Source organism: Amycolatopsis sp. NPDC058986 (genome assembly GCF_042741125.1).
Taxonomy (GTDB): Bacteria; Actinomycetota; Actinomycetes; order Mycobacteriales; family Pseudonocardiaceae; genus Amycolatopsis.
Genome location: NZ_JBHYJW010000035.1, coordinates 55,811 through 97,908 on the forward strand (window position 1 = coordinate 55,811; position 42,098 = coordinate 97,908).

The window sequence follows — 42,098 nt, forward strand, 5'->3', positions numbered from 1 at the left end:
ATCGCCTCGTCCGGGAGTGTGATCCCGGTTCGTCCGGTCGCGCAGGCCGACAGGTAGGCGAGCCAGGCATCGGGGGTGTGGCCGTCGGCGATCTCGGTCACGGTCAACGGGCCGTCGGCGAGTACGAGGTGACCGGACGAAGGGTCGGTCGCCCGGCTCGTGGCGTGACACGCGAAGTGGACCAGATCGCTGTTCGCGATCGCGGCACACACCTTGGCGCGCGTCGCCTGCTCGTCGCGCAGGACACGAATTCCCGGGAGCAGGGTTCGTAGCGCCTCGATCTCCCGTCGTGCGCCGGTCAATTCGGGGTAACCGTCCACGTGGGACACTCCGACGGCCAGCGGCGAGACCGGGACGCCGGGGCCCGGCTCGGTCGCCGTGGCGTGCCTCAGCGCGGCGATGGTCGGTGTGTACGAGGAAATCACCCGATCCAGGACCGTGCGGCCGTCCTGCTCGACGTGGTATCCGGCCGCGTGCAGCGGCAGGAACGCGAGCGGTCCCACGGGCATCCACCACAGCCGGGGCGGTTTGCCGCCGACCGGAATGTCCATAGTGGACAGAATTGGTTCGGCTACGACGTCCCACAGCCAGCGCAACAGCCGGGCGACGAACCGGGAGGCGGCCCACACGTCGTCGACGTCGAACGCGTGTTGGAACTCGGTGATCTCCACGGCGTACTGGAACGCCCCGATCCGGTGCAGCACGGCATCCAGGGTGAGCTCCGGCAACGGCACCGTACGCACCCGCGAGCCGGTGACGATGATCGCCGCGCAGCCGTGTTCGCTGACGTTCACGGCCACCACCGGGCCGGTGACGGCGCCGCCTGCCTGCGGCGGTTGTCCCAGCGCCTGGGTCAGCAGCACCCCGCGCCCGCGTTCCAGCAACCGCAGTGCTTCGGTCGCGTCGCCGTGCCGTAACGCGCAGGCCGCCGCGTCGGCGGCCAGGCCGGGGTGACGCAGGTTGTGCTCCTGATCCGACCTCCGGAGCTCGGCGGGCGCCGACTGGGCGAACGCGTCGACCGCTATCCGGTAGCCCGCGGTCGCACTGGCCCACTCGCCGGCGCGTGCGGCCAGCGCGCCCCAGCTCGATCCGGCGCTGATCCTGGCGTGGACGTCGGCGAGGGGATCGCCTGCCGCCTCGGTGAAGGCGGCGATGGCGCGCACGCGGTCCTCTTCGCTACCGCTGTCGCGGAACCGCTTCTCCAGAGCCGTTCCGAGCACGTCGAACCGGGCGACCCGCGATCCCGCCACCTCGCCGGTCGCGGATTCGGCGAACCGCACCGCCTCGTCCAAGCGGGCGGCACCGGCGTGCTGGTCCTGCCACAGCATGGCCAGGTTTCGGGTGATCATCGGGCGTGCGTGATGATCGGACGGCAGGTTGTCCAGGGTGTCCTGCATGATCTCGATCGCTTCGGCCAAGTCCGCCGGCGTGCCGGCGGGTGTGAGCGCGTGGCTCGCGAGCGCGAGTGCGAGACCGGATCGCGCGACGTACCGCGTCGGGTAGTCCCGCGAGGACGCCTTGCGATAGGCGGCGATCGCTTCGGTGAGGTCGGCCAGGTGGTGGTACCGGTGGAACCGATTGCCCAGGCACCTTCCCAGGTTCACCAGGTCTCTGGCCGGCACCGGGTCGTCGTCCGTCGTCCGCTGGGCCACCACCGCCCGCTGAACGGAGATGGCCTCGTCCAAAACCCTCGTGTCGTCCGTGGCCTCGAACAGCGCGTTCAGCGACAGGCCGAGATTCGCGCGGATCTCGGCGCTGTCCGGCTCCAGCCGAAGCGCGGCACGCAGCAGTTCGATCGAACGCCGCAGCGCGGCGACGTCCCGCTGCCGTCGATGCTGGTAGCGCAGGACACTGGCGAGGCAGCTGAGCGGCCGGGGTTCCTCCGGAGCCAGCGAGATCGCCCGTTCCGCGGCCTCCCTCGCCCGAGCCAGGTCTTCCGGCCGGTCGGCGTGCTCGTAGCGCCGGAGCAGGCTTTCGGTGAGGTTGAGCTGCGTGCGTGCCTGGTCGTTCGGCCACTCCAGCAGCCGCTCGGCGGCGTCGACCGCCAAGTCGAGATCGGCCCCGTCCGACGTGTGTTCGTAGCGGACGCGAGGGAGCTCTCGAAGGTAGGACAACGCGATGACACGTAGGTCGCGGTTGTCCCCGGCCGACTCGTCGGCGCTGCGCAGCGCGGCGATGCTCTCGTCGAGGTCGTGTACCCACGAGCGCCGCGTGGCCAGCGCGACGCCGTGCATCAGGGCCACCCACGCGGCCAGTTCGTGATCGCGCTGTGGGTAGCCGTGGGCGTAGCGGCCCAGTTCGACGGCGGCGTCGAGGGCGCCTGGCCGTTCGGACGTCTTGCCGAACACCAGCTCTCGCAGTACGCCGGCCATCCGATGAACACGATGTGTCCCGCTCACCCGCGCCCTGGCCAAGGCCATGATCAGCGCGCGGACCGCGACGTCGATTCGTTTCCGGTTCGTGGACCCCGCCGCCGCGTAGAGATCGCTGACGGCTTTCGCGATCGCGTCCTCAGCCGGCATCGTGACTCTCCAGAACGAGACGAACCGGCTCGGGGATCACCAAGGCACCCTGCTCGGGCGGGCCCGCCGCCAACCACGTCTTCGGAAACGACACGGACTCCGCCGCACGCACCACCCGGAACAGCCGCAGGGCCTCGGCGAGATCGTCGGCGGCGTGGGCGCCGGACAGCGTTCGCCTGGTGTGCCGCAGGATGTGCACCAGGGCGCACACGTAGGTGGCCTCCAGATCGAACCCCGCGCTCAGCTCGCGCAGTTCGCGGGCCTCGGCCACCGCCTCCGGCGCCAGCACAGCGGAGTGGTCGCTGCCCCGGCCGGCGGCCTCCTCGAGCCGCTGCGTGAGCGAGGTCAGCAGTTCCTGCCGCCGACGGGTCGCTTTGCCCGGCCATGGCGTGTCCTCGGCCACGACCCGTCCCTTGGCGAACACCTTGATCCGGTGCAGGAGGGCGTCCCGGTGGAACCAGTCGGGCCGGACAAGCCGGACGACCTTGCCGATCTCACTGGTGAAGGCGGATCGCGGCACCTCGTCGGCGCCCGGTGGGATGAACTTGAGCGCCTCCTCGATCGCCGCCGGAGCGAGCCAACGACCGTGGCGCCGATCCTGGCGAGACCGCGAGCGGTCCGCCGCCAGGTCCGCGAAGGCACCGCCGACCACAAGCCACTCACCGGGATCGAGGATCTCCGACAGCCCTTCGCCGTATGGCTGATCAGCCCGTGCTCGCCGCTCCTTCAGGGTGGAGAAGTCGAATCGACGAGTTGCGCCACAGGCCGGGCACGCCCAGGTGTAGGTCCGTTCCGTCCTGGTCACGCCGTGGACGGCGCCACCCGACCAGACCTCGACCGTGTCGTCGCCGCAGTCGCACGGATGCACGCCCATGTACGCGTGTTGCTCATCCACCGAGCGGGACGGCAGAGCGGCCATGGTCACCAGCATGCCGCACGATCATCGGCGAAACAGCCGATTTCGGTAATCGCTTCAGTACGATCTGCTGCCATGGGTGATCCGAGGGACGATGTGGCCAGGCTCTGCGCCGGCCTTGCCCTGCTCCGCAAGTACGCGCCGGACGACGTTTCCGGGCTGATCGAGCAGGCCAAGGACGGGCGGCTCACCGCCGAAAGCCTGGACTCGGTGCTGGCCAAGGTGCACGGCCCGCCACCGCCGTCGGTGTGGCGTGGCGATCAGCCTGGCCCCGCGCTGCTCGGCCGGTTCGGCCGCCGGTCGGCCCATGAGGTGTACGTGTGCCCGAGCAGCCGTTGTTCCCGGGTCACGCCAAGGAGATCGGGCGAACCGGCGCCGACCTGCCACCTCGACGAGGCGCGCCTGCGCCCGACGAAGTTGTGACGGGATGTCCGCCTTCCTGAGCGAGCTGGGCCGCAAGCTCGCGGAGAAATGGCTCTCCCTGCTGGTGCTTCCCGGGTTGTTGCTGCTCGGCGCCTGCCTTGCCGGCGGTGTCCTCGGGCAGGCGCACTGGGCCGACACGACACGGCTCACGGCCGTGGCACGGTCCTGGAGCACGGCGGTGCAGGCCTCGGGCGCGGTGCTCGCCGTCATGATCGCGGCGGCCGTACTGCTGGCCGCCGCCGCGCTCGGCGTCGCCGCGACGGGCCTCGGCTGGGCGGTGCGGAAGGTGTGGCTCGACCCGTGGCCGCGCTGGGCCGGCTGGTTGCTGGTGCGATCCCGGCGGGCCAGGTGGAACCGCGCGACGGCCGCGTATGAAACCATCCTGCTCGACGCGCGGAACGCCGACGACCCCGAGGCAGCGCGGCAGGAACTCGACCGGTTGGCCGGGCGGCGCAACCGGATCGGCCTCGTGCGGCCGGGCCGGCCAACCTGGATCGGTGACCGGATGGCCGCGGTGGACGCCAGGGTGTTCGCGGAGTACGAGCTCGACCTCGGCACGGCGTGGCCGCGGCTGTGGTTGACCGTGGCCGACGCGACGCGCACGGAGGTACGTGCCGCCGCGACGGCGTTCGGCGCGGCGGCCACCCTCTGCGGCTGGGGCCTGCCGTATCTGGCCCTTGGCGTGGTGTGGTGGCCGGCGGCCGTGCTCGGGCTGCTCATCGTGGTGACCGCCTGGCGTCGTGGCCGAAGCACGGTCGCCCTGTACGCCGACCTCGTCGAGTCCGTTGTGGACCTGCATGCCGCGGGACTCGCCGACGCGTTGGGCATCAGCGCGCCGCCGGACGCCGCGGGGGCCGAGATCACCTCGCGGCTGCGTAAAGGCGCGTGACAGTACCTCCACAGCGTGCGTTACGCGGGAGAACGCGGCCCCGGCGAGTACCGGCGCGATGGTGGCCAGCGGGTGCAGTTTGGCGCGAGGCCGGTGCCGATGAAGTCCGGCAGTCCGGGGTCGCAGGAGACCACAATGGACAGTCTGCAAGCGGAAGGAAATTCCGGAGAACACAGACTCCGGGTCATCAAGTCCGATGACCTGGAGTCTGGGGGCGCGCCATCAGGGACCCGAGCCCCGAACCCGCTGGTCAAGAGCCGAAACTCCGTTGTGTCGAATGATGCCGCGCGGGGCCTTTTCGTCTGCTCGGGGCCGCTTGGACAGTAGTGGCACGGCGGCCATTGCGCACTGTCCGAGCCTCGCTGTGAGTCAGTCCGGAACTTGCGCCAAAGGCGGCCTGTGGATCGTGGGACTTCGGCCAGTACGGCGACTGGATGTCGCTGTGGTCCCTGATCGTGGCTGCGGGTGGACAAGCGTGCTACCCAGGCTCCGGCCGAGCCACGCGAGCGGCGAGGCGGTCACGGGCTCGAACGGGGCGCGGGGTCGAACGCTCCAAAGCCGATGCTCAAGGAGCACCTGGTGTCGAAGGGGTTCTACCCGAGGACACCCCTGGAAACCACGAGGGACGATCTCCCCGCACGCGTTCCGTGAGCGAAGATCGTCCATCGCCTGTGCCCCATGACCGTTGTGCTCGCGGGTGCCGGGGCCCGCCGGTCAGACGGCCACGCGCAGTGTGACGTCGACGTTGCCGCGGATCGCCCGGGAGTACGGGCAGCGCCCGTGGGCGTCCTCGGCCAGCGATTCGGCGTCCTCTTGTGACAGCCCGGGAAGCGAGACGGACAGCTCGACGTCGAGCAGGAACCCGGCCTCGTCCTGGGCGAGGCTCACCCGCGCGACGACTGTGTCGCCGGACAGCTTGACCTTGCGCTGCCTGGCGACCAGTCGCAACGCGCTGTGGAAGCAGGCCGAGTAGCCCGCGCCGAACAACTGCTCGGGGTTGGTCGCCGTGCCGGAGCCGCCCGCTTCCTTGGGGAGCGCGAGGGCGGTGTCCAGCAGGCCGTCGTGGGAGCGGACCTTGCCGTTGCGGCCGTCACCGCTGGAGGTCACTTCGGTGGTGTACAGGGTCTTCATGGTCACTGTCCTTTCCGGACGGAGTGGGCGAACCAGGCGAGGGTCTGGGCGAGTGCTTCGCGCATGGGGGTGGCGCGGACACCGAAAGTGCTGGTGTAGAGGGAGTCGTCCATGACGAACGGCTCGGTGTGCCAGTAGAAGAGTTCGCGGTACTCGGCCATGAACTCCTCGTCGTAGGGGCCGAACGGTCCTGGCTCGCGCTGCACCGTGATCTGTGTCGGCTCGCCGGTCAGGTCGCCGATGACATCGTGGATCTGCCGGGTCGTGTACGGGCCGTCGACGGGCAGGTGCCACAGTTTGCCCAGTGCGCGCTCGTCGGAGCCGAGTACGGCGAGCCCGGCGGCGAGGTCGGGCACGTAGGTGTAGCTCTTCGGCAGGTCGATGTCGCCCAGCCCGAGCCGGGCCTCGCCGGTCAGCGCGGCCGGGAACACCGACACGCCCAGCGAGGACAGCAGAACGCGCGGGCCGAAGAAGTCGGCCGCCATGCCGAGTGTGACGCGGACGTCCCCGCGCTGGTGCGCGGCCAGGTATCGCTCGGTGATCGCGGCGCGCGTCTTGCCCTTCGGGCCCGGCGCGGCGAGCGGTGTCCGCTCGGTCATCGGCACCCCGCCGGTCGGGCCGTACTGGTTGAGCGTCTCGACGGTGACCAGCTTCGCGCCGCTGCGACCGACGACGTCGAGCAGCGCGTCCTGGATCACCGGCAGCACCTGCGGCTGCAACTGGTACGGCACGTGCGTGCAGTTGTAGACGACGTCGGCACCCTCCACTACCTCGGCGAGCTTGACCCGGTCGGTCACGTCGGCGGCGACCCGCACCGAACCGGCGATCCGCTCCCCGCCGCCGGACCGGTTCACCGTGCGTACCCGGTGGCCCCGGGCGACGAGCCGCTCGGCGAGGGTCAGGCCGACCGGTCCGGTGCCGAGGACGACGTGTAGTTCCTGGTTCATCGCTACTCCTCCCGTATTGAGTGGTTAACCACTCACACTATGAGTCAAAAGAAAAGCCGCGCGACGCGGCTGTTCTCACGGTGAAAGCTCAGTGGTGAAAACTCAGTAGTGGCGCAGGCCCGCCGAGAGCGTGTTCGCCCACGGCGCGTCGAGCTCGGTGGCACCGATCGCCACCACCAGGTGGCACAACGCCCCCCAGGCCATGAAGTGCTGGATCGCGTCGGCGTCCGCGCCGGAAACGCTGCGCACGTACTCGACGGTCCTGGCGTAGCTGCGCTGCACCACCTCGCGCACCGCGGGCTCGGAAGCCGCGGCCGCCTGGGCGTGCACCTGGACCAGTAACAGGTCCTTGTCGGCGATGAGCCGGGCGTATTCGTCGCCCATCGCCATCAGCACCTCATGCGGCTCGCTGCCGCGTGCCTTGGCCGCCCCCCTGGCGAAGCTGTCCCGCACGAGGTCGAAGCAGTGCTCGACGACCGCGACGAACAACGCCTCCTTGCTGGGGAACAAGCGATAGACATAGGCCTGCGAGATACCCGCTCGCTTCGCCACCTCGGTGGTGTTGGTGCCGTAGTAGCCACGGGCCGCGAAGCTGCTGACCGCGGTGCTGAGCACCACTTCCCTGCGTTCCTCCGCGGTGCTGAGCACCCGTCCCGTCGCTGCCATATGAGTAATAAACCACTCACACTTTCCCGTGTCAACCCCTCGACGCTTCCCGCCAGGCCGCCCAACCCGCGCCGCCAACGACCGCACACGAGCCGGTCAGCCGAAAGGCCAAGGTCCGTCCCGTTCGACAGCGTCCTGGCCCCGGCCGGCATGTGACCCTCCCGCGCCCTCCGATGACAACGGCCCCCATGCCGTAGGTCGCTTGTGGACGGTGGCGGTCGGTCGATCTTCGGTGGCGTCTCCGACCGATACCCCGGCGCCCGGATCATCCTGGGGCACATGGGCGATTTCCTCCTGGCCCAGCTGCACCGCATCGACGCCCGCTACCGCGACCTCGACCCTCGACTACAACGATCACTGGAGAAAGCGCCCTCGGAGTACTTCGGAACCAACATCACGATCACCACGTCCGGCGTTTTCTCGCGCGCGGCACCGCTCGGCACGATCCAGACAATCGGCGTCGACAACGTGATGTTCTCCATCGACTACCCTTTCGAACCGACCAGGGAAGCGGCCGAGTTCCTACACGCCGCACCGCTCTCCAGCCCCGACAAAGAAAAAGTGGCATACGCCAACGCCCAACGCATCCTGCGACTCACACCGTAGCCGTGCCCGGCCCGATCGGCCGCCACCGTCCACAAGTGACCGGCGGCACGGGGTTTACCCTTGGCAGGGAAACGACAAGGGGCTAGTTCGCGGCCCGCGTCCGGGCCAGTGGATTGATCGCGATTCACGACTTGACGCTTTCGCAATGCCAGGGAGAAAAATGAAGCCCAGAAGATGGCTGCCCCTTTCGGGCTGTCGGCCGGTGGCTTCGAGTGGCTGGAATCGGACGCTACCGCCGGGAGGCGGTGGTCGACGGCAGTTCGCCGAATCGTGCACGGTAGTCACTCGCGAACCGGCCGAGATGGGTTACACCCCAGCGATAGGCGATGTCGCCGATCCCGTCGTCGGTGGACAGGATGTCGTGGTGGATCCGGTCCAGCCGGAGGTTGCGCACGTAACTCATCGGCGACGTCCCGAGCTTCCCCCGGAACGCGCTGCTGACGGTCCGTGCGCTGCACCCGGCGGCTTCCGCGATCCGGCCGAGGGAGATCGGTTCGGACAGGTTGTCCTCGACGAAGGCGATCGCCGCGCGCAGCGCTCTGGGATGCGGCGTCTGGCCGACGCCGCGCAGCGTCGCGGTGTGCGTGTGGGGCTGGGCCAGCAGCAGCGCGGTCACGATGCACCGAAGCTGGTTCCGGCGCAGTTCTTCGCGCTGGAACAGCGGGTCGTCCGAGTCCAGCTGCTCGATCAGCGAACCGATCAGCAGCCGCACCGCGCTACCTCGCGGTTCGGCCAGGTCGAGCGGAAGGTCGAAGCGCACCGCGGAACCGGTCGGGCGCCCGGTGAGCGCCGCGAGTTCGCGCTGGACGAGGCCGGCGTCGATGCGCAGGCCGAGGAACCTCGTTCCCGGCCGGTTCGGCCGAAGGTCCTGCGCGTCGCCCGGATTGAACACCCCGGCCCGCGCGCGGCTCAGCACGGCCTGCCGGCCGCCCCGGCTCGCGGTGATCTCACCGGCCACGCCCAGGTTGACGAAATACGAATCCCGCCCTGGTGCCGCGCGCACCCGCACCGCCAGTGACGAGGCGAAGTAGCCGACGGCGAAATCCGCGGCCGCGACGCCGCGTACCTCGTGCTCGCCATCGGCGAACGGGCCCAGGGGACTGGCGTTGACCGCGCCGCCGAACAACCGGCCGGCCGACCGCAGCAGGTTCACCGGATTCTCGGACTTCGTGATGACGTAATCACGCAGGGGACTCGACAACATCGCTCACGCTCCCTGGTAGGCAAGACGATCATGCCATCGATCGAGCTGGCGGAACACTGCTCGAAGCGTGCAGCCGGTCGGTGAACCAGTCCGCGACCAGCACATGCTTGGCGTGCGAATGGTTGTAGACGCAGTGGTCGCCGTCGGGCCACTCGGCCCAGTGCTTGTCGGGCGATCCGGCGCCGTCGAACAGCGCGCGGGCGTTCTCGACCAGGAACACCCGGTCCGGTGTGCCGTGCAGGACCAGCAACGGGACCCGCAGGAGGGCAAGGCGTTCCGGGGTGAGCCGATAGCTCTCCATCGCGGACCGGGCCTGCTCCGGATCGTCGATCCCGAGCAGCGGCCGCACCTTCGCGGTGAACCGGGGAAAGCGGTCCAGGATCTCGGCGGGGCGCACGGTGCCGCCGTTGACACAGCAGGCCGCGAAACCCTCGCCCGCGCTCGCCGCCAGTGCGGCGAGGAACCCGCCCATGCTGTTCCCCCAGATCCCCACCCGGTCGCCGAGCCGGTCGTCCGCTCGCAGGGTCCGCGCGACCGTCTCGAACGCCTTGTCCACCTCCGGGGTCATCGTGCTGCCGTGGAACAGCCTGCTCTCGCCCTGCCCGGGACCATCGGCGAGGAATGCGGCGATCCCGCGGTCGAGCAGGTAGGTGGCGCCGACGTGGTACTCCTCTCGCCAACCGTCGAAACCACCGACGATCACCACGGTGGGCGGGGCCCCGGCCCCGGCCGGGCGCAGCAGCCAGCCGGACACGATCCCGGCCGGGGTGTCGATGTCCCGGTGCTCGGCGATCGGCTCGGTCAACGCGCCCGCGGCGCCGAAGGCGGTGATCAGCTTGCGGTAGAGCTCCCGTTTGCGTGGCTCGGTGTCGGCGAGCGGGACCTGCCCGGCCCGGAAACAGGCCGAGGCGAACAGATACCAGTCGCGGGCCGTCAGGGTGTGCCCCCCGGCCAGCGCGCGGTCCGCGCGAGCCATGTTCCGCTCGCCGAGTTCCTCGGCCGCCTCGTCCCACGGGCGGCCGGTGTCGACGAGCCGGTAGAGCTCGGTGACGTCGGCGAAATCCATGCCGTTGCCGACGAGCCGCCGCACCGGCATCGCCCGCTTGTGCGCCTCGGCCGCCGCTTTCCCACTCGGAGTCATGAAATGGCCGCGATCCGCACCGGTGCCCCGATCGCCCGGTCGAGCGCGTCGACGACCCGGCCCACCCCGCTGCTGTCCTGCGCGGCACCGAAGATGCGGAAGTCGGGGCGGTAGAGGATCATCGAGACGCCGGTCCTGGCGAAGTAACCGGCGTAGTAGCCGTTGATGTCGGCGGTGTCCTCGCCGAGGGCGACCACCCGGACGCCGAGCCGGTCGAGCACCGCGCGGTGCCCCGCGGTGAGGCGAGAGTCGGTGCCGGGAGCGAAGAGCAGGGTCCACCCGCTGCCGACCACGTCGTCGAATCGCCCGGTCTCCCCGCCGGCTCGCACCCGGCCCTGCGGGGCGAGCCTGCCGACAACCTCGGCCGCCCTGCCTTCGGCCCCGGTGTCCAGCAGCCCGTCCTGCAGGTGCGGAAACGGCGGCGGGGGCGGCACTTCGCCGCACCGGAACGCCTCGTCCCTGGCCTCGGCGATCTCCGGATCGAAGGTGCAGGACACCCGGCCCGCCTCGATGGACATCCGGATCAGCGTCTCCACGTGTGGCGCCCGCTCGATCTGGTAACTGTCCAGCAGGGTGTCCTCCGCGATGCCGCGCAGCACCAGATCGAGCCGCCAGGCCAGTGCCTTGGCGTCGCGGATGCCGGAGCACATGCCCTGTCCCATGAACGGCGGCATGACGTGCGCGGCGTCGCCGATCAGCAGGATCCTTTCGTCGCGCCACCGGTCGGCGAGCTTGGCCTGGAAGGTGTAGACCGCGTGCCGGACGAGCTCGGCCTTGTCCGGGGTCACGGCGTAGGGCGCGAGCAGGTCCCAGGCCACGCCGGGATCGCGGAAGCGTTCCGGAGCCTCGCCGGGCAGCAGCGCGAATTCGAACCGGCGGTGCCGGGTGCCGAGCTGGAACAGACAGTGCGGCCGAGCTGGATCGCACACCTGCCCGTTGTCGAATCCGAAGTCCAGCGGGACCTTCGGTACGAGATCGCAGACGAACCAGGTCTCCCGGAACCCGAAGTCGGTCTGCGTGGTGCCGAGCCGGCCGCGGACGAAGCTGTTCGCGCCGTCGGCGCCCACCAGGTACCGGCCGCGCACCGTCCGGGTCCGCGCGCCGGCGATCTTCTCGCCGTCCGGGGAGGTGGTGATTTCACGCAACGTGACTTCGACGTGGTCCTCGTGCCGGGTGAGCGCGGTGGCCTCCCAGCCCTGATGCACCGAAACGGTCGGCTGAGCCCGCACGGCCGCGTCGAGCGCGTCCTCGATCGACGGCTGATACATGATGTAGTCCGACGGCCAGCCGGAAATGCCGTCGGCATCCCAGTCGAACGTCAGCAGGGTCTCGCCGCGCGCGTTGCGGAACACGTACTTGGTGGCCCGGACCATGTCCCGCTCGATCCGCTCGGCGATCCCGAGGGACTGGAAGATCCGCATGATCTCGTGATCGACGTGGCCGGCGCGGGCCCGGCCGTACAGCCCGGGCCAGCGTTCGAACACGGCGACCCGGTGGCCGCACTGTCCGAGCAGGGCCGCCATGGTCTGGCCGACCGGGCCGTAACCGATTTGCACGACGTCGTAGGGCAGGTCGTCGTCTGGCTGGGGCATCGTTGCCTCCCAAGGATCTGCGCCGCCGCCGATAGCGGCTGTGGCCACGCTAAGCCGGTGACGGCGGGATCGGTGTCCGGTTCCGGAGATGCCTGTCCGATTCCGGCGGCCCGGAAAACGTTGCCGGAACCGGACAACGGCCGCCGGAAACGGACGGGAAAGCCGGGCTCACGGACCTAGTTTGGTCGAGCACATCGGCATGGAGGTCCTATGGAGAACAGTGACGGCACCCGTTCGGCGTTGATCGTCGGTGCCGGCATCGCGGGGTTGACCACGGCGAGCGCCCTGGCGCGGCGGGGGTGGAGTGTCGAGGTCGTCGAAACCGGCTCGGAGGGCGCCACCGCCGGGTGGGGGCTGAGCCTGACCGGCCCGTCGCTGCGGGCGCTCCACGGTCTCGGCCTCGCCGAGCACTGCCTCGCCGCCGGATACGGCATGAGCGTGATCACCAACGTGGACGCGAACGGGGTGACGACCCCGATCGAGCTCCCGCGCCTGATCGGCGACGATCGCCCGGCGATGGCCGGCATCGCGCGCCCGGAGCTGCACCGGATCCTGCGTGCCGAGGCGCTGCGGCTCGGCACGCGAATCCACTATGGACTCAGTGTTTCCCGCCTGGACCAAGGAAACGGTCAGGTACGCGTCGAGCTGACCGACGGAACGGCGCGCACCGTCGACCTGCTCGTGGGCGCCGACGGCATCCGCTCCACCGTCCGGGACCTCATCGGCCGGCCCACCCCGATCCGGTATCACGGCCAGATGGTGTGGCGGGCCCGCGTGCCGCGGCCCGGCTGGGCCACGAGCATTCACACGTTCGCCGGTGCCGGCCACCAGACCGGAGTCGTGCCGATCTCCCCGAGCCAGGCCTACGTCTTCCTCACCGAGAACGGGGTGCTGCCGGACGTGCTGCCGGACGCCGAGCTCGCCGCGCGCATGGGCGATCTGCTCGCGCCGTTCACCGGCCGGATAGCGGAGATCCGGCCCGAGGTCGCGCGGTCCGATTCGGTGGTCCGGCGGCCGGTGCAGACCGCGTTCGTCGACACGGCGTGGTCCGACGGGACCAGCGTCGTCATCGGCGACGCCGCGCACGCGCCCTCGCCGCAAATGGCCAGCGGGGCCGCGCTCGCCATCGAGGACGGCCTTGTCCTGGCCCAGGAACTGGACCGGTACGAGGACATCCGGAAGGCGCTCGAGGCGTTCACCGGCCGCCGCCGGGAACGGTGCTCGGTCCTGGTGAAGACCTCGGTCGCGATCGCCCGGCTCGAGCAGGAGCAACGGCATCGCGATGCGTATCCCCTCATCGAGGCTTGCCACCAGCGGATGGCGCAGCCGGCGTGACACAGGAGGTTCACTTGTCCGACAACACCGCCCCGTCCCTGTCCGAGGCGAAGTCGTGGTTGCGCACGCACCTCGCACAGCGACGCAACCCGTTCAACGCCATCGGCCAGGACGCCGCGGCGCGGTACATCGAAACGCTGCCTGGCGTCGACCCGGTCCGGTGGGCGGAGCACTGGCTCGGCGGTGCGGCGGAGTTCGCGGCGTCGGCCGAGCGGGCCGAGGCCGACGGCGACCGCGGCGACGCGCTGGAAAACTGGTGGCAGGCCTACCAATTCGCGTTCCTCGGGCGGTATCCGTCGCCCATCCACCCCGCCAAACTGGCCGCGTACGAGCTGGCCCGGAAATACTTCGCCCGGGTGTGCGAACTGGAGGACACGCCGGTCGAGCGGGTCAGCGTGCCGTTCGACGGCCGCGCGGGCGAAGGCGACTCCGTCTCGTTCCTGGTGGCCCGGCCGCCCGGTTCCACTGTGGACAGGCCACCGGTCGTGCTGATGTGGGGCGGAATCGACGTGTGGAAGGAGGAAAGCTACGCCCGCGGCCGGCTACTGCGCGAACGTGGTTTCGCCACGGTGCACATCGACAAGCCGGGAGTCGGGCAGTCCCCGGTGCCGGCAGGTCCGGACGCGGAACGCCAGTGGGATCCGGTGTTCGCGTGGCTGCGAACCCGGGCCGACCTCGACGCGGACCGGGTCGCGGCTCTGGGGTTGTCCTTCGGCGGGTACTGGGCGATGAAACTGGCGCACACGCACCGCGAACAGCTCACCGCCGCGGTCAACTGGGGTGGCGGCGTGCACCTGACGTTCCAGCCCGAGTGGCAGGAGAAGTCCCGGAACGCCTCGTCCTATCTGATGGATCTCATGCCCGCCCGCGCTCGCATCTTCGGTGGCCACACCTACGAGGACTACGTCGCGCGATGCCCCGAACTTTCCTTGCTGGATCAGGGAATTTTGGAACAGAAGTCGTGCCCGCTGTTACTGGTCAACGGAAAGGACGACCAGCAGAACTGCTCCGCCGACATCCACCTCGCCCTCGAGCACGGCGACCCGAAGACCGCACGGCTCTTTCCCGGCGGACACATGGGATCCGGCCCCGTCCTGCCCACCATCGTCGACTGGCTGACCGACCGGCTCGGCCACCCGGCAACCGAAGGGAACTGACATGCACGCCACCGGTTTGATCACGCACCTGCGGCACGTCGACATCGCGATGCCGAACTTCGCCGAGCAGCGCGCCTTCTACCGGGACACGTGGGGGCTGACGGAAACCGCCGACGACTCGGGAGTGTCGTTCCTCGCCGCCGAGGGCTCACCGGAGCTGTATGTCGTCCGGCTGCGCAAGGACGAGCGGAAACGTACCGACCTCATCGCGTTCGGCTCCGCCGGCCCGTCCGATGTGGACACCCTGACCGAGCGACTGATCGGTCAAGGGGTGACGCTGATCCACGAACCCCGTGTGCTGGACACACCGGGCGGCGGCTACGGCGTCCGGTTCTTCGACAACGAGGGCCGGGTGGTCGAGGTCTCCGCGGACGTCGCGGTCCGGGCACACCGGAAGATCGAGGCGCGCGAGTCCATCCCGGTACGGCTTTCCCACGTGCTGATGAACACGCCCACCCCGGAAGCGACCGTCCGCTGGTACATCGACCACCTGGGGTTCCGGCTGTCCGACACGATGCGTGTCGGCGACCGCGAGATCATGTGGTTCCTGCGCTGCAACACCTTCCACCACAGCTTCGGCTTCGTGCGTGGTCCGCATGCCGCGTTCCACCACGCCTCGTTCGAGATGCGCGGCGTCGACGAGTTCATGCGCGGCACCGGGCGGATGAACCGTCTCGGTTTCGAGCGCCTCTGGGGCCCCGGACGGCACCGTGCCGGGGACAACTCGTTCAGCTACTACCTGGACCGGGCCGGCAACACCGTCGAGTACACGACCGAGCTCGAGGTGATCGACGAGGACACCTGGCACCCGCACATCTACGACCTGACCGATCCCGCCAACGCCGACCAGTGGGGCACCGCGAACGAGATGGACGAGTTCATCGCCGCCCGCTCGCACAACGACGTCGACCGCGGCCTGTTCATCGCGCCGCCGATGTGACCGGGCACGGCAACCGAGACGAAGGAATCCAGTGATGACATCGGTTCGTGCCCGCCTGCTCGGCAGCTGGCGGATGATCGACTGGAAGGTGTTCCGTGGCCACGAAACGCGCGATCCGCCGCTTGGTCCGGCCGCGGCCTGCACCGGGCTGCTCATCTACACCGAAGAGGGAACGATGAGCGCCAATCTCATGCTCGCCGGGCGAGCGTCCTTCGCCGACGGGTCGCTCGACCGTGGCACGCAAGAGGAACGAGCCGAAGCGTACCGCTCGATCATCTCGTACACCGGCACCTACGAGGTCGACGAACCGACCGCCACGGTCGTCCATCACGTGCAGATCGCGACATTCCCGAATTTCGTCGGCACCGACCTCGCCAGAACGTGCGTCTTCGAGGGCGAGGACACGCTGAAACTCGACACTCCGCCGATGAAGATCGGCGGCGAATTGCTCGGAAGTTACATTCTCTGGCAGCGGAAAGGAACGGAGGTCCGATAATGCGGACATTTCGCAGAATCGTCACCGGCCATGACCGCGACGGACGATCCGCCGTCGCCGAGGACCGCGAATGTCCGCACGTCGAGATCACCGCCCACGCCACCGTGACCAACCTCTGGTTGCACGAGGGACGCCCCGGCAACGCGGACCCCTACCACGACCCGGTCGCTCCCGGGACGCCGCTCCCACCGCCGGCCCGGGGCAGTGTGCTCCGCGTGGTCGAGTTCCCGCCGCGTGGATCGGGTGCGGCTCCCTACGTCCATCGCACCGATTCACTCGACTACGCCTACGTCATCGACGGCGAGGTGTACAACGTCCTGGACAGGGACGAGACACTCATGCGCGCCGGCGACGTGCTGGTCCAGCGGGGCACCAACCACTCCTGGGACAATCGTTCCGACAAGCCCTGCACGGTTCTCTTCGTCCTGCTGGACGCCGATCCGCGACAGGGAGCAGACTCCGAATTCCCCTGATGATCGACCTTCCTTGGCGGTGAGGGAATTCTGCTGTCCGGCCCGGGCCGCCGGGGGCGGGTCCGGCATGGGGACCGCGATCGCTCTGCGACTCGCCGAGGAAGGTGCGACGGTCGTCATCGCCGGGTGCGACGCGGAGAAGTTGAGCCGAACCGTCAAGCAGGCTCCCGAGGGCAGCACGATCGTCCCCGGGCACCGGTGCGACACCAGTCCCGCGGCACGGCTGCGGGCCGGGGTCGTTGGTCCCCGATCCGCGGGACCTCGGACGCGCCGGTGGACTCTTCACACCCGGGCACGCGCGAGGTCGACTCGGGACATGAGGAACGGCGGCGGTGATGGTTGAGCGCAAGCGGGAGAAGCGGTTTCCCCGGCGGATCTACGAGCGGGAACTGCTGCGCCTGCAGGGTGAACTGGTGGTGTTGCAGGAATGGGTCCGGGCTTCGGGTGCGCGGCTGGTGGTGCTGTTCGAGGGTCGTGACGCGGCGGGCAAGGGCAGCACCATCAAGCGGTTCACCGAGCATCTCAACCCGCGAGTGGTGCGGATCGCGGCGTTGCCGAGGCCGACCGAGCGGGAACGGACGCAGTGGTACTTCCAGCGGTATGTCGAGCACCTGCCGGCGGCGGGGGAGATCGTGCTGTTCGACCGGAGCTGGTACAACCGCGCCGGGGTGGAGCGTGTGCTGGGGTTCTGCACGGCCGAGGAGCATCGCCGTTTCCTGCAGCAGTGCCCGACGTTCGAGCGGTTGCTGGTCGATGACGGGATCCTGCTGCGCAAGTACTGGTTTTCGGTGAGCCAGGCCGAGCAGACGCGGCGGTTCCGCGCCCGTATCGACGATCCGCTCCGCCGCTGGAAACTGTCCACAGTGGACCTGGAATCGGTGCCGCACTGGGCGGAGTACTCGCGGGCCAAGGACGACATGCTCACCCACACCGACACCACCGAGTCACCGTGGTACGTCGTGGAAAGCGAGGACAAACGCCGCGGGCGGCTCAACATGATCAGCCACCTGCTCGGCTCGGTGCCCTACCACGAAGTGCCACGCCCGGCACTGGAACTCCCGGCGAGTCCGCCGGCACCGGCCTACCCGCGCACCGATCGCAGCCTCCAGCACTACGTGCCTGATCACGCTGAGACGCTCCTGCGCCACCGATGACCTTTGCGGCCTTCGCCGGGCCGTTCGGCTCTAAGCCGGCAGGCCGGTGCGGGTGACGCTGGTGGAGAACCGGCGAAGAGGAGGAGCGATGTACGCCCAACCTGGCGACTGGCTGGTGATCAAGGGATATCGGGTGGACGATCCGGTCCAGCGCGGGCAGATCCTCGAGGTCCGCTCGGCGGACGGTGCACCGCCGTACGTGGTCCGCTGGCTGAGTGACGACCACGTGTCGACGGTGTTCCCCGGTCCGGACGCGGTGGTGGAGCCGAGCCATGCGACCTGCTAGCGAACGCGCAGTCGTCGTCGGCATCGACGGTTCGGAGTCCGCGCGGCTGGCCGCGGTGTGGGGAGCCGAGGAGGCGGTCCGGCGCGGGCTTCCGCTGAGACTGGTCAGTGTGTACACGGTGCCACGCGTCGGACTGGGTTCGATCACCGGCTCGGTCGAGGCGATCCGGGACGGCCTGGAGGCGCAGGCTCGGGTCCGGCTCGAAACCGCGAGCAAGTCGGTGCGGGCGCTCTATCCCCACCGGCCGGTCGAGCTGGCGGCCCGCGAGTGGAACCCGGTCGCCGCGCTCACCCAGGAATCGGAGCGGGCGAGCCTCGTCGTCCTGGGATCCCGGGGCCTTGGCGGATTCACCGGTCTGCTGGTCGGATCGACGGCGGTCGCACTGGCGGGACACGGACACTGCCCGGTCGTCGTCGTGCGGGGCCGGACGCCGAACACCCCGCCGCCGGTCACCGGGCCCGTCGTCGTGGGACTGGACGGATCGGCCGACAGCGTGTCGGCATTGGCGTTCGCCTGCGAGGAAGCGTCGTGGCGGCGGGCGCGGCTGGTGGCCGTGCACACGTGGAACCCCGCGCTGGCCGACGGCAAGCCGCGGCCACATCCGCTCGATCTGGACCCGGCCGAGGTGGATCGCGAGGAACGGCGGGTGCTGGCCGAACAACTCGCGGGCTGGCAGGAGAAGTATCCCGAGATCGCCATCGACCGCGTCGTCGCGTGCGGGCGGCCGGTTCAGACGTTGCTTGACCACGCGGAGCGCGCGCAGCTGCTCGTGGTCGGCTCACGGGGCCTGGGTGGCTTCCGGGGGATGATGCTGGGGTCGACGAGCCAGGCGCTGCTCGCCCATTCACCGTGCCCGGTAGCGGTGATCCGGCAGACCGGCGAAGGTTCGTGACCGCGCTCCCCGCGCCTCGGCGACCGATGCCCACGGACGCCGTGACGACCGAATTCTTCGACACCACCGGCCTGAGGTTGCTCAAGCAGGGCTTCGCGCTGACCCGCCGGTCCGGAGAATGGTGGCTGCACACCCAACGCCGCTGCGTCCTGCTGCCCTACGGCGCGCGCGAGACCGGAGCGGCGGCGCGGCTTGTGCTGGCTCCTGCCCGGGGAGTGGAACTCGAACCGGTCGCGGCGACCGCGACAGAGCCGGGCGAGAACGCCGGGCTCACAGTGGCCAAGCGAATTCTGGCCGACCGGCTCACGCGTCCCGAACGGGTGACCGACGGTTCGGCACGAGACGCGCTTCTCGTGACGTTGCACGAAATGCTCGGAAGAATCGCCGAGGCCGACGTCGATGTCCGGCTCGGTGAGCGCGCCGCCGCGGTCCGCCTGCGTGTCGCTGTCCGGTGCGTCCGCGACCTGCTCGGCGTGGCGGCTCCTGCGCTCGGCGGACGACTGGGCGCGGGGATACGGCGTGAGCTGGGCTGGCTCGCCGCCGAACTCGCGCCTGTTCATGAGGCCGAAGTGCTGGTCCCGCGACTGCGTCAGCGGCTCGCTGCGCTGCCTGAGGAATTCGCCCGAGAACCCGCCCAGGCACGCGTCACCCGGTACTTCGCCGACTGCGGCCGGGCACGCGCGGCCGCGGCGCTTGGTTCGCGAAGGTACCTTCAGGTGCTGAACGCCATTGACGTGCTTGAGGTCGTGCTGGCCGAAACTCCGCGCACACGGTGGCCGAAGGCCGCTCGACGTCCGGCGTCCGCGGTGCTGCCGTGTCTGGCAGCGTCATGGACGAGAAAAACGACGCAGGAACTGCGCCGAGCGAGCCGAGACCGGGGGCTGAGTCAGGCGCGCCACGCGGTGGAGAAGCTTCGATGCCTGGTCGACGCGGGCCGTCGAGCCGGGATCAGCACCCGAAGCGCCGAGGCGTCGCTCGGCACGGTCGGTGATCTGCTCGACGAGCAGCACGTCGCGGTGACGGCGCATCGGCATCTTCGCGCGCTCAGAACACAGGCCGCCGACGCGTGTGAGGACACCGCGGTCTTCGACGCCCTGTTGCGTGCCGAGATCGCCGCCATCGACGAGTACGCGGCGCGGGCCGCCGAAGCCTGGCAAGCGGCGCACCCGGCGTTGAGTCCATTGTGGACCAATGGGACGTAGGTCCCGTGGGGTGGTGACCAAGGCATGCGGTGCGGTGGGACCGGCCCGAATACCGTCGGTGGCAGGCCGCGAGCAGGGAGGTAACCCATGCGAGCCCGTGACGTGATGACCGCGCCGGTGATCACCGTGGATCCGTCGACGACGGCGAAGGAGGCGGCGGAAATCCTTTCGTCGCGCGGATTCACCGCTCTTCCGGTGGTGGACGACGACGATCGCCTGATCGGCATCGTCACCGAGGCGGATCTGATCCGCGACCGTGTTCCGGCCGATCCGCGCCATCGTGGCGGCGACCAGCACACGGCCCCCGAGCCGACGGTCGGCGGGGTGATGACCACCCCGGCCACCGGGATGGCGCCGGGCACCGACGTCGCCGACCTGACTCGCGCGCTGGTCGATTCCGGGATCCGCGCGATGCCCGTCGTGGACGGCGCGAAAGTGATCGGCATCGTGACCCGCGGGGACATCGTCCGCGTGCTGGCGCGGGACGACCGCGCGATCCTGAACGACGTCCGGCACCACCTGGGGATCTACGGCGGGCCGGACCGCTGGACCGTGGCAGTGGACGACGGTGTGGTCCGGGTCGTCGACGCCTACGACGACGAAACGGACCGGCACGTGGCGACTTTGCTGGCCCGCGCCGTACCCGGCGTGGTGGATGCCCAGGTCGTCTCCGAACACGAGGGGAGCACCCGATGAACGACACCATCCTGGTCGGAACCGACGGTTCGGACGACGCGCGACGGGCCGTGGCCTGGGCCGCCGAGACCGCGGCCGTGCACGGCGCCGGCCTGCGGATCGTGAGCGCGGCCAACATCGCCGGGCTGTACTACGGTAGCGGCGTCGCGTTGGGCGAGGGCATGCTGAACGACCTCGTCCAGATGACCGAGGACGCCGTGCGGCGCGCGGCGGAGGTCGCCCGCTCGGTGGATGCCGGGATACGGATAGCGACCGAGACCTGGCGTGACGCACCGATACCCCGGCTCATCGAGCTGTCCCGGGACGCGCGGATGCTGGTCGTGGGCGCGGGGCAGGGGGGACTGTTCGCGACGCTGCTGGGTTCGACCACGTCCGCTGTCGTGGCCCACGCGCATTGCCCCGTCGCGGTGGTTCGTGGCCGGGACGGCACGGGCCAGGCCCCGGCGGAAGGGCCTGTGGTGGTCGGGATCGATGGCAGCCCGACCAGCGAACGCGCGGTCGCTGTCGCATTCGAGGAGGCGTCGCTGCGGAAGGCGCCGCTGGTGGCGCTGCACGCGTGGAGCGACGTCGTCTACGACTCCACCCGCGGGAGCGCCCGGCTGCTGCCGCAGCGGGAATCGCTGATGGACGACGAGGAACGGCTGCTGGCCGAGCGGCTCGCCGGCTGGCGGGAGAAATACCTGGATGTCGAGGTCAGCCGTGACCTGCGGCTGGACCGGCCGCGGCACGCGCTGCTGGAGCTGTCCGAACAGGCGCGGCTCGTGGTGGCCGGCAGCCATGGGCGCGGTGGCTTCACCGGGATGCTGCTGGGCTCGACCAGTCAGGCACTGGTCCAGCACGCGCGGTGCCCGGTGCTGGTCGTGCGGCCGGAGGTGACCCGATGACCGCGGTCGAAACGCGAGACGTCGCGCTCACCGGCACGGAACTGTCGCAAGTGGACGCTCAGTGGCGGGCAGCGAACTACCTGTCGGCGGGGCAGATCTACCTGATGGCCAATCCACTGCTGGCCGAACCACTGCGGCGCGAGCATGTCAAGCCGCGGCTGCTGGGGCACTGGGGGACCAGTCCCGGGCTGAACTTCGTCTACGCGCACCTGAACCGCGCGATCGTCACGCACGGCACCGAGATGCTGTTCGTGACCGGCCCCGGCCACGGTGGTCCCGCGCTGCTGGCCAACACCTGGCTCGAGGGCAGCTACACCGAGGCCTGGCCCGAGATCACCCGGGACGCCGACGGGATGTCCGCGCTGTTCCGGCAGTTCTCCTTTCCCGGCGGAGTGCCCAGTCACGTCGCGCCGCAGGTGCCCGGCTCGCTGCACGAGGGCGGCGAACTCGGATACTCGCTGGCGCACGCCTTCGGCGCGGCATTCGACAACCCCGGGCTCGTGGTCGCGTGCGTCGTCGGGGACGGCGAGGCGGAGACCGGGCCACTGGCGACGAGCTGGCACGGCTGCCGCTGGCTCGACCCGGCGCGCGACGGCGCCGTGCTCCCGATTCTCCACCTCAACGGCTACAAGATCGCCAATCCGGCGCTGCTGTCCAGGATCGCACCGTCCGAACTGGACTCGCTGCTGCGCGGGTACGGCTACGCACCGCTGTATGTCGAAGGCAGTGACCCGGCGACGATGCATCAGGCGATGGCGGCCGCTGTCGACACCGCGCTCGCCGATCTGGGCAGGATGCGCGGCACCGGCACGCGCTCCGCGTGGCCGATGATCGTGCTGCGCACACCGAAAGGCTGGACTGGACCGTCCATAGTGGACGGCAAGCGGGTCGAGGGGAGCTGGCGGTCCCACCAGGTGCCGCTGCCGGAGGTCCGGGACAACCCGGAACACCTGCGGCAGCTGGAGTCCTGGTTGCGGTCCTACCGGCCCGAGGAACTGTTCGACGCCGACGGCGTACCCACCGCCTCCGTGCGGGCGCTCGTTCCATCACCCGCGCTGCGGATGGGGTCGAGCCCGCACGCCAACGGCGGCCGGATCCTGCGGCCGCTGGGCCTGCCGGACGTCGCGGCGCACGCCGTCGCGGTCACCGAACCCGGTTCCGTGACCGCGGAACCCACCCGCGTTCTCGGCCGGTATCTGCGGGACGTGTTCGCTCTTTCGGCGGCTCGGCGGAACTTCCGGCTGTTCGGCCCGGACGAGACGGCCTCGAACCGGCTCGACGCGGTCTACGAGGTGACCGCGAAAGCCTGGCAGCTCGCGACGACGGCGGACGACGAGCATCTCGATCCCGACGGCCGCGTGCTGGAAGTCCTGTCCGAGCACCTGTGCCAGGGCTGGCTCGAAGGCTATCTGCTGTCCGGGCGGCACGGGCTGTTCTCGTGTTACGAGGCGTTCGTGCACATCGTCGACTCGATGCTCAACCAGCACGTCAAATGGCTGAAGACGCACCGGAAGATCCCGTGGCGGCGCCCGGTCGCGTCGCTGAACTACCTGCTGACCTCGCACGTCTGGCGCCAGGACCACAACGGCTTTTCCCACCAGGACCCCGGATTCGTCGACCACGTCGCGAACAAGAGCGCCGAGGTCGTGCGGGTCTACTTCCCGCCCGACACGAACACGCTGCTGCACGTGGCCGACCATTGCCTGCGCAGCCGCGACTACGTCAACGTCATCGTCGCGGGCAAGAACGACACCCCGGTCTGGCTTGACGCCGAAGAAGCCGTGCTGCACTGCGCCCGCGGCGTCAGCAGATGGGACTGGGCGAGCGCGCACCCCGGCCGCGAGCCGGACGTCGTCCTGGCCTGTGCGGGAGACGTGCCGACGATCGAGGTGCTCGCCGCCGCGAAACTGCTGCGGGAACAGTTGCCCCAGCTGGCGGTGCGGGTGGTGAACGTCGTCGACCTCATGCGGCTGCAGCCGCGTTCCGAACACCCGCACGGGATGTCCGACCGTGAGTTCGACGCCCTGTTCACCACCGACCGTCCGGTGCTGTTCGCCTACCACGGCTACCCATGGCTGATCCACCGCCTGGCCTACCGGCGGCACAACCACGCGAACCTCCACGTCCGCGGTTACACCGAGCACGGCACTACGACGACGCCGTTCGACATGCTCGTGCTCAACCGCATGGACCGTTTTCAGCTCGTCATCGACGTCATCGACCGCGTCCCAGGCCTGCTCGCCACCGCTGGCGCGTTACGGCAGCGGATGACCGAATCGCGGGAGCGGCACCGTCGCTGGATCCGCGAACACGGCGAAGACCTCCCCGAAATCCGTCACTGGACCTGGAACGGCTGAGCGTATCCGCAACTCCACGACAAACGAGGCTCGAATAAGACTGGCCGCACTTGTTCGTGGATTCCGACCGCGCATGTCGATCACATGTCATGATCAATGTCGGTTGCTTCGACCGCACTATGGCGTTGCCCGCGATCAAGCGTGGCAGTACGCGAGGTACCTCCAGGTCGTTCGACCTCCGCTTCGCTCTGAGCGCTCCGCAGTGTCGCGTGCGTCGGCGAGGGGCCGCCACGTTGCCAGCCGCACGACCACCGACAGCAGCGCGAAAATGGAACAGGTTGTCGTGCGAGCGATCGGCAAACGCCGCTTCCCCGGATCGATCGATGAGCGGCAAGAGCGGACGTTCCGTTTCCGCCGCTCAGCTGCGCGTCGGGTGGTGTGCAGGGTCTGCGGAACATCGAGGTAGCGCTTCCGAGGCAGGCTGGACATTCGCTGACGTTGTGCGCGTGCGGTACCTGCTGCCCGACCGCGCGGACTCCGAGCCGTGCCGGCCGGTGCTGCGGGCGTGTTTCGGGGACGTGCGCCCGGCCCATCCGGCCATGAGGTCGACGCTCGGCTACCCGCTACCTGAGTCTCACCACTGTCGTGGAGGGTGCTGGCCGTAGCCGGGTTGCGAGGGTGGGCCGTAGCCCGTCTGCGGCGGGTATCCGGGCGGGATGGGCGGGCCGGGGTGGACCGGTCGCCGGGAGGCGCCGAGATAGCGGAAGGTCGACGGCAGTGCCGCCAGGATGAGCACCAGGATGTTCAGCACCATTGACAGCAGGTTCAGGACACCGGCCAGCGGGACGATCGCCAGAAGCCGTACGTAGTCCAGGGAGTCCCCGCCGGTCAGCACGGCTATGGACACCAGGGCCAGCACATTGAGCGCCGCGCCGGTCAGCAGCAGGATCGCACCGGCCTTCACGCGGGCGAAGACGAGGATCGAACCCACCAGCAGCAGGAGCACGGTCGGCACCAGATGCCCGAGACCGATCGCGGCGGACAGGCCGAAATCTCGCGTGACGTCGAGGCCCGGCACGAAGGAGGAGCCGTCGATGAGGATCTTGACGATGGCCAGGACGGCCGCGGTGATCGCGGTGCCGCCGGACGGCCGAGCCTGTCCCGGGTACGGGGCGGGGCCCGGCCACCCCATCGTGGGCTGCTGGGGATGTGTCATGCGCTCATCTTGCAGGAAGCGCCGGGGAATCGAGCCGGATGGCCGAAACGGGTCGGCAGGGCTCGGCGGCGTCCCGGTTCTCAGCAGTCAACTGCATCGCGCTGAGAAACGTCCGCTATTCGGCATGTGCGTGCATTCATTGGAATGCGCGATAAGCGGCATGTGAGCGCGTTGCGAGAACTGCGCCGCGAAGCAGCCTTGTCGATCATGCGTTTGAGCGGCTCTCCGTCTGGCTCAAGTCTGTTCGCGCTATAGGTTCTGCGGCACCGCGTGCGGGGCTGGATCATCTCGTTCGTTGTGGTGGATCGCCGCGGTGCCGGCGGATGTGTCGAGCGCGTCCAGATGTTGTTGGGCACGCTCGGCGTCGTCATCCCGGTGCTGGGCCCGGTACAGCCCCAGCGCTTGTTGCCAGTGGTCGCGGGCTTGCTCGTGGTGGCCGAGTGCGTGGTGGGTCTGGCCGATTTCTTCGAGGGTGTCGGCCTGTTTGCAGGTGTCGCCACGGGCGTGGAAAAGGGCAAGGGCCTGCTGGTAGTAGTCGAGGGCCTGGGCGTGCTGGCCGGTGTGGTGGGCGATGTAGCCGAGGCTGCCCAGCGTGTATGCCTCGGTCTCGCGGAAACCGTGGTGGCGGCACAGGGCGAGTGCGGCCTGGCAGTGGTCCCTGGCGTGCTCGTGATCGCCTAGCCGGGCTTGGCTCCAGCCGACCATGTTCAGCGCGTCGGTCTCGCCCGCGAGGCTGCCGTGGGCGTGGAACAGGCGCAGGGCGTGCTCGGCGTGTATCAGAGCCGCACGGTCGTCGCCGCGTTGTTCCCACGCCCAGGCCATGTAGCGATGGACATGTCCCCGACTGTCGGGATCCTCGGCGCGCTCGGCGAGAGCGAGGGCCTGCTGGAGGATCTCCATCGCCTGCTCATGGTGGCCGAGCAACACATGGGCACGGCCGAGGTAGCGGCGGATCAGAATCTGCGCGGCAGTGTCGCAGAGGCGGTCGGCGGCGGCCAGGCCGGCCTGCCAGACGGCAAGGTGGCTCTCGTCGGGCCCCGACTGCCAGCCGACGCTGCGCAGGGCCCACGCCAGCTGCCACACCCGCCGGGGCCAATCCAGTGAGACGGCGAGTTGCTGGGCTGCCAGAAGGTTGGGGCGCTCGGTGTCCAGCCAGGCGATGGCCGCTGTGAGGTCAGCCGGCCGGCGGGGACGGCAGCCAGGCTCTGCCGGGTCGAGCGGGACCGCGGTGAGGTAGGGGTAGAGCAGCCGGTCGACATCGGCGGCGGTGTGCAGGTAGAAGTCGACCAGCCGCCGCAGCGCTGTGTGCCGGTCGTGCTCGTGCGGTGGATGACGCGTGTGATCGGCGGCGAACAGCTTGACCAGGTCGTGCATGCGGTAGCGGCCGGGTGCGGGTTGGTGGAGCAGGGACAACCGTTCCAGCGCTCGTAACGCCTGGACCGCGTCGTGATCGGGCAGGGCGGTGAGACTGGCGGCGGCGGGCAGGCTGATGTCCGGGCCGGGCGCTGCGCCGAGCAAGGCGAACACCCTGGCGTGATCGGCCCGCAGGGCACGATCGGTGCAGGACAGCGCGGCCCGGACGCTGGCGGTGGGGTCGCCGGCATCCAGGGCGTCCAACCGGGATTCGGTGTCGCCCAGTTCGGCGGCGATCTCGGTCAGCGGCAGATCGGGGTGGATGGCGGCGCGGGCGGCGACCACTGCCAACGCCAGCGGGAGACCAGCGCAGCGGGCCAGCAGTTCGGTGACTGCCCTGGGCTCGGTGGCCAGCCGTTCACTGCCCACCCGGCACGTCAGCAGGTGCCGGGCGTCGGTGTCGTCGAGAACGTCCAGTGGCAACGGTGTCGCGCCGTGGGCGGCGACCAGGCCGGCCAGCCGGTCGCGGCTGGTCACGATCACCGCGCAGGACTCCCCGCCGGGCAGCAGCGGGGCGACCTGTTCCGCGTCGCGGGCGTTGTCGAGCAGGATCAGCATGCGCTTTCCGGCGGTCAAGCCGCGGTATAGCGCGGTTTGGGAGTCCAGGTCGGCGGGGATCGCGGCCGGGGCGACGCCGAGGGCACCCACGAGCACGCGGGTGGCCTCCGCTGCCGTCATGGGTGTCCTGTGGGGGGTGAAGCCGCGCAGGTCGACGAACAGCTGCCCGTCCGGGAACCGGTCGGAGTTGGTGTGTGCCCAGCGCAGCGCCAGCCAGCTCTTGCCGATCCCGCCCCCGCCGACCGCCGAAACCACCACCATCCCGCCCTGCCCGGCGGCGTCGAAGGCCTTGTCCAGTACCGCCAGTTCGTCGTGACGGCCGACGAACACCCCCGGCTGGGCGGGCAGGTGCCGCGGCATCGAAGCGGCCAAGCGTGGTGGACCGTGGGGGCTGTCCGAGAACACGCTTCCTGCTGCGGCGGCCAGCAATTCCTCGTACAGGTCCGGTTCCAGGCACAGGGCTTGGGCCAGCTGCCGCACCGTGTGTGTGCGGGGGTTGGTGCGCCGGCCGGATTCGAACCCGCTGATGGCGCGGACCGACACGCCGGAGCGTTCGGCCAGTTGTTGCTGGGTCTGTTGCGCCAGCTGGCGCAACTGCCGCAGCAGTACGCCGAATCCCTCCGCCACAGCACACCCCAATACCCCCGGGTGACCGTCCTCCCGTTGCTCTGCGGCACGGGAACCACATCCCGTGCCGTGGAAGTGGCCACGACGACTAGCCATATATGGCTAGCCGTATGTCCTGTTCCCGCGGCCGATCGTTACCGCATGCTCGACCGTGCCGGGCAGCCCCTCGACGGGGGCTGCCCCGTGCGCCCAGATCGTCGTGGCGCGCGGTACTCGACGGCGATGTCGATGGAGGGGTCATGGCCTCGTGGGGACGTGGACGCACCCGGCTAGCCATCCGAACCCGACCGCGATCGTGTCGTCGCGCGATCGCGGTCGTGCTGGCGATGGCGTTGACGAGCTCGCTGGCGCAGGTGGGAACCTCGTCATCGCCACTCGCGGCAGCGGCGCCGAAACCGGTGCCGCGGGACCTGCCGCTCTTGTCTGTGCCTTCGGCTGGCAAATCGGGCGCCTTGACCGAACCGACACGACCGAAGTCCGACTTCGCCCCGCTGGCGACCGGCAAGCATCCTCGGTTCGACGCGCAACGATCAGCGAAGGACACCGGCGCGGCGCCGCCGACGAGTCTGGTCAGCCCGGTCGACCAGGCCGTGGTGGGCACCGAGACCCCGGTACTGCAGGTCGCCGCCGCCGGTGACGGCGTCCTGTACTGCTTCAAGATCTCCACCGGATTCGATGGCCGCTCAGGCAGCGTCATCGATTCCGGCTGTCTGGACCAGCCACAGTGGACAGTGCCGAAGCACGTGCTGCACGACGGCGCCCGCTACACCTGGACAGCGGCCACCGCACTGCCGGGCGCGACCACGGCGACGCCACCGAAGTGGGTCGGGCACTTCACGGTCAACCAGCGGGTGGGGGACCCGGGCCCGGCGCCGACCGATCATCTGGGCCCGGTGACGGTGAACCTGTTCAACGGCAACGCTCACCTCCAGGCCGCTGGGCCGGCGTTCTCCGCGGTGGGCGGTGCGGCGGGGGTGAATCTGGCCTACAACTCGCGAGAGGGCGCGCCGCATGGGGTGCGTGCCTCGTACTTCAACGACTCCCGGCACGCGGGGACCGCGGATGACATCCCGGTGATGGTGCGTGGCGAGTCCCAGATCAACCTGGACTGGGGCATCCCGTGGAGCGGCAATCCGGACAATCTGCCGTGGCGCGACAACCCGATGCCCGTGGCGCTGGACAAGAACTGGTTCGTCGTCCGCTGGGAGGGCCACTTCAAGGCCCCGGTCAGCGGTGATTTCCGGTTCGCCGGCGGGCACACCGACGGCGCGAAGATCTGGGTCGGCGACAAGCTGGTCTACGACAACCCCACCGCCGCCGAACCCGGCGACGACTTCCTGCTGCCCGGTCCTCACCAGGACCGCGACATCCCGCTCAAAGCCGGCCAGCAGGTACCGATCCGCGTCGAGCTCTATCACCACTCCGACGATCGTCCCCGGATGGTGTTGTGGGCCACCAGCACCACCGGCGACGACACCGCGCGCAGCCACAACCTGCAACCGCAGATCGTGCCCACGGAATGGCTGCTGTCCGCGGACTCCCCGTCGCTGCCGGCGGGCTGGACCCTGGCCGCACAGTCCAGCGCCTACAGCCGCGCGGAGATGCTGGACGGCTCGGTGGTGCTCACCGACAGCGCCGGCGGCAAACACACCTGGGCCAAGCAATCCGCGGGTGGCTACAGCCCACCGGTGGGCGAGGACGGGGTGCTGGCCTTCGACAACACCGGCCGGATCACGGTTACCGAAGGCGATGTCGTATCGGTGTTCAATCCCGACGGCACCCTGGCCGCGGTGTCCTCGGTGCTGGACGGCAAGAAACCCGCCGCTCTGCAATACCTCTACAGCGGCACACCACCACGACTGACGCAGATCAAGGATCCGGTCTCGGGCCGGTCGCACCAGCTGTTCTACAACACCGATGGCAGCGACAACTGCTACGGCGGAGTGTCCCGCCCGCCGGGCGCGGACCCTGCTCCACCGCAGATGCTGTGCCGGATCCGGTACTGGGACGGCACCGAGACCCGGCTGTGGTACCTGATGGGCACCCTGGCCCGGATCGAAAACCCCGGCGCGAACATCCAGGATTTCGACTACACCGGCCGTGCCTCCGCCAAACAGCGCTATGACCAAGCCGGCGACAACGAGGAGGAGAAGCAGAAAGCCCTCGACAGCGTCGGGCCGCTGGCCACGATCCGGGACAACCTGGCCTACGACTGGCTAGCCCGCCAGCCCGCGTCGGCGGACAACGGGTGCACCAACACCGGCGACGTCGCCGCCGCCTGCACGGTGATCGGCTACGACCCCGTGGTCGAGCACTACCCCGAGCCACCCGTCCTGCGCGCGGTCCAAATCCTGGCCCCGGCCCCGGACGGTCGGGACAGCGCACATCGCGCCGAGCACTTCTACCAGTACTACCTCGAACGCAAACAAGCCACCGTGGCCGTGGCCGGGGTGGATGACGCCACCCACTCCACCACAGTGACCTGGGATGACGGCGGCCGCACCCTGGCGACCACCGACCTCACCGGAGCGACTACCTCCACGGAGTGGAACACCAAGGACAAACCCACCGCGACCGTCGACACCAGAGGCAAACGCACCACCAACATCTACGACCACGCCGACCGCCTGACCGACTCCTACGGGCCCGCGCCGGCATCGTGCTTCACCGGCCAAACCCCGGCGGCGGCGTGCGCGGCCACGATGCCGCACTCCCATCACGGTTTCGACGAGGGCCTGGCCGGACTGCAGGCCGCCCTGTACGACAACCCGTCTCTATCGGGCGTGCCCACGGTGTGGCAGACGGGCATCGGCACCGCCGACGGTTCCCTGGCCAGCAACTGGGACCGCGCGCCACCAGTGGCCAACACCTCCGGCTGGTCGGGTCGGTTCACCGGTGAACTCCAGTTCCCCGCGATCGGTGACTACCACCTCGGCTTGACGGTCGTGGACGGTGTCCGGCTGTGGATCGACGACGTGCTGACCGTGGACGGTTGGACCGACAAGGCGTCCACCACGGTCACCGGCAAATACACCAGCACCGCGCCTGGCGCCTGGCACCGCGTCCGCGTCGACTACTACAACCGCTCCGGCACCACCGGCGCGCTGAACCTCACCTGGACACCACCAGGTACCAGTGCGGCGATGACCGTGCCCGGCCGGAACCTGGCGCCCCGCTACGGATACGAGACCAGCAAGGCCACCGACAGCACCTCCGGTGGCGGCGTCGAACGCGCGCCGTCGACCAAGACCACGACCGGCTACTCCGACCCCGCCGCGGGGATCGACCCGGCATTCGGGCTGGTGGTGTCCGAAACCAACGACCCAGGTGGGGCGAACCTGGTGCGGCGCAACAGTTTCGAGCGGCCCGGCCAGGGGTATCTGCGCCGGCTGGCCAACTCGCTGCCCGCCGGCGAGATCACCAACCCCGCCCAGCGTGGCACCTCGACCTACTACGGGGACAACGAAACCCGCGCCAACCCCTGCGTTCCCCGTTCGACCGCGGTCAGCCAGGCCGGCATGGCCAAGACCGTCACCGCGGCCAAGAACGCCGACGGGACAGCCAACACGGCCGAATCGGTGTACGACGCGGCCGGTCGCGTGGTGGCGGCCCGGATCAACAGCCAGCCCTGGTCCTGTGTCAGCTACGACGATCGCGGCCGCACCCTGAAGAAGTCGTTCCCGGCGATGGACGGCCAGCCTGCCCGCACCATCACCTACGAGTACGCCGTGGGCGGTGACCCGCTCACCAGCAAGGTCAGCGACGACAGCGGATCCACCACGGCCGTGGTCGACCTGCGCGGGCGGGTCGTGTCCTACACCGACGCCAGCGGTGCCGTCACCACCACCCACTACGACCAGGCCGACCGCAAGACCAGCGAGGCCACGACCGTCAAGGGCGTCACCTCCACGGTGACCTACCACTGGAACGACGCCTTCCGCCTGACCAGTGAGGATCTGGACGGGACCACCGTCGCCACTCCCACCTACGACGCGACGTTCCTGCAAAAAGTGAGCTACGGCAACGGATCCGCCCTCACCATCACCCGCAACGACACCGAGACACCGACCGCCCTGACCTGGCAGGCCTCCGGCTCGACGGTCACCGACACCGTCACCCGCTCCCGCGATCAGCGCATCACCGACGACACCATCACCGACACCACCACCCCTGCCACCACCTACGCCTCCGCCTACACCTACGACGGCGTCGGCCGGCTGGTCGCGGCCACCGTGCCACACCACCGGCTGACCTACGCCTACGCCGGTGACGGCGGCTGCGGGCAGAACCCGAGGGCGGGAGCCAACAGCAACCGCACCGCGTCCACCGACAGCCTCAACGGCGCACCCGCGATCACCACCAGCTACTGCTACGACAATGCCGACCGGCTGACTACCACCAGCGGCGGCACCACCCTGTCGTTCACCTATGACGCCTACGGAAACGCCACCAAGATCGCCGGCGACACCCTGGGCTACGACTCCACCCGCCGGCACATGTCCACCAGCACCGCCACCGGGCACACGGTCCAGTACACCCGCGACGTCACCGACCGCATCATCGCGCGGACAGCCCAGGACAACGCCAAGCCCGCGCAGGTGACCCGCTACGGCTTCGCCTCAAGCTCCGGCGGCCCTGACGTCGTCCTGGACGCCTCCGGGAACCTGGTTCAGCGGGTGCTGACACTGCCCGGTGGTGTCGTGCTCACCAAGAACTACACGCCCAATCCGACCAGCAACTGGTCCTATCCCAATCTCCACGGCGACGTCCTGTTCACCGCCGACGGCACCGCCACCCGCACCGGCACGGTCCACCTGTACGACCCGTTCGGCCAGAACATCGACCCCGCCACCGGCGTCATCGGCGACATCCCGATCCCGGCCACCGCCGCGGGGGGCATGGACTTCGGCTGGCTCGGCGAACACACCGTTCCCATCGAACATCTCGCCAGCCAGCAAGCGCTTGAGATGGGCGCACGCACCTATCTGCCCGCCTTGGGCCGGTTCCTGCAAACCGACCCCGTCTCCGGCGGCTCGGCCAACAACTACGACTACGCCAACGCCGACCCCGTCAACTCCTCCGACCTTACCGGCAAATGCGTCGAGTGCATCATCGAGATCATCGAGGGTGCAGAAGCCATCATCGAGTACGCCACCACCGACGACCCTCCCGCCAATTCTACGCCAGCTAAGCAAGAACCTGCGCCGGCAAAGCCGTCCAGCACTCTCGGGACGGCTGCGCCAAAGGTAGGAAACATTGCGGTAATTGGCCGACTGACGGATACTGCCGCCTTTGTTGGCCGACCAGGCTACGATGTTCTCAAAATTCCGGATTGGACACTGGCAAAGAATGACGAGTGGGTGAACATGGTGATAAAAAATAACCAAGACGTCTACATGGTATCGCCGCGTACCATCGACAATCTTTGGGACGACAAGAACAAGCGGGAGACCGTCTATGCTCGCGAGATTAAAATGTTCAGAAATGCCGGATACACGTTTGACGGAGATCATCTGCGTCCACCTCCGCGAAAATGATTACCATAGACCGTGTGATTAATTGGACGCGGGTATTGGGTGCCAAAAAGATGGTTCCACTCGACTGGCAAACGTTGGGCCTGGTCTGACCACGTCGAATGATCAACGGGCACGACGCTGCGACTTACTGCGGATCTTCACGATAGGATCAACCGGTGACCACACATGAAACACGACTGCAACGGCGAATACGACAAGACTTCTCCGAGTCTGATTCCGTCCAGGAGATCCTGCGCATGCTAGCGGATCTTTCACGTCAAACCGGCGATGACGTGCTCGACACTGAGCGTGTGCATGCGGCGATCGTTCTCGTGGCCCAGGGAGACATCACACGATTCCGCGAAGCCCTCGTAATGAGCAAGCAGGACTGGCGTGACGTACTCGTTGCTGCAGGGCTGGCGAATGAGGACTGGCGAACCCGGCTCGACCAGGAACTCGGCCCTGTCAATCCCAACTCGCCAACCCATTACAACACGTAGCCTTGTGCTCGGCTTCAGTGCTCGGTTCAGCGACTGTCGCTGCCGGTTTTGAGTCACTGAAATGCAATATTCGCATCCTGTCGGTGTCATCGGTCGGGCGAGCTCCGCCCAGCAGTTGCGCCGAGAAAATCGAGAAAAGGAAGAAAATGTCCGATTCTGCAGTCGAAAGGACAGCGCCGGTGAAAACGACAAAAGCAAGACGCGGAAGATCGTTATGGCGAAGGGCGACCGTGATTCTCTCGGTGCTGTGCGCGGCCGTGGGGATCACGTCAGCTGCAGCGACCGCGGCGCCTCAGACGAACGCATCGCCGATGGCGCTGATCAAGTTGACCTTTACCAACCTCAACAACGGCAACCTTTTGGACGTCCAGAACGGTTCCCGCAACGACAAGACGCCGCTGGTCACCAACCCGGCACCCGGGTTCGCCACCACGTGGCGCATCAACACCGGAGCGAACCCCGGCGCGGGATTCGCCATCGTCAACGACACCATCGGCAAGTGCGTCGACGCCGACCGCAATCTCTACGCGCTGCGGCTGCAGCCCTGTGACGGACGCGCGACCGAGCAGTGGTACTTCCAGCCGGTCAGCGGATCGGGGCAGAAGGCGTTCATGATCCGCCACGTCACCGACAACGCCTGCTTCACCGCGCAGGTCCCCCCTGGCACCGACAACGGGGCCTACTCCAACACCTGCGACGGCACACCGTACCAACAGTGGACGCTGCCCGCCGAGGCATACAAGACGGCCTGGAACACCGCTGTGGACTACGCCGCCGCGCGGTGCGGCAAGGACACTTCGACCTGCTCGTGGACCACGGCCAACCAAACGACACCCTTCGCCATGCCGGAGGCGTGCGTCTCGCCGGTGTGGTTCAACGACACTTCCCAAACGATCCCGTGGACATTCTCCCTGACCACCGAAACAGGCTGGACGAACACGATTGGATTCATCCTGTCGGGAAGCTTTTCCGCTGGTGGCAACGCCGGTGTCGTCAACCTCCAGCTCATGGTTACCGCCGAGATCCATGGCAGTACCACGCTGGACCTCAAGCAGACGTTGGGCAACAGCCTGCAGGTGAGCGTGCCCCCTCGCCAGTACGGGTGGGTCACGTTGTCGGAGCTGGCGACCAAGGTCACCGGTACATGGACGTTCGACACCCAAGGCTTCCCCTGGACCGCCGACGACACCATCACCGTGCCGCTCAAGAGCGATTCCACCGGTGGCGCGAGCATCTACAGCGCACGGACCAGACCGACCTTCACCAACTGCGCCGGAACGACGTAACAGCGCCAGTGGAGTCGATCCAGCACGGGCCGCCTGTCCCGGTCGCCGTCGGCAGGCATTCGCATTGACCTGTTTCGCGGGTTACAGAGCTGGAGCCGTCTGCGCCGTTCGGGAGGACCAAATAGGCCTCCCGAACGGTGGTTCATCCCATCGCTTATCACGACAGGGGCGACCACCGCGCGAGCCCGCGTTCCGAACGGCCGATATGCGGCATTGGCGGGTGTTCTGTTCGGGGAGCAGGACGAGCTTGCCGCGGGGGTGGCCGGACATGCCGAGTTCGACGGCGGACCGCCAGTCACCGAGCGGGTAGGTGCGCGCGATCGGGATAGTGAACACGCCGTCGGCTGCGAGCGCGGCGTATTCGGGCAGGAACGTGGCGGCTGGTACCGGATCGGTGGCGTGGTCGAGGCTGACCCGCGCGCCGAGTCGCCTCGCCTCGTCATGGTTGCTGATCGTCATGACGCGGTGCGGGTCCCCGGTGATGGCGATGAGTTCGGGGATGGCTCCCGCATACGGCGGCGGAGCGTCGAATACGAAGTCGACCGGGCCACCGGCGAGCTCGCGCACCCGATCGGCTGCCTCTCCTCGCGTCCGTGCAACACCACGGTGTTCCCGCTCGGCTGGTCGATGTGACATCCGACCCCGTGACGGCGCTCTGGTTCGCGACCGAAGAACACCGGCCCGACGCCAGCGGTCAAGTGCGGCAGAGTAAGGGGGTTTTTCGCCGCCGATGTAACCGGTACGGAGTGGTATTAAACTTTTGAGCATGGGTAAACGAACAACACTTGGGGGAGGGCGGCAAGTCCCCTGTCTGCGACTTACGAGCAAGCGTTGGCCAAGTCGGTAAGCGAAAAATCGATATTCCGGGTATTTTCTGCGTTTCCGGATGAGCATATGAAGGCGCAGCAGAGGTTCTTTCTGGGGAGCGCGGTCCCGGCGCGCACTCAAGCGCCCGGTGTTCTAGGGATCCACCTCGCCGCAACGCCTCCCGGCGTGGCCTGTCTGAAGAAGCTCTTGACCAGTGGCCGCGCAGTGACCGTACCCTTCTGTGCCATAGTCATTCCGGCGCATGTGAAACGTAAACTCAGCCCGGACGTCGATGGGTTTCGCGAGGCACTGATCCGAAATCAGCTTGATTGAGATCGTGGGTCGAGTTCTCCGGTTAACTCTTCACAAGCCCGTCGCCTCGTCCTCGCTTGCCTCGCTCCCCAAGGGGATCCGCCGTGCCGCTTCGGGGGTGATCACGACGACGGGACACTGCGCGTGCCCGACGCAGTGCCCGGCGACGCTGCCGAGGACCAGCTGCCCGAGTGCGGTGGTGCGGCGCGCGCCCACCACGAGCAGGTCCGCGGTGGCCGACGCCGCGACCAGTTCGCTCGCTGCGTCACCGTGCACGATGCGATCCTTCACGGGTGCGGCGTCGGCGAACTCGGCTCGTACGGCGTCGATCCGTTCGGCGGAGATCGGCGGGCGGACCGGCCGCCTGCCGTGCGGTTGCAACGCCAGTGACGTTCCGGGAAGAAGTGAATCTCGCGGAGCGACGTACAGCGCCTCGAGCCGGTCGTCGGACCGGGCTTGGCCGAGTGCCCAGCGGAGTGCGGCGTCGCCGGCGGGGGAGCCGTCCAAGCCGATGATGATCAGCCGGTGGTCCTTCTGCTGTGTCATGGTGTGGCTCCTCGGTCCCGGAATCTCGTGGGCTGTGCCGGAAGTGTCGGCGTGCGGGCACCCGGCCGACCATGGCCGAAGGTCCTCGCGGGCGGGGTCGGAGGCCACTGGATCGAGGCCGGGGGGCGGCGAACACTGGACGCGCGGCCAGGAGGATCCCATGACGCTCACCCAGACTGTGCAACCCTCGGCGCGTTCGCACGAATGGTCACACGACGAGCAGAGTGTTCTCGTCGGCGCGGCTCGCGAGGCACCGCCACGGAGGCTCAGCGGTGGCTGGGTGGTGCAGATCCACGACGGCGCCGTCGACGTCTTCGAGCGGACCGGTTTCCGGGTACCGGGCGACGACCGCGCGGGGCGGGCCCGCCTGATCCACTGCGGCGCGGTGCTGGCGAACCTCGAGGTGGCGGTGCGCGTGCTGGGCTGGGTTCCGGTGACCGTGATCGGATCGGCTCCGGAGGCCCCGGACCGGATCGCCCGGATCACCGCCGGGGCACGCACCACACCGTCCACACGGGACCGAGCCGGGTACCGCGCCGTCTTCGGACATCGATCGCGGTCCGATGTGGACACACGGCGATTGGCGCGGACACTGGTGGAGCAGCTGCGGCCACGACTGTCCGGTACCGGAGTCCGAGTGCGTGCGGTGCGGGAGAGCGATGCCCACGCCCGGATCGGTGAGCGATACCGTCTCGCGGATCATCGCGAGCATCCCGGTGGCTGTTTCGCGATCGCGGTCGGCTTCGAGAGCCGGTCCGATCTGATCCGGGCCGGGCAGGCCGCCCAGTATCTGCTGCTGGCCGCGGCGGAGCTCGGTGCGGTCGGCGACTTCGTGATCGCCCCCTTCCGTTACCCGAAGACACGGGCGTCGCTGGCTGGTGAACTCGCACTACCCGGTTTCGTGGAACTGTTCGTGTCGATCGCGATCCCGGAGCCCCGGCGACGGCCACTCACCGACCCGGAGTACCCGGCAGCCCGCCCGTGAGCGCTTTGCCCGGACGGGTCCGAAGCCCGGGGGAAGACTTTCGTGGTCTTTGGTCCCGGGTTTCGGTGTCTTCCGCATCCTGCGCTGGGCCCCAGTGTGCGCGAATGTGGCTTTACTAATCCGGCCAGAAGTAGGCGGACACGGGCCGCAGCCGATTCGCTTGCAGAGACCCGTTTCCGCCGTGGCTGTGGCCGGATTGGTAACGAACGGCGCAGTACCATCGAGAAGTAGGTGAAGCCGATGTTGACCGAGGAGATCATGAGCACGCCCGTCACGTGTGTCACGCCGGACGCGCCGGTGACGGAGGCGGCGGTAGTGCTTACCAGTCGTGGGATCGCGGCGATGCCGGTGCTCGAGAACGGGATCCTGGCGGGGCTGGTGAGCGAGACCGACCTCATGACCGAAGACGCAGCGAAACCGGGGGCTCTGGTCGCCGATCTGATGACTCGTGACGTCGTCACCGTCGCGCCGGACACCCGTGTCGCCGAGCTGCCCGAACGTCTGCTGCGCAATGGTGTCCGCAGCATGCCGGTCGTTTCGGACGAGGGGCGGGTGCTGGGTATCGTCGCGCGCCGGGATGTGGCGCGGGCGTTGGTGCATCACGACAGCGCGCTCGTGCGTCAGGTGCGTTACCGGCTCGACGGGTACTTCGGGTACGGCAGGCGGTGGGATGTGGAGGCCGATCGCGGGATGGTCACCGTGACCGGGGAATTCCGTGACGGCTCCGAACCACAGATGGCGCAGGCGATCGCGGAGATCGTCCCCGGGGTGAAGTGGGTCCGGGTCGTGCCGCGAAACACGACCCTGTCCGCTGAGGAGCCCGGCGGACGGTCGTCCTGATGCGCCTTTGGTGCCTGACGGGCCGGGACCAACGTCCCGTGCGCCGATGACCGGCGGCCGCATCGGGACCACGCGGTGAGCGGCGAAGCTGAACGGGTAGGAGAAGACAAGCCCGGGAGCGATGATGACACGCGCACTGTCCATTGTGGTCGATCAGGCGCTCGCGGCCGCGGTCCGGGCTCCGTCGCCGCACAACACCCAGCCGTGGCGGTTCGCGCTCGACCGCGACCGGGTTGAGGTCCGGCTGGACCGTGACCGCGTGCTGACCGTGGCCGACCCGGAGGCGCGCGAAGCCAGGCTGTCTTGTGGTGCGGCGCTGTTGAATCTCGTTGTCTCCTTGCGGTGTCAGGGTTTCGAGCCGCTGGTCGAGCTGCTGCCCGACGCCGCTGAGCCGGATCTGCTGGCGGTGGTGACCCACGAGGGGAAGCATCGTGTCTCCGTTGAGGACCAGACGCTCGCCGACGCGGTGTTCCGCAGGCATACCCACCGTCGGCCGTTCCTCGATCGGACGGTCTCGGCGGGCATTCAGGCCACGCTCGCCCGCGCCGCGAGCCGTGAGGCCGCCAGCCTCCATTTCGTGGACGCCGAGTACGCGGGTCTGACCGCGCTCGTGCGGCGCGCGGAGTTCCTGCAGGCAGGCGACGACGCGTTCCGTGCGGAAACCGCACGGTGGACGCGCCGTGACGCCGCCAGCCCGGACGGGGTGCCGCTGGCGGCCGCGGCTCCGCCGCCGGACCACGACGGTGTGGTGGCGTTGCGGGAATCCCATCTCGATCCGGATCTGCCGGTGCGCGCGTACGAGCAGCAGCCGTTGCTCGCGGTGGTGCTCACCCCGGACTCGGGTCCCGCGGCGGAGGTCCGTGCGGGCCTGGCGATGCAGCGGGTTCTGTTGACCGCGACCTCGGTGCGGGTGGCGGCATCGTTTTTGTCCCAGCCGTTCGAGGTGGCCTCGACCCGAGGCCGGATCACCGAGCTGTTCCGTCCGCTCGGCCGTCCGCACACCGTGCTGCGCCTGGGCTACGGCTACTCGGCCGCGTCGTGGACCGGCCGCCGTCCGGTCCACGACGTGGTGGTCACCGATGAAGACACCGAACGAGCCGAAAGGAGCTCGTGATGACCACCATGCCCATGGTCACCCGGTGGTGGCATTGGCTCTGTCCGCGCCGAGGCGGCCTCGCCCGGCGATCCGACCGGATCAAGGCCGTGATCCTGGTGGGCGCGGTCGTGCTCGGACTGGCCGCGGTGCCGCTCGCCGCGGCGGCCGGGTCGGTGGTCTACGCCCGTTCGCGCGCGGTGTCCGTCCAGCAACTCGCCGAGCGGCTTCCGGCCGAAGCGACGCTGCTGGCCGACGGCCCGGTCGCCGAGGCCGCGGGCCGGGCCGGGGCAGTGGCGGAGAAAGCCCCGACCGCCGCGATGTGGACGCTGCCGGACGGCACCCTGCGGCGCGGCCGGATCGACGCCATCCAAGGCACCGTGACCGGCGCGCGGGTCCCGATCTGGCTCGACCGGAACGGCAACCCGGTGGACCCACCGCTGTCGGTAGTGGGCGCGGGCGTCAACGGCGCCGCCGCCGGCATGGGACTGCTCGCGGTCACGTGGGCGCTGCTGGCGGCGGTGTACGCGGTCAGCCGCTGGGCCTTGGACAGGGGCCGGTACGCCCGCTGGCAATCGGAGTGGCGCCGGGACCAGGAACGTCGGGAAAACCGCTGAAGGGACAGGACAATGACAGAGGACAAAGCGAGCAGCCGGATCGTTGTGGGAGTAGACGGGTCAGCGGCGTCGGCGGCCGCCCTGCGCTGGGCGCGGGCGGAGGCTGACGCCAGGGGCGCCGAACTGCACGCGGTCACCGCCTGGCTCTACGACCCGATGCTCGACGACGCGTCGATCGCCCGGATACAGGACGACGCGCGCGAAGCGCATCTGGCCAAACTCAAGGAGTTCGTCGCGACGGTGCTCGGTGACGACCCGGGTGTCGAGGTGACCTACGAGGCTCCGGACGGTGACGCGGCGGACATGCTGGTGGCGAGGTCCGTGGACGCGGCCATGCTCGTGCTCGGCGGTCACGGTACAAGGAAGCTGCGGCACCTGTTGGTGGGTTCCGTGTGCGCGGCCTGCCTGCGGCACGCGTGCTGCCCGGTCGTGGTCCTACCGGACGGAGTGACGTCGAAGGTGGACGTGCTGGAGCGCTTGCTCGGCTCGGCGGCGTCGTATGTCCCGGGGCCGGTGCTGTGATGCGGGCCCGGGAGATCATGAGCAGCCCGGCCGTCACCACGGAACCCGGCACCCCGGTACGTGAGGCCGTGGCGCTGCTCGTCCAGCACGGATTCGCCGGGCTTCCGGTCGTGGACGAGCAAAACCGGGTGGTGGGTCTGTTCACCGAATACGACGCGTTGCGCGGGGCGCGGCGGCAGGAGCGCGTGGCCGTCACGGTCGGCGACGTGATGACCTCGCCGGTCGAGGTCGTCTCCCCGGAGACCAGGGTGACCGAGATCGGCCGCCGGATGCTGGCCGACCGGCTTCGCTGCCTGCCGGTGGTGGCCGACGGCGTCGTGGTCGGCGTGATCAGCAGGCGGGATCTCCTCCAGCCGCTGGTCCGCCACGACGACGCCATCGCCGCGCAGTTGCGTGCTCTGCTGACCGACTATTCGGGACACCGCGGCCGCTGGTCGGTCGAGGTCGTGGGTGGTGCGGTCACGGTGTCGGGCACCTTCGCCGACGAGGCGGAACGAGCGGTGATCACCGCATTGGCGCGCACTGTGCCCGGAGTGTCCGAAGTGGACTGCCGCGCTGAGCACACCGCGGTCCGATGAACACCGGCACCAGCGCGCTGCTCGCCGACGGCACGGTGGTCACCGTGCGGGAGTTGTGCGAAGCGGACGCGGTGTCGGTGCTGCATCGCGGGCTCTGCGAACGGGATCGGTAGCTGCGGTTCTTCACGACCCAGCCCGCAGGCGTCGCCGGGCTCGCGCACACCATCGCCATAAGGCCAGCGCCGCCGCGTGGGCAGGCCGAAGCCATCCACGCCCGCACGGCGGCCAACACCGCCACCACCCTCGCGGCGCAGGCACAGTACGCCGCGAACGACTCCGCCACCGCCGCCGAGTCCGCCGCCGGAATCGCCGAGGCCGCCGTGGCGGTTCGCCGAACCGCCGTGGCTGCCCGACCTGCTCGAGCGACCCGCGGTTCGCCGCCGCGGAGGAAGCGGAGCTGCGGTATTGGCACCGTATCGCGGGAGGTGCCCGGACAGGCGCGACAACCGACGACCCCGCGGTCGGCGAATTCGTGACCGGCGGGCCCGTGGCGACGAGTCTGCGGCTGGCCAACCTCGCGTTCGTCTGTGTCACGACCTGGCCGCACTTGCCCGAGCAGGCCCGGCACACAGTCTTCGGTGTACTGGAACAAGCCCCCGCGGATCGCGACCGGCACGAGCAGTTCTGGGTCGAGAGCTACGTGATCAACGACTGGCCGCCCCGCCCTCGGCCAACCCGGCAGCCCAATGTCTGCTGTTCCCGGCCGACCTCCCAGCTCCAGTTCTCGCAGAACTCCTCGGACTGCACATCGGCGCAGCCGTCACCTGGACCAAGACCCTCCAACGTGACTGGTCGGCTTACCTGGAAGCCCGCGCGGCCAACAGCAACACCGT

38 protein-coding genes (1 of these 38 cut by a window edge) are annotated in these 42,098 nt (G+C 69.0%); 26 read left to right on the forward strand and 12 right to left on the reverse strand.

What is annotated here, in order from left to right; all coding sequences use genetic code 11:
* Both ACFW0G_RS27875 and ACFW0G_RS27880 read right to left on the reverse strand, forming a co-directional pair.
* Positions 1–2,522, reverse strand: partial view of a CHAT domain-containing protein gene (locus ACFW0G_RS27875; protein ID WP_378328368.1) — the 5' portion only. The gene continues 223 nt to the left of window position 1, outside the view; the window shows 2,522 of its 2,745 coding nt (coding positions 1–2,522); its start codon is at positions 2,520–2,522; its stop codon lies beyond the left edge, outside the window.
* Positions 2,512–3,441 carry a hypothetical protein gene (locus ACFW0G_RS27880; protein WP_378328369.1) on the reverse strand — a complete coding sequence of 310 codons (930 nt, stop codon included), beginning with the start codon at positions 3,439–3,441 and terminating at the stop codon, positions 2,512–2,514. The genes ACFW0G_RS27875 and ACFW0G_RS27880 overlap by 11 nt, the downstream gene beginning before the upstream one ends.
* Before the next feature lie 72 nt (positions 3,442–3,513).
* On the opposite strand from ACFW0G_RS27880, the gene ACFW0G_RS27885 reads away from it, so the two are divergent.
* Complete coding sequence (locus ACFW0G_RS27885; RefSeq protein ID WP_378328370.1) at positions 3,514–3,861, forward strand: hypothetical protein; 348 nt, start codon at positions 3,514–3,516, stop codon at positions 3,859–3,861.
* A gap of 4 nt (positions 3,862–3,865) precedes the next feature.
* Positions 3,866–4,750: a hypothetical protein gene (locus tag ACFW0G_RS27890; RefSeq protein ID WP_378328371.1), complete on the forward strand. Its 885-nt coding sequence runs from the start codon at positions 3,866–3,868 to the stop codon at positions 4,748–4,750.
* A 714-nt stretch (positions 4,751–5,464) separates the two neighbouring features.
* On the opposite strand, the gene ACFW0G_RS27895 is transcribed toward ACFW0G_RS27890, so the two are convergent.
* The 3 genes from ACFW0G_RS27895 to ACFW0G_RS27905 form a co-directional block, all read right to left on the reverse strand.
* The gene (locus tag ACFW0G_RS27895) at positions 5,465–5,881 is read right to left on the reverse strand and encodes an organic hydroperoxide resistance protein (protein WP_378328372.1); all 417 of its coding nucleotides are present in this window, start codon (positions 5,879–5,881) and stop codon (positions 5,465–5,467) included.
* 2 nt (positions 5,882–5,883) lie between these two features.
* The gene (locus ACFW0G_RS27900) at positions 5,884–6,828 is read right to left on the reverse strand and encodes an NAD-dependent epimerase/dehydratase family protein (protein ID WP_378328373.1); all 945 of its coding nucleotides are present in this window, start codon (positions 6,826–6,828) and stop codon (positions 5,884–5,886) included.
* Positions 6,829–6,930: 102 nt separating this feature from the next.
* Positions 6,931–7,494, reverse strand: a complete 564-nt coding sequence (locus ACFW0G_RS27905; RefSeq protein WP_378328374.1) for a TetR/AcrR family transcriptional regulator — start codon at positions 7,492–7,494, stop codon at positions 6,931–6,933.
* 204 nt (positions 7,495–7,698) lie between these two features.
* On the opposite strand from ACFW0G_RS27905, the gene ACFW0G_RS27910 reads away from it, so the two are divergent.
* Positions 7,699–8,100, forward strand: a complete 402-nt coding sequence (locus tag ACFW0G_RS27910) for an amidohydrolase family protein (protein WP_378328375.1) — start codon at positions 7,699–7,701, stop codon at positions 8,098–8,100.
* A gap of 229 nt (positions 8,101–8,329) precedes the next feature.
* On the opposite strand, the gene ACFW0G_RS27915 is transcribed toward ACFW0G_RS27910, so the two are convergent.
* From ACFW0G_RS27915 to ACFW0G_RS27925, 3 genes are read right to left on the reverse strand one after another with little or no spacing between them, the layout of a single operon-like run.
* The gene (locus ACFW0G_RS27915) at positions 8,330–9,304 is read right to left on the reverse strand and encodes an AraC family transcriptional regulator (protein ID WP_378328376.1); all 975 of its coding nucleotides are present in this window, start codon (positions 9,302–9,304) and stop codon (positions 8,330–8,332) included.
* 28 nt (positions 9,305–9,332) lie between these two features.
* Entirely contained in the window at positions 9,333–10,445 is a 1,113-nt protein-coding gene (locus ACFW0G_RS27920; RefSeq protein ID WP_378328377.1) for an alpha/beta hydrolase family protein, read from the reverse strand.
* Entirely contained in the window at positions 10,442–12,037 is a 1,596-nt protein-coding gene (locus tag ACFW0G_RS27925; protein ID WP_378328378.1) for a bifunctional 3-(3-hydroxy-phenyl)propionate/3-hydroxycinnamic acid hydroxylase, read from the reverse strand. Before ACFW0G_RS27925 ends, ACFW0G_RS27920 begins: the two co-directional genes overlap by 4 nt.
* A gap of 210 nt (positions 12,038–12,247) precedes the next feature.
* Here ACFW0G_RS27925 and ACFW0G_RS27930 point away from each other — a divergent pair, with 210 nt between their 5' ends.
* The 12 genes from ACFW0G_RS27930 to ACFW0G_RS27985 all read left to right on the forward strand — a co-directional run bounded on the left by ACFW0G_RS27930 (position 12,248) and on the right by ACFW0G_RS27985 (position 23,909).
* Positions 12,248–13,372, forward strand: a complete 1,125-nt coding sequence (locus ACFW0G_RS27930) for an FAD-dependent monooxygenase (RefSeq protein WP_378328379.1) — start codon at positions 12,248–12,250, stop codon at positions 13,370–13,372.
* A 14-nt stretch (positions 13,373–13,386) separates the two neighbouring features.
* On the forward strand, positions 13,387–14,529 hold the full coding sequence (locus tag ACFW0G_RS27935; RefSeq protein WP_378328380.1) for an alpha/beta hydrolase family protein: 1,143 nt from the start codon (positions 13,387–13,389) through the stop codon (positions 14,527–14,529).
* Between the two features lies 1 nt (position 14,530).
* Positions 14,531–15,469: a VOC family protein gene (locus ACFW0G_RS27940; protein ID WP_378328381.1), complete on the forward strand. Its 939-nt coding sequence runs from the start codon at positions 14,531–14,533 to the stop codon at positions 15,467–15,469.
* A 34-nt stretch (positions 15,470–15,503) separates the two neighbouring features.
* The gene (locus ACFW0G_RS27945) at positions 15,504–15,965 is read left to right on the forward strand and encodes a lipocalin-like domain-containing protein (protein WP_378328382.1); all 462 of its coding nucleotides are present in this window, start codon (positions 15,504–15,506) and stop codon (positions 15,963–15,965) included.
* Positions 15,965–16,438 carry a cupin domain-containing protein gene (locus ACFW0G_RS27950; RefSeq protein ID WP_378328383.1) on the forward strand — a complete coding sequence of 158 codons (474 nt, stop codon included), beginning with the start codon at positions 15,965–15,967 and terminating at the stop codon, positions 16,436–16,438. The genes ACFW0G_RS27945 and ACFW0G_RS27950 overlap by 1 nt, the downstream gene beginning before the upstream one ends.
* Before the next feature lie 335 nt (positions 16,439–16,773).
* Complete coding sequence (gene ppk2 / locus ACFW0G_RS27955) at positions 16,774–17,592, forward strand: polyphosphate kinase 2 (protein WP_378328384.1); 819 nt, start codon at positions 16,774–16,776, stop codon at positions 17,590–17,592.
* An 88-nt stretch (positions 17,593–17,680) separates the two neighbouring features.
* Entirely contained in the window at positions 17,681–17,878 is a 198-nt protein-coding gene (locus ACFW0G_RS27960) for a DUF1918 domain-containing protein (RefSeq protein ID WP_378328385.1), read from the forward strand.
* Positions 17,865–18,770: a universal stress protein gene (locus tag ACFW0G_RS27965; protein ID WP_378328386.1), complete on the forward strand. Its 906-nt coding sequence runs from the start codon at positions 17,865–17,867 to the stop codon at positions 18,768–18,770. Before ACFW0G_RS27960 ends, ACFW0G_RS27965 begins: the two co-directional genes overlap by 14 nt.
* Positions 18,771–18,811: 41 nt before the next feature.
* Positions 18,812–19,972 (forward strand): CHAD domain-containing protein, encoded by a 1,161-nt coding sequence (locus ACFW0G_RS27970; RefSeq protein WP_378328387.1) that lies wholly within the window; start codon positions 18,812–18,814, stop codon positions 19,970–19,972.
* An 87-nt stretch (positions 19,973–20,059) separates the two neighbouring features.
* The gene (locus ACFW0G_RS27975) at positions 20,060–20,668 is read left to right on the forward strand and encodes an HPP family protein (protein WP_378328388.1); all 609 of its coding nucleotides are present in this window, start codon (positions 20,060–20,062) and stop codon (positions 20,666–20,668) included.
* Positions 20,665–21,552, forward strand: coding sequence for a universal stress protein (locus ACFW0G_RS27980; protein WP_378328389.1), 888 nt, complete (start codon positions 20,665–20,667; stop codon positions 21,550–21,552). The genes ACFW0G_RS27975 and ACFW0G_RS27980 overlap by 4 nt, the downstream gene beginning before the upstream one ends.
* On the forward strand, positions 21,549–23,909 hold the full coding sequence (locus ACFW0G_RS27985; protein ID WP_378328390.1) for a phosphoketolase: 2,361 nt from the start codon (positions 21,549–21,551) through the stop codon (positions 23,907–23,909). The genes ACFW0G_RS27980 and ACFW0G_RS27985 overlap by 4 nt, the downstream gene beginning before the upstream one ends.
* A gap of 574 nt (positions 23,910–24,483) precedes the next feature.
* Here ACFW0G_RS27985 and ACFW0G_RS27990 read toward each other — a convergent pair.
* On the reverse strand, positions 24,484–25,065 hold the full coding sequence (locus ACFW0G_RS27990; RefSeq protein ID WP_378328391.1) for a hypothetical protein: 582 nt from the start codon (positions 25,063–25,065) through the stop codon (positions 24,484–24,486).
* Positions 25,066–25,314: 249 nt separating this feature from the next.
* The gene (locus ACFW0G_RS27995; RefSeq protein ID WP_378328392.1) at positions 25,315–27,663 is read right to left on the reverse strand and encodes a tetratricopeptide repeat protein; all 2,349 of its coding nucleotides are present in this window, start codon (positions 27,661–27,663) and stop codon (positions 25,315–25,317) included.
* Between the two features lie 452 nt (positions 27,664–28,115).
* Here ACFW0G_RS27995 and ACFW0G_RS28000 point away from each other — a divergent pair, with 452 nt between their 5' ends.
* The 3 genes from ACFW0G_RS28000 to ACFW0G_RS28010 all read left to right on the forward strand — a co-directional run bounded on the left by ACFW0G_RS28000 (position 28,116) and on the right by ACFW0G_RS28010 (position 34,965).
* Positions 28,116–33,200 (forward strand): PA14 domain-containing protein, encoded by a 5,085-nt coding sequence (locus ACFW0G_RS28000; RefSeq protein ID WP_378328393.1) that lies wholly within the window; start codon positions 28,116–28,118, stop codon positions 33,198–33,200.
* Positions 33,201–33,355: 155 nt separating this feature from the next.
* The gene (locus ACFW0G_RS28005; protein ID WP_378328394.1) at positions 33,356–33,679 is read left to right on the forward strand and encodes a hypothetical protein; all 324 of its coding nucleotides are present in this window, start codon (positions 33,356–33,358) and stop codon (positions 33,677–33,679) included.
* Positions 33,680–33,825: 146 nt separating this feature from the next.
* A complete protein-coding gene (locus ACFW0G_RS28010; protein ID WP_378328395.1) occupies positions 33,826–34,965 on the forward strand; it encodes a ricin-type beta-trefoil lectin domain protein in 1,140 nt (379 codons plus the stop codon).
* 81 nt (positions 34,966–35,046) lie between these two features.
* Here the strand turns inward: ACFW0G_RS28010 and ACFW0G_RS28015 are convergent, their stop codons facing one another.
* The gene (locus ACFW0G_RS28015) at positions 35,047–35,601 is read right to left on the reverse strand and encodes a zinc-binding dehydrogenase (RefSeq protein ID WP_378328396.1); all 555 of its coding nucleotides are present in this window, start codon (positions 35,599–35,601) and stop codon (positions 35,047–35,049) included.
* Between ACFW0G_RS28015 and ACFW0G_RS28020 the strand changes: the two genes are divergently transcribed.
* On the forward strand, positions 35,559–35,729 hold the full coding sequence (locus ACFW0G_RS28020) for an FRG domain-containing protein (protein WP_378328397.1): 171 nt from the start codon (positions 35,559–35,561) through the stop codon (positions 35,727–35,729). The genes ACFW0G_RS28015 and ACFW0G_RS28020 overlap by 43 nt on opposite strands.
* 67 nt (positions 35,730–35,796) lie before the next feature.
* Positions 35,797–36,105, forward strand: coding sequence for a hypothetical protein (locus tag ACFW0G_RS28025; RefSeq protein ID WP_378328398.1), 309 nt, complete (start codon positions 35,797–35,799; stop codon positions 36,103–36,105).
* A gap of 30 nt (positions 36,106–36,135) precedes the next feature.
* On the opposite strand, the gene ACFW0G_RS28030 is transcribed toward ACFW0G_RS28025, so the two are convergent.
* On the reverse strand, positions 36,136–36,630 hold the full coding sequence (locus ACFW0G_RS28030; RefSeq protein ID WP_378328399.1) for a universal stress protein: 495 nt from the start codon (positions 36,628–36,630) through the stop codon (positions 36,136–36,138).
* A gap of 160 nt (positions 36,631–36,790) precedes the next feature.
* Here ACFW0G_RS28030 and ACFW0G_RS28035 point away from each other — a divergent pair, with 160 nt between their 5' ends.
* The 6 genes from ACFW0G_RS28035 to ACFW0G_RS28060 all read left to right on the forward strand — a co-directional run bounded on the left by ACFW0G_RS28035 (position 36,791) and on the right by ACFW0G_RS28060 (position 41,265).
* Positions 36,791–37,615, forward strand: a complete 825-nt coding sequence (locus tag ACFW0G_RS28035) for a hypothetical protein (protein ID WP_378328400.1) — start codon at positions 36,791–36,793, stop codon at positions 37,613–37,615.
* Positions 37,616–37,873: 258 nt separating this feature from the next.
* Complete coding sequence (locus tag ACFW0G_RS28040; protein ID WP_378328401.1) at positions 37,874–38,455, forward strand: HPP family protein; 582 nt, start codon at positions 37,874–37,876, stop codon at positions 38,453–38,455.
* A gap of 124 nt (positions 38,456–38,579) precedes the next feature.
* Positions 38,580–39,569: an Acg family FMN-binding oxidoreductase gene (locus tag ACFW0G_RS28045; protein ID WP_378328402.1), complete on the forward strand. Its 990-nt coding sequence runs from the start codon at positions 38,580–38,582 to the stop codon at positions 39,567–39,569.
* A complete protein-coding gene (locus ACFW0G_RS28050; protein WP_378328403.1) occupies positions 39,569–40,165 on the forward strand; it encodes a hypothetical protein in 597 nt (198 codons plus the stop codon). The genes ACFW0G_RS28045 and ACFW0G_RS28050 overlap by 1 nt, the downstream gene beginning before the upstream one ends.
* Before the next feature lie 12 nt (positions 40,166–40,177).
* Positions 40,178–40,687: a universal stress protein gene (locus tag ACFW0G_RS28055; protein WP_378328404.1), complete on the forward strand. Its 510-nt coding sequence runs from the start codon at positions 40,178–40,180 to the stop codon at positions 40,685–40,687.
* Positions 40,687–41,265: a CBS domain-containing protein gene (locus ACFW0G_RS28060; protein WP_378328405.1), complete on the forward strand. Its 579-nt coding sequence runs from the start codon at positions 40,687–40,689 to the stop codon at positions 41,263–41,265. The genes ACFW0G_RS28055 and ACFW0G_RS28060 overlap by 1 nt, the downstream gene beginning before the upstream one ends.
* Positions 41,266–42,098 lie beyond the last annotated feature (833 nt).

Coding starts and splice junctions, on each gene's coding strand:
- ACFW0G_RS27880 (WP_378328369.1), bottom strand. CDS start 3,441: ATGGCCGCTCTGCCGTCCCGCTCGGTGGATGAGCAACACGCGTACATG.
- ACFW0G_RS27885 (WP_378328370.1), top strand. CDS start 3,514: ATGGGTGATCCGAGGGACGATGTGGCCAGGCTCTGCGCCGGCCTTGCC.
- ACFW0G_RS27890 (WP_378328371.1), top strand. CDS start 3,866: ATGTCCGCCTTCCTGAGCGAGCTGGGCCGCAAGCTCGCGGAGAAATGG.
- ACFW0G_RS27895 (WP_378328372.1), bottom strand. CDS start 5,881: ATGAAGACCCTGTACACCACCGAAGTGACCTCCAGCGGTGACGGCCGC.
- ACFW0G_RS27900 (WP_378328373.1), bottom strand. CDS start 6,828: ATGAACCAGGAACTACACGTCGTCCTCGGCACCGGACCGGTCGGCCTG.
- ACFW0G_RS27905 (WP_378328374.1), bottom strand. CDS start 7,494: ATGGCAGCGACGGGACGGGTGCTCAGCACCGCGGAGGAACGCAGGGAA.
- ACFW0G_RS27915 (WP_378328376.1), bottom strand. CDS start 9,304: ATGTTGTCGAGTCCCCTGCGTGATTACGTCATCACGAAGTCCGAGAAT.
- ACFW0G_RS27920 (WP_378328377.1), bottom strand. CDS start 10,445: ATGACTCCGAGTGGGAAAGCGGCGGCCGAGGCGCACAAGCGGGCGATG.
- ACFW0G_RS27925 (WP_378328378.1), bottom strand. CDS start 12,037: ATGCCCCAGCCAGACGACGACCTGCCCTACGACGTCGTGCAAATCGGT.
- ACFW0G_RS27930 (WP_378328379.1), top strand. CDS start 12,248: ATGGAGAACAGTGACGGCACCCGTTCGGCGTTGATCGTCGGTGCCGGC.
- ACFW0G_RS27940 (WP_378328381.1), top strand. CDS start 14,531: ATGCACGCCACCGGTTTGATCACGCACCTGCGGCACGTCGACATCGCG.
- ACFW0G_RS27945 (WP_378328382.1), top strand. CDS start 15,504: ATGACATCGGTTCGTGCCCGCCTGCTCGGCAGCTGGCGGATGATCGAC.
- ACFW0G_RS27950 (WP_378328383.1), top strand. CDS start 15,965: ATGCGGACATTTCGCAGAATCGTCACCGGCCATGACCGCGACGGACGA.
- ppk2 (WP_378328384.1), top strand. CDS start 16,774: ATGGTTGAGCGCAAGCGGGAGAAGCGGTTTCCCCGGCGGATCTACGAG.
- ACFW0G_RS27960 (WP_378328385.1), top strand. CDS start 17,681: ATGTACGCCCAACCTGGCGACTGGCTGGTGATCAAGGGATATCGGGTG.
- ACFW0G_RS27965 (WP_378328386.1), top strand. CDS start 17,865: ATGCGACCTGCTAGCGAACGCGCAGTCGTCGTCGGCATCGACGGTTCG.
- ACFW0G_RS27975 (WP_378328388.1), top strand. CDS start 20,060: ATGCGAGCCCGTGACGTGATGACCGCGCCGGTGATCACCGTGGATCCG.
- ACFW0G_RS27980 (WP_378328389.1), top strand. CDS start 20,665: ATGAACGACACCATCCTGGTCGGAACCGACGGTTCGGACGACGCGCGA.
- ACFW0G_RS27985 (WP_378328390.1), top strand. CDS start 21,549: ATGACCGCGGTCGAAACGCGAGACGTCGCGCTCACCGGCACGGAACTG.
- ACFW0G_RS27990 (WP_378328391.1), bottom strand. CDS start 25,065: ATGACACATCCCCAGCAGCCCACGATGGGGTGGCCGGGCCCCGCCCCG.
- ACFW0G_RS28010 (WP_378328395.1), top strand. CDS start 33,826: ATGTCCGATTCTGCAGTCGAAAGGACAGCGCCGGTGAAAACGACAAAA.
- ACFW0G_RS28015 (WP_378328396.1), bottom strand. CDS start 35,601: ATGTCACATCGACCAGCCGAGCGGGAACACCGTGGTGTTGCACGGACG.
- ACFW0G_RS28030 (WP_378328399.1), bottom strand. CDS start 36,630: ATGACACAGCAGAAGGACCACCGGCTGATCATCATCGGCTTGGACGGC.
- ACFW0G_RS28035 (WP_378328400.1), top strand. CDS start 36,791: ATGACGCTCACCCAGACTGTGCAACCCTCGGCGCGTTCGCACGAATGG.
- ACFW0G_RS28040 (WP_378328401.1), top strand. CDS start 37,874: ATGAGCACGCCCGTCACGTGTGTCACGCCGGACGCGCCGGTGACGGAG.
- ACFW0G_RS28045 (WP_378328402.1), top strand. CDS start 38,580: ATGACACGCGCACTGTCCATTGTGGTCGATCAGGCGCTCGCGGCCGCG.
- ACFW0G_RS28050 (WP_378328403.1), top strand. CDS start 39,569: ATGACCACCATGCCCATGGTCACCCGGTGGTGGCATTGGCTCTGTCCG.
- ACFW0G_RS28055 (WP_378328404.1), top strand. CDS start 40,178: ATGACAGAGGACAAAGCGAGCAGCCGGATCGTTGTGGGAGTAGACGGG.
- ACFW0G_RS28060 (WP_378328405.1), top strand. CDS start 40,687: ATGCGGGCCCGGGAGATCATGAGCAGCCCGGCCGTCACCACGGAACCC.